Origin of the sequence: Pedobacter sp. KBW06, assembly GCF_003852525.1 — a bacterium.
Classification (GTDB): Bacteria; Bacteroidota; Bacteroidia; order Sphingobacteriales; family Sphingobacteriaceae; genus Pedobacter.
Window position 1 is genome coordinate 252,970 of record NZ_QAJL01000002.1, and the last position, 57,671, is coordinate 310,640.

The following is a 57,671-nucleotide window of genomic DNA, read 5'->3' on the forward strand; positions in this document are numbered from 1 at the left end:
TTGCGACAACAGAGTTACAGTCTGTCCCATTTGGCCACTCTGGTATCCCCCCGCTTTTATCTTGCCAATACTTTACAGTACCGAAGTTAAAAGAGCCTCCTATCGGGATCGAACCAATGACCTACTGATTACAAGTCAGTTGCTCTACCAGCTGAGCTAAGGAGGCTTATATCATTCATTGCTGATGGTTGAGCAATGATTTTTATTATGTTTAATCTTTCACAGAACTTTCCGAATCTTTTAAGAGAAACGCCCTCTCTGATTGGGATTGCAAATGTACACGAATTTTAATACGATCCAAAATTATTTTCAAAAAAAATTGGCGGGTTTTAGTCCCGCCAACCTTTTTATTAAAAACGCTTAAAATATCCTCCTAATAATCAGATACTTCGTCTGCATTTAAAATTGCTTTATGTTCACTTAATTTTTCTCTCGTCTTGTCTTTATGTTTGGTAATTTGTTTTCTCAGGGACTCAATTGCCAAATCCGTCGCCTCTTCAAAAGTTTTACATTGCTCCTTTGCGAACATCGTAACACCCGGAACGATCAGTTTGATCTCACTTATTTTATTTGCCTCATCATCTACATTCTCTAATTTCAAATAGACCTCTCCACTAATAATCTGGTCAAAGAACTGATCTAACTTATCAACTTTCTTCTGAATAAACTCTAACAACTTCTGGTCTGCATTGAAATGGATCGATTGAACTGTAATTTTCATTGTTTCCTCCTTTTTTATGCCTTTGGATGGGCTTGTTTATATATTGATTTTAATCTTTCTACGGAGTTATGGGTATATACCTGGGTTGCCGCCAGGCTGGCATGCCCCAATAACTCTTTTATTGCATTTAAATCTGCACCCCTGTTCAACAGGCTTGTTGCGTATGAATGACGCAATACATGCGGACTCTTTTTATCCTGTGTGGATACATTTGTCAAATAACTCGTCACTATTCTATAGATGAGCTTGGTATAAGCAGGAGCTCCTTTATCTGTAACGATCAAGACCCCCGTTTTGTTATTAAAATTCTGTAACGTTTTCAAGTCAATATAAGCTTTCATCTGATCTCCAAGGACTTTGCCTATCGGAATAATCCGTTCTTTATTCCTTTTTCCCAAAACCCGGACCGTAGCCCCGTAAAAATCAATATCCGATTCTTTCAGCGACAACAGTTCGGCCAAACGCATACCGGTCCCAAATAAGGTTTCGATCACCACCTTATCACGTACAGAAGGGAAAGTATCATCAAAAAATGCCCCGGAGTCCAGCAGGACATCCAGCTTCTGGTCGTCCACAAATACAGGAAGTCGTTTGGGTACTTTAGGCGCCTTTACAAGCGTCATCGGGTTTGAAGCGATCAAACCTTCACGGGAAAGGTATTTATAGAAACTGCGAAGCGTAGAGAGCTTCCTTCCTACAGAATTCTCAGAAACATGATCCTCCAGAAGGGCCACCATGAAATTTCTTACATGAACATGCCCTGCTTCATTAAGGGGCAATTCAAATGTTTGCAGCAGGTATTCACTAAACTGCAACAAGTCTGTTTTGTAAGACTGAATGGTATGTGGAGAATAACGCTTCTCGTGCTGGAGATATGTCAGGAATTGAGCAACAATCATAAAAACTATTTGTATGACACGATTAAGTGAATATACAAAACATAGCTCAGCTAATTGTTTTTATTTTAACATAAAAAATAAAAAAGCGCTATCGGGTTTACCGACAGCGCTTTAATATCATTTAAACTTTTCAGAAACTATACAGTTCCTTCAAGTTGCATGTTTTGCTTGTAAATTGCATGTTTAACTAGTGTACGACGAGCTACAGATTTTTTCTCATAAGCTTGGCGGCTACGTAATTCTCTTAACACACCTGTTTTTTCGAATTTCTTCTTGAAACGTTTTAAGGCTTTATCCAGTGATTCGCCGTCTTTAATATTAATGATAATCATAACGTAATATACCCCCTTTCGTTGTTTTTAGGACCGCAAAGATAGGGCTTTGTTTTGAGAATCAAAACAATAAGTGTAAATTTATTAAAAACAAACCTCCTATATATAATGTATATGTTTAGGACTTATCTAATTACCTATGAAATCAAAGAAAACGCTTTTTATCATCCTTGGCGTACTCATCCTTATTCTTGCAGGATTCTTTTACTTCCGTTACAACTTTGTCCTGGGAGAAGGCGTTAAGGCCGGAGAGCTCAATTATGTAGTAAAGAAAGGATATCTCTTTAAAACCTATGAAGGAAAGCTCATCCAGGCCGGGATCCGTTCCAAACAAACCGGCAATATTCAATCTAATGAATTCGAGTTCTCAGTAGAGGACAAAGCCATCGCAGAAAAAATGATGCTGAACAGCGGTAAAGTTTTTGAACTGCGCTATAAAGAATATATCGGCGCTTTGCCATGGAGAGGATATAGCCCGTTTGTGGTCTATGAGATCATTTCCATTAAATAATCCATAAAAAATCCGGTGACCATCTCTGGTCACCGGATTCCGTTTTTGGTTATATTTGGTTAGAATATGCGGTTTAGAACAGGAAGGTACGAATTAATCTTTTAAAACTTCCCTTGCTATTACAATTTTTTGTATTTCTGACGTTCCTTCTCCAATAGTACACAATTTACTGTCCCTGTAATACTTCTCTACCGGGAAATCTTTAGTGTATCCGTAACCACCGAAGATCTGTACTGCCTCTGTGGCACACCTTACAGAAACTTCTGAGGCGAAATATTTAGCCATCGCTGATTCCTTGGTCATCGGTAATCCGCGGTTCTTTAAATCTGCAGCCTGACGGATCAGCAAATCTGCGGCTTCGATCTCTGTCGCCATATCTGCCAGTTTAAAACTGATTCCCTGAAAGTTCGCAATCGGCTGTCCAAACTGATGACGTTCTTTTGCGTATTGAAGTGCGGCTTCATAAGCACCTTTAGCAATTCCTAAAGATAAAGCTGCAATAGAGATTCTTCCTCCATCCAATACTTTCATGGCCTGTTTAAATCCTTCGCCAACATTTCCAAGCAGGTTTTCTTTAGGCACCCTGCAATTGTCGAAAATCATTTCTGTAGTCTCCGAAGCACGCATGCCCAGTTTATTCTCTTTTTTACCGGCAGAAAAACCAGGAGTACCGCGTTCTACTACGATCGCAGAAATTCCTTTTGAGCTGCCTTTCTCTCCGGTACGAACCATCACAACAGCAATATCACCTGATTTACCATGGGTAATCCAGTTTTTTGCACCATTGATCACATATTCATCTCCATCAAGTGTAGCGGTTGTCATCATGCGCAAAGCATCAGAACCGGTATTCGCTTCTGTCAGCCCCCATGCACCAATCCATTCCGCAGTAGCCAGTTTAGGCAACCATCTATGTTTTTGTTCTTCATTCGCAAAAGCTAAAATATGACCTGTACATAAGGAATTGTGTGCTGCCAGAGATAAACCGATAGAACCACAAACCTTAGCTACTTCTACAATCACATCTACATACTCCTGGTATCCAAAACCAGAACCACCGTAAATTTCAGGGACCAATACGCCCATCAATCCCAGCTCACCTAATTTCTTAAAAACCTCAACCGGAAAATGTTGAGCTTCATCCCATTCCATTACATTGGCACGAATATTCTTTTCAGCAAAATCTTTTACCATCTTCCTGATCATCTCCTGATTTTCTGAGATACTGAAGTTGTATCCTACAGAACTATCCATCATTTCTAACATATCTTATTGTTTGAATTTGGGCAATTATAATGATTTAAAACCAGAGCAACAGCAGTTGAAAATTCGCCTGATGATAGAACGAAACGGTATTTAGTTCATTAACCGTATCGCTTCATTTTTAAGGAAAACAAATGAGCGGAGAAAGTTTTTTTATTTTTTTTATTTTAGTTTTGAAAAATATCTGAAAAGAAGCGTAATCATGAGATTTATTACCAGAAAAGATGTCCTTTTACAAATAAAAAGAGACCTTATTGGAAAAGATGCTTACCGTGGGGTAACGTTAACCTATTCCTGGATGGCCAATCAGTTCGGACATTTTTCCCTCGGGTTTATCCCCACCTTTATCCTATATAAGATTTTAACGTCAAAAACAGAAATGACACAAGTAGAGATCTGGTCTCCGCTGATCATCTGGGGATGCTGGATCTTGTTTGAACTGTATAATTTTCTTGGACCGCTCCTGCTCAACGTCCCCGTAAAAAAAACGACTTCCGGAAAAAAGACCTACATCTTTAACCCGGAGTGGGCGAATGTCACTTTCGATACCCTTACCGACCTTTGTTTCTTTGGAATTGGTGCCCTGGCCTGCAGCCTGATCTGTCTCTATTCCCTGCCCATCATGATCGGATTTATCATTTTATGCCTGCTTTCCCTTTACCCTTCCTATTACTGGTACTCGACAAAGATGCACCTGCAAAATGCGGGATACCCTTTCCAGCTTAGGCTCAGCCAATGGAATTTCAATATGCAGGACGAGCATAAAAAGATGATCAGTGATTTTTTAAATTGCGAAGAAAAAGGAAAACACCTATTGCTGTTCGGCTCTAAAGGCAGCGGAAAGACCTCTCTTTCCGTAGGAATTGCTACAGAAATGTCCATTAGAAACAACCGTTGCAGTTACGTAACTGCTACCAAGCTATTGTCTATGTTTTTTGAGCAAAGTGACCGTAGCAGCCTCTCTCCCGGCTCATGGACATGGCATGATTCTTCCCTCCTTGTCATTGACGACATCAATCCCGGCGGGCTCATCAAGAAGGATATTTTAAGGGCAACCTTATTCTATGAATTGCTCAATAATCCTCAATACGGTCCTTTTAACATCCAGCATATTAAAGCGATGAACATCATCTGGGTGATGGGAAATGAGGAACCTTCAGAAAAGGTGGAAGATACCTGGGAATATCTGCTCGGACTGATAGGCGTACCCGAGTCAGACATCATTACTGTAAATCTGGGAAGTGCTTAGTTAAGGTAAAATATAATTGTCGTAGGCAAAGCTCACCAGGTGGGTCAGACTTTTCACATTGAACCGTTTATATAATGGAATGATCCTTTTCTCTATTGCAGAATGCGAAACTTTAAGCGCATGGGCGATTTCTTTAAAAGAATAGCCTTTCGCTACCAGTTCCAATGCTTCCTTTTCTTTGTTCGAGATCGCGAGGTAGCTAAAGAGGATTTTGTTCAGCTCTTCTTCAAACTTTTCTTTTTCCGGTCCATAAGCGGCATAACGCATCACCTTTCCAAAAATCAGACTTCTGTTCACCTGAAAACGGCCAATGATCGATTCGATCTTTCCATTTTCAGAACTGAAAACCCCTACCCTTGCAGAAATAGGAACCTGTGTCCCGTTTTTATGGATCTTTTTCAGCTCAATGGTAAAGCTATACTTTTCAAGATCCTTTGATTTATGATGAATAAATTTTAAGGCTTTATCGTTTAGCTCATGAGAAAAATGGGCAAATTCCGGCGCAGACATGTTGACAATAGCCAACATATTGATTTCATCATCTTTATATCCTAAAACATCTTCCCAACCACTGGCATAAATCATCCGGTTTTGCTTAAAGGAATAGATATACACCGCTTCATCCGCAAACTTCGGAATGCGCTCATCAAAAAATAGCGCTTCCTCACTTTTCAGATCCGCAGGAACAGCGGTAATAAAAGTCTTGGAATAATCACCAAAATTCTCTCTCTCTTGCATTTTCATTAGCGTATATTGTTTTTCAATGGTAATGAAGCGATCAGCGCCAGACATTTCGTTATGCGATCTGTAAGATCCTGATGGTTTCATTGGAACATGTTATTTTTTACGGTTATGAAGCGATCGTAAGCATGTCCATTATTTTTTTTAAACGGATGCTGATGACGGTTTCATTCGGTCTTTGACAAATTAAATAATCAAAACTGCGTGTTTTCGCAGTTGATACTCCCCATGTAGTCCTGTAATTTTACGGCAAAATAGAAAAGTAACATAGCTTATCCAAAGTATTATTGGGGAAATAAAATTATTCATTCTAAATATAATCACAATGTATCTCAAAAACGTTAACAAATCGTATGTGACTCGGTATTCGATTCTCATACTAAAGGTCATTGCAGTAGCACTTTTTATATTTTGCTTCTACCAGGCTGCAAAAATTAGCTCTTAATATATCTCCCCCCCTATATTTATGAACATGCAATCCTAACCAGTTTAGGGTTGCATTCATACAAATCTCTAAAAAAGATTAATAGGAAGCTAACGAGCAAACCTTAACTGCGTAAGGACTTAATCGCGTTCTCCCATTTAAAAAATCCAGACTAATGATAAACGAATATGCAGCTACCTCTGCACCTAGTTGCATCACGAGTTTGGAGGCTGCCACAACGGTCCCTCCTGTAGCCAACAGATCATCGTGGATCAGGACCCGTTGACCGGCAACCAAAGCATCCTCATGAACTTCAATCGTTGCTGTACCGTATTCCAGATCATAGCTTTGCCGTATGGTTTTATAAGGCAATTTCCCGGCTTTACGGATAGGAATAAAAGGTACATTTAAAAGCTGTGCCAGTGCAGGTCCAAATAAGAATCCCCTGCTTTCAATTCCTGCAACCACATCAATCTCTACACCTTTCAATTGTGCAGCTAAAGCCTCAGCGATTTCCAAACAGAGTTTAGGATCTTTCAGGATTGGCGTAATGTCTTTAAAAATAATTCCCGGTTTTGGGAAATCGTTCACATCGCGGACGGTCTGCTTAATTTTTTCTTCAATCATCGTTAAAAAGTAAGATAAGGGGCCAGCCTCCCTATAATTTCAGGCGTTAAAATGGCAACCTTATTTAAGTCGGCAATATTACTATAATTTCCGTGTTGTTTTCTATATTGTATCAGTGCATTTACTTGTTTATAACGGATATAGGGATTGGACTTAAAATCTGCAAGCTCTGCGGTATTGATATTGATCTTTTTCAGCTTGTCCGGATCTACACTCACCTGATTTTTAACCTCATTATATTTAAGGGAATCTATTCCAAACACCTCCATCAGCTGTTCCTTTTTATAGAACCCACCGATTCTTTCCCTATAGGCAACAATTCTTCTGGCGAAAACCTTTCCTATGCCTTTAATCTGATCCAACTCCAGGGTATCTGCTGCATTCAGCTCTATCAGTATCGGCTTCAATTCTTTAGGGCCGGAAGCCTGTGAGCCAGGCTTAACTCCAGTGTTTTGCAGTACCTGATGTGCTGTTTCTGCAATCTGCACATAAGGTTCCAGCAGGTGATACAACTCAGGACTAATGGTATACATCTTTTGCAAATCCGCTTTCTTACGAAAGACTCCTCCTTTCAACCGGTAATTTAAAATCGCCTGGGCCTGCTTTTCCGATAAACCCAGCTTTTGCCAGTCATGGATGTCAATGACATTGGGATCAAAATAAAATAATACAGATTTTCTTTTTTTGGGATAATCCCTTACGGAAAAATTTCGGGGCTCCGGTTTTTTGTCCTCTTCTGATGGATTGGCCATGGCAAATTTCAGCACAGCCAGCTGTTCTTCGGCTGTGGGAAGCTCCTGAGGCCTTAAGGCCCGATAAACCATAGGAAATACAAAAACTCCGGCCAGGAGAATCAGCAAAACCATCAGGCCATTAAATTCCTTTCTGGAAAATTCAAAGTAGTTATTTAGCCATTTTCTCATCACCTGTCTAATCTACTTACTGTTATTTAAAAATATAAATCTTATTTTTGAAATTGCTTTATTATTCACAAACAAAATTAAATGAAGATCATAACCACCAAAGAGTTTGCAAAGGCCACTAAGATAGATAAGTTAGGTGTGCCTGGCCTGGCCGCCTTACTTATGGAGATGATGAAATTGAATGATATCAACAAGGTTTTTTCCCAGAATGAACATTTTAACGGTTTAGAGTTTGTTGATAAAATCCTGGAAACTATTGGTGTAAGTATAGATTTTGATGAAGACGATCTAAAAAGTATTCCAAAGACAGGAGGATTCATCGCGATAGCCAATCACCCTTACGGTGGAATAGAAGGCCTGGCCCTGGTAAAATTGTTATGTACAGTAAGACCGGAAGCCAAGGTAATGGTGAACTTTATCCTTAAAAAGATCCCCAACCTGAGTGAATTCTTCGTTGCGGTAAACCCCTTCGAAAACGTACAACATACTTCCAGCATCAGCGGGCTCAAAGCAACTTTCGACCTTCTTCAAAGCGGTACCCCTATCGGGATATTCCCTGCAGGTGAGGTTTCGACCTTTAGCCTGGACAAACAGGAAATCACCGACAGGTTATGGCACCCGGTAGTAGGTAAACTGATTGCAAGAGCAAAACTACCCGTTGTTCCTATTTATTTCCATGGCAATAACGGTGTGCTGTTTAACATTCTTAGTTTCATCCATCCTACTTTAAGAACCGCCAAGCTTCCTTCAGAATTCCTGAATAAGCAAGGTCTTAAAATTAAGGTCAGGATAGGAAAGCCTATTCATATTGAAGACATTTCTTACAGAAACAATACCAATAAATTACTTGATTTCTTACGCGCCAGGACCTATGCTTTAGGAACAGGCCTGGATGAAGAGAAGAAATTATTCAACCCCATCAACCTCTTCAAGATCAAGAAAAAGCCGGAGCCTGTGATTGAGGAAACGGAGCGTTCACTGATCGTTTCAGAAATTGAAGACCTGGAAAGCTTCAGGGTATGGCAGGAGAAGAATTATGAGGTGTATATTACTCCGACTGCCATCATTCCAAACATCCTGAGAGAGATTGGCCGTTTACGTGAAATTACATTCAGAGAAGTTGGCGAAGGAACGAATAAGAAAATCGATCTGGACAACTACGACATCTATTACCATCACTTATTCATCTGGGATAAGGACCAGCAAAACATTGTAGGTGCTTACCGGATTGGTAAAGGAGATGAAATTCTAAATACGATGGGCAGAAGAGGTTTTTACCTTTCAGAGCTCTTCAAAATTAAAGAACCTTTTTATCCTTTACTGAGAAAAGGAATAGAGCTGGGCAGGTCCTGGATTCGCAAGGAATACCAGCTGAAACCGCTTCCTTTATTTCTGCTGTGGAAAGGAATCTTAAAGTATTTACTGGACAATCCGCAATACCGTTACATGTTCGGCCCGGTAAGTATCAGTAATAACTTCTCGAAGTTCTCCAAATCACTCATTGTGGATTACATCACCAAGAACCACTTTGATTACGAACTGGCAGCTTATGTGAAGCCTAAGAACAAATTTAAAGCAGACCTGTCTGCCATAGATAAAAACCTTTTGATTGAAAGCAGCGAGTCGCTGAAAGACCTGGACAGTTTAATCTCAGATATTGAAAACTCGCATATTAAAATTCCGGTATTGTTAAGACAGTATATGAACCTGAATGCGAAGATTATTTGTTTCAATATAGATCCTAAATTCTCTGATTGCCTCGATGGATTCCTCGTGGTGGATATGCAGAATATCCCTTCAGAAATGCTGGAGAAGATTGGTAAGAATTTCTAAAAAGCAAAGAGCCACGACATCCATCGTGGCTCTTTGTTATCAACTAAACCTAAACTTATAAATACTAACCAAATATTTATGACGCAAAAGTAAGGGCATCATATTAAATCCTTGTTAAATGCGGATTATGATAAGTATTCTTAACATATCAGTTTAGTCTACCATGATATAAAACATAGAAGTAAATCCCGGATCTATTATATTCTCTGCTTTAATCCTATTTTATAAAACTAAGTTTAGTCTTCAAGCTATAGTTAATAAAAAATAAAGCTTTATAGCCTTTATTTATGGTTTCCAGTCTATTTAACAACAAATGGGCTACCTCAGTAATTTGAGATAGCCCATTTATACGATAATGTCTAAATTTTTTTTTTATAATTTTTTACTGAGCAGGGAATGCATAAAACGCGATATGTTTTTTCACTAACAAATCTGAAACTTCTCCTGTTGCAATAAATAAAAACAAATTCATTCTCTCATGACTATAGCAATACACTGGAATAGTTCCAGGAACCTGTGTGCTATACGCATAAAAAGCCACTTTTGACGGAGCCGCCTCCCAAGCACTACCGGATCCTGTTAAGGCCTCTGTAGGTTTTTGATTAGAAGTTGAATAATAAGTCAAATTGGCTGGGAGACCTGGTTCACCATCGTTATCATACGATTTACCTTTAAACTCATAAACAGGTATTGTTCCGGGAGCCTGAGTTTTATATGCATGGTAATAAATACCACGATTACTCCAACCTGCAGGTGTTGACATTGCGTCATTCAAAGATAAATAGTATTCGCCGTTATTAGTCCCGGCTACCATATATATAGGAGCTTTAGGCACGGCCTTTTCAGTGTAAATCACCTGAATACGTTCATTTGTTCTCTCTTCAGTAACCACTTTATTCTGAGCAGAATTGAAATAAGTGAACCTTATATACAACATACCATTCAGTATACCTTTCGGCAATACAGCATCCATAGGTATAATGGCAGAGCCTGTTGGTTTGCCTAATCCATCATTAAAATCTGCATTCGTAACCTTTCTCGATACAAGGTCGATAGTTGCATTATTATTGTCTTTATATACTAACACGAAGCTACATTCGCCACTGTAGTATCCTCCGGTAGAACGTGCAGGTCGACTCAGGTCTAAGTGGAATTTGAAAGGAGTACTGGCATTTTTATCAGAAACACTCAATCCTCCGCCTGGGGCTAAATTTTCCGGATAAATTTTGAATGTTTGAATCAATATATCAGCATTGTCAGCTTTGGATGCAAAGACATTAAGAAAAAAGAACAATGCTAACAGGCAAATTCCTTTATAAGACTTTAGATTTTTCATATTTAATCTCCGTATTTCATGTGGTAAATATTTGCATCCTTATAAAATGCTTCGAGAAACACCCTATCTGTTCTGTTTATTCCATACACCACGAATTCATTGGTCGCTTTATCATATGTAATATCTTCCTTCCTTACACCCTGGCTTATCGATATAAATTTTATCATGAGGGAGTCTGAAACCGTATTGACGATTTTAGAGGAGGTTTCCTTTGTTACCTCGGCTTTTATTGGTTCTTCCTTTTTACAGGAGACAACAGCTACTGCGAGTAGCAGTAAAGCAAACGATGTCTTTTTTCCAAAAAAGACAAAAAAAGTTCTACTCTTCATATTTAAATATTTCAGGAAAAATAGACAAGTAATACTAACTTAATGTTAAATAATAATAAATATATAAAACAATTAAAATATAAATATGAAATAAAAACACCTAAAAAACGCTTTCTAAACAAAAAAAGCCCTGACTCACGTCAGGGCTCCTGCATTATTAAAAATTTTATAGAAAAAAGCGTTACCGCTTTAAAAATCATTCATCATATCCCCTTAGAAACTATACCTTAAACCAAACTGCATCTGGTACCTCGAAGCAAAGAAATCCTTTGAATAAGTACTCGTATTGTTCTGATCGAAGGTGTATGTCGGATAAGTACTTGCAGAACCTCCCGCTCCTGGTTTTAAACCTACACTAGCCATAGAGTTGTAGGTATTTGGAGAAAAGTACTGTACACCCCAGTTTTTATTCAGCAAATTGGTCAGATTGACAATATCATAAGTAAAAGTCAAGGTATGTTTACGACTTCCTTGCTCTGAAACAATCAGGGCCTGAGAGAAACGAAAATCTGCCTGAACATTCCATGGTGTACGTGCTCCGTTACGCTCTGTAAAATTACCCCTTCTGGTTTTCAGGTACCGGTCTCCGTCAATAAATGCATCAAATGCTGCTGCCTGTTGCATTCCATCTGGAGTTTTCGCAAAAAACTGAGGTGTTTCTCCTGCTTTTGGAATATACACCAAACTCACATTCTGTCCGGTACCATTGATCGTTGTGTTCAGGAAACCATAAGAATAAGGCGATCCGGACTGTGCACTGAAGAACAATGAGAAATTGGCGATATACCTGTTATTCTGATCCCAGGCATGTTTAAAATTCACGGTGGACACAATCCTGTTCCGGATGTCAAAATTAGAATAAGCCAAACCAGGACTATTCGGATTTAAAGACTGGTTCAACTGCCAGTTAGATTCCATGGAATTTCGGATTCCATTGGTCAGGTCTTTAGATTGTCCGTAGGTGTAGGCTGCCATCACGTCCAGCCCAAAAGGAAATGATTTACTCACTTGTCCGGTCAAACTATAACGATATCCCTGACTGGTATTAGACAACAAATAGGCATTACTGTACTTTGGATTAATTTTATTGTTTGTATTCGGATAGATAGGCTGCTGTTTCTCGGTATCGTATACATAATAAATCGGATTATCCGTAAAATTCACCTGTTGAAATTTCAGGTCATGAATAACCTTGGTATAGATCCCTTCCACTGTAAACTTCCATTGGTCATCTGTTTTATAATCGAATGCCAGACTGGTCCTCCAGGTTTTAGGCATTTTAAAATTGTTATCGATCAGGTCGACCTGTGTAGCGCCATTGGCATCATTCACATTAACCCCTTGTTTTGAAACATAACCAGCTTCCCCGTTACCATTGAGTGCATCCCTGATGGGATCGCTGCCGGCTGCCTGTGAAACAAGTGGCGGCTTGGCCGGATCATAGTTATACTTTTTATCAAAAGCACCATAAGTAACCCCATTGTTATAATAAGCATAACCTAACCAGGCAAAAGGAACCCTTCCGGTAAACAAGCCACTTCCTCCCCTTAACACCATTGTTTGATCGCCATTGATATCATAGTTAAACCCAATCCGAGGGGATACCTGAACCTGGCCTAAGAAATTATTCTTAATGTTTTTTGGCAATGTATAGCTAAAAGTATTGCCATAATTTGGATCAACCGGTGCATTGGTCGTCTTATCACTCAAAGGCTGCTTGTTCGGCAAATCAGCAAGGTCAAAACGAACACCATAAGTTAGCTTGAACCGGTCCGTCAGCTGAAACTGATCTTCTCCGTATAAACTGTACATGTTCAGCTTAAATTCTGCAGGAGGATTATTTAAAATATTATCCCTGGTATTGTCTGCATAATTGTAATTCGTCCGGACACGGCTTGGAAGGTTATTTAAGAAGTCGCTTACACTCCCATAGGCCACACGGCCATTCCATGCGTTTACAAAACCATAAGTAATATTATAAAGCTCGTTATGTGTACCGAAGGTAAATGTATGCTTCCCTTTAGTAAAAGTAAAGTTGTCTGTAAATTCAAAAGTCTTTTGCTTCATATTAAAGATACTCGCCTCCCGGTCAGTTCCCAGGAAAATTGTTCCTCCCCGGGAACTGATTTCTATCTGTGGTAAAGCAGGATTGTTGGTCGGATCTCTAAAATCATGAATGCTGGAATAACCGACTACCAGGCTATTGGAAGCGTTATTGGAAATTCTGCTTTTCAGCTCTGCAACGGTTGAACTCTGATTATTGGTTTGCTGAAAATCAATTCCACCAAACCTAAAGTTCGCCTGATCACGCTCCAGATTTGTCGCGGTAGACCTGATCGTATTGTTACGGATGGTCAATTGGTTATGATCATCTATGTTCCAATCCAAACGGTTAAAGAACTTGTTAGATTTCGCATAAATATTATAATTTCCTGATGAGCCCGGATCAATACCATATTTATTGATCATGTTATTGGTAATTGCAGTCGCTTCATCAGCGGTGATGATCTTCATGTCTTTTGAACCTGCACCTAAAATCACAGGATCTTGCCGGCGGGTGAGTTCTTCATTTGTAAAAAAGAACAACTTGTCCTTAATGATTGGAAAGCCAAGTCTCAGCCCTGTTTGGTAATCATGAAATGAAGAGGGCTCTTTGGAATTGTCGCCGATCTTGTTCCGGCCAATCAGTGCTGCATTACGTCCGTATCCATATACCGAACCGGTGACTTCATTGGTTCCTGAACGTGTAACCGCATTGACACTTCCACCCGTGAAGTTACCAATCTTCACATCATAAGGTGCCAGCAAAACCTGCACATCCTGAATGGCATCTAAAGAAACCGGATTCGTTCTGGTACTGCTGCCAGGCATTCCTGAGCTACCACTTTGCCCGCCTAAAGAAGGGCTAAATCCAATTGCATCGTTATTGATTGCTCCGTCTATCGTCACGTTGTTATACCGGAAATTCGTTCCTACAAAGGAATTGTCTTTGCTTCCCTGTGGCGTTAAACGGGTCAGGTCGGTCAGGCTTCTGCTTACCGTAGGAAGGGTCTTAATTTGCTCCTCTCCAATCTTTGTTCCTGTTCCTGTTTTCTGTCCTCCTCTTGTACCCGAAACAATCACCTCGCTGAGCAGCTGACCTTCGTCGGCCAGCGCAAAATCCTGCCGTTGATCTACTCCAAGGTTCAGGCTGTTCTGAATTCTTTCCTGTTTACTATATCCGATATAACTTACTGTAATTTTGTACGGTCCACCTGGGTTTAAGTTATTTACCCGATAGGATCCATCGCCCCCGGTCACCACACCATATTTAGTCCCGGTGGGTTGGTGCACAATTAATACACTTGCGCCGGGAATACCATCCCCTTTGGTGTCCCTAACCTTTCCGCTAATGCTTGAGGTCGTCACCTGTGCTATGGAATTAACTCCGGTAAAAAGAAGCAATGCCATAAGCAAATACGAGAAATAATTGTTGAGTTGTTTTTTCATTTGTCCCCTATAATTTTTATTCAAAACTATAGCAGCAAAATGAAGTTAATATTAAATTAACATGAATGCGTCATAGAATTAATATGGAATTAAAACGGGATTAAAACGCAATTAAAATATGGCTTCAGGCATTCCATTTCGATTCAAAAAATAATATGAGAGCGAACAATACCGGGAAACACGGCGACTAAAAATATTAATTTAATGTTATCATTATGTTAAAACCACCCCGTAAGATACTGACAACCAAAACACTTATCGATTCATACCAAACAAAAAAAGACATGTAAGTAATACTTACGGGTCTTTTTGTGTCTAACCTTTTAGGCTACTTTATCAAAAGTCAATCTTGCCTGACCAGGAGTTGTGGAAACTGAAGATTATGGATCAAATGAGCCCAACCAGTACTCCAGTCCGATGTTTAAAAGTGCCTCTCTGTTACGATCAAAAAGATTAAAAAAAAAGGCCATTGAGAAAACTCTCAACGGCCTTTTAATAAAGAACTTATTTACTTAAAAAGTTGCGCCTGTAGCTGCTACAGAGCCCGCTTTTAATACAAAACTTGGAGCAGTTAAGCTAAATGGACTTGCAAGTAAAGCTGCCGCTGCAGTTTCATCGACAGTAGTATTATTTTTAGAAGTAAGGTATGTTTTAAGCAAATCAACGTTTGCAAAAGAAGGAACAGTACCATCAGCTACAATATCCTTACCTGCAGTATATGACTGATAGATATTGTTCTTAATAAGTGAAGTACCATCAGTTAATGCATCTCCGGTTTCTTTATCGCGGATATCGATACCGAATTTAAATCCAATAAACAAAGAGTTTCCTAAGATCATTTTTGAACCTCTTCTCCATAAATTAGCGTATTCATGTTTAGCATCAACACCTACATTTCCAGGGCCGATGATTGTCATGTTAGAAATCACAGGACGTGTTCTTGGACCTACACTGAAGTCACCGGCAGAGTTATCAGACTCGATACCGTTAGACTGACCAGCCTGATCTGCTAATTTAGGATCTCTCTGACCCACTAAGAATTGCAATTTACCAGAAAAACCGTTATCAAAATCAAACACATCATCTACGTTTGCAGTAGAAACAAGGTGCTTTGCATTTACAGTACCTCCGAACCACTCGAAAGAGTCGTCACCTGAATAAGCAACCTGTACGTAGTCTATAGTAGTACCAGATCCAACAGAACCTAATGTTAATCCATTAATCTCATTATCTTTTGCAAAAGCAATACCTGGGAATTCAATACGAACAAATTTCAGTATACCTGAATTATCTAGAGGATCTGTTCCACCATGGTTACCTTCAGGAAGTGTTAAACCACCTTCAATAAGGCCGGTTCCGTTTGGAAGATTATTAGTTGATCTACCAAGAAGAATGATACCACCCCAATCACCAGGGTTTCTCAGGCCAGGACCAAAGTTAGAAGTAAAAACAATTGGTTTATCAATAGTACCTTGCGCAATTAATTTTGCACCACGGGTAACCACCAAAGTTCCTTTAGTTGTTTTATCACCTCTGATTACCGTTCCTGCCGGAATCGTTAATGTTACACCTTCTTTAACATAAACAAAGCCTGACAACAAATAAATTTTGTTCGCATCTAAAGTAGTATTAGTAGATATGGTTCCTGTTAATACATCTGTGGTTGCTCCGTAAACAGTTGTATTAGGAGTATAGTTGGTCCAAGTTGCAGTCCAGTCAGTTGTACCAAATGCTCCTCTGTAACTAACTTTTTCAAAAAAGGCATCTGCTAATGATTCATTTGAATCGGGTGGAGTTACGGGTGGATCTACAGTATTAGAATCCTTTTTGCAACTAGAGATGGTTGCCGCACCTGCCACTAAAATAGCTAATAAGCTTAAATTAAACTTGTTTTTCATTTTTCCTTGTATTATTTGTTCAAAGATATACCGACCACATTAACCTACTATTAATTTGAAATTAAGAATGGTCAGTATATATGTTAATTAATTGTAACCTCTATTTGATTTTATAAGAGAACCCAAGAGAAATTGTTGATCCGAAGCGATCTGAGATATTCACATTATCTGTCCTTTCATTAAATGAAGCATCCGGATTGGCTGTTTTTGGCTTTTGATAATAGATGGCTTTATTATTGAAGATATCACTATAGTTCAACTTCACTTCTGCTCTCGATTTAGCGAACTTTTTAGAGAGCTGTAAGTCTAATACATTTCTTGGTCTCTCATAAACATCCGGATCGCGCACATTTCCTACCACCCATATGCGTTTTCCAATTCGGTTATACAATAGACTTACTCCAATTGAATTTTTTTCTTTTGAACTATATTGCAGGCCAGCGTTAAGTAGGTACGGAGACTGCCCCATCATTGGTCTTTTACCTTTTATGTTTACTGTTGTTGGAACCTTTACCTCAGATTTGATATAAGATGCGTTTGCACTGAAGGTAAAATTATCAAACTCCTCTCCAACAAAACTCAATGTCTTTCTGAACTCAGCTTCAACACCGTATAAGTTAGCTGATGGCGCATTAAAATAGCCAAAAGATCTTCCAGATGCTGCAGGATCTAACTGTTGCTCGATTGGAGATTCAAAATACTTATAAAAGACAGAAACGGTGATTGCCTCTCCAGATGCAGGATACAAAGCATACCCCAAATCAAAATTTGTAGTTTTAGATTGCTTTAACTTCGGCTGTCCATATACGTTTACGTTCTTATTGAAATCATAGAATGAAAACGGAGCAATTTCTCTGAACTCTGGCCTTCCCACAGTTTGAGATCCTGATAAACGAATACTTGCTTTATCCGTTAAGTTATAAATCAAGTTTGCTGATGGGAGAATATTTGTATAAGTAGTATCTATTTTTAATGCCCTTGATGAGTTATCTGTACTATTTAATTTTTGGTTGTAATTTTCTAACCTTACACCAATTCCCAATCTTAACTGCTCAGTCAGATAACCATCAAACATCACATAACCCGCATTTAATAAAGAGTTTGCGTCGTATCTATCAGAACCATTGGTAATCTCGTCAATAATAAACCCATTAGGCGCAATATTATTAGCGTTAAAAATCTGATCCTGAGGAAGCGTTAGCAATGAGGTGTTAAAACTACTCCCACTTCTAATAAAACCGATATTTCTAGCGGAGAAATCTCTCTTTCTATACTGACCAAAATATCCAATTTTAAGCTTATTAGTGTCCTTAAACCATTTAACAGGAATTGTCAAATCTGCGGATCCACCATAGGTATTCTCGTTCAGAGCTGAAGAGAAATTACCACCTAAACCCGCTGAAGCGCTACCAGGTTGAATACTTGCGCGAAGAATACCGTCTCCACCATCAGCGTATTCCATTCTCTTATATCCTGGCTCTTTCCTGTCAATATTTGCGAAATTTAAACCCCAGTCCAATTTGATCTTACTTACTGAAGATAAGATATGATTACCGGTTAGCTGACTTGACAATAAAGAACGTTGTAACAGGTAATCACCTGTCCTTAAGAACGGACTACCACTTTCATCTGTACCAATTCTTTCAATAAACTGGCTCTCTAAAACCCTGTTATATAAATTCTTTAATGCGATTTTATTGGTTCCCCACGAGTAAGCAAAGTTTGCCAGGCCACCAATGTTTGTATTGTAGTTATAAGCATTATCATGATACCTGTCTCCGGCATTTTGCCCGGTATAAGCAATCTGATCACTTTCTCTCAGACGCTCATCATATCTGTATGACAATGACAACACCGTACCAAATTTGCTATCGTCTTTAAATACTTTACTTGTTCCGTAATTTGCCTGAAATATAGGTCCTAAAGTAGCCTTAACTTTATCATATCCCCAGTTGTTGGCAAAAGTTCTGGAAAGCGCAAAACGCTCTGATTCTGTTTTAGCCAGATAATCGATTCTTGAAGGAAAACCTGAAGGGATGTCCCTGTCTTTACTATAAAACCCGAAGACTTCGTTTCCGCTCTTTTTAGGAGATAAAAAGTCCTTAAAAGTAGATTGAGTATTATAAGATGTTCCCAAAGAAAAATTCAGGAAAGGAACATCTGGAAAGTCTTTTGTTGTTACCTGTACCACACCTCCGGAAAAGTCTCCCGGAATGTCAGCAGAGGCTGTTTTATTCACAACAATTGCATCGATAAGATTCGAAGGTAAAATATCAAATGAAAATGCTTTTTTGTCCACCTCAGTATTGGGTAATACAGAATTGTTTAGCATTGCCGAATTATACCTGTCAGAAAGACCGCGGACAATGATGTATTTATTATCCTGAATACTGGTACCGCTAACCCTTTTTAATACTTCTGAAGTATTTTTATCGGGACTCTTCCTAATCAATTCAGCAGAAATTCCACTTGAAATGCTCAGGCTTGATTTTTGGTTAGCATATAAGGTGTTTACAGATTCCTTGCTTACATTAGCAGAAATCACAACCTCATTTAAATTGCTGGATGAAGCTTCGTCCAAAACAAAATCAACATTGGTTGATCCATTACCTTTAACATCAATATCGGTAATTCTTTTTGTTGAATATCCTACATAAGAAGCTTCAACTATATATTTACCAGATGTTAAACCGCTGATAACATATCTTCCTTCCACATCGGTTGATGCACCTTTTGTTGTACCTGCAATCTTCACCGTCACACCGATCAGTGTTTCACCAGTTTTCTTATCAGATACTTTACCAGAAATTTTGCCGGTTTGAGCAAATACGGTTACGCCAATAATTACGAATAAAACTGTAATTAATGCCTTCTTGAGATTTAGTTGTGATTTCAATTTTTCCCTGTTTTTTATTTCAGGCAAAGCTATTACCACAATGTTAGCCCCATGTTACTCGGGCATTACCATTCCTTTATCACAATGTTAACCCAATATTAAATGGGGTTTGGCTCAATATTTTAAGCCCACTTTTTTGCATATAAAGTGCAATAACCAAATAGGGCCGATTAACAAAAACTTAACATCTTCTAAAAATGAAGGTTTCTTTCCTTCGATTTTATGACCGATAAATTGTCCGGCCCAGGCCGCTACAAAAATCACTGCACAAACCAGCCATAATGCCGGGCCACCAGCCAGTTGCCACTTTTCAAGCTGTACAATTCCCATAGACATCACGAAGATCAGCAGTAACATCAGGTAAGACATTACCGGAGAAAGTTTATAGTAGTAATAAACGGAAAAAGCGATCAGAAACGAGGCCCAGTTCAGGTAGCCATTGTACTTGCCAAGGAAGGCAAGATGAGGAAAGGGAATGGCCCAAACCAGTCCCAGCAGGCTAAAAACAATTAATGGAACGCAGATCCAATGGATCATTTCATTGGAATGATTTTGATGGCTTTCTGCATACTTATCAAAAAGAACATCTACCGCGCTTTTCTCTACTGGTTTCATCTTCATATCGCTTTTTAATATCCCTGTTCCGGAGAGAACAGGATTTTGGTAAAAATAAAGAAAGCGACAGATAAATCCATCGCTTTCCTTTTAAATATTCGCAGGCCCGAATGATCAGGCCAGATTTTTATTTTGCAAAAGAAACAGATCTGGTTTCCCTGATTACTGTTACTTTGATCTGACCAGGATAGGTCATTTCTGTTTGGATACGGTTAGAGATGTCGGCCGCCAACAATTCTGCCTGCTGATCGGTTACCCTTTCACTCTCTACCACTACCCTTAACTCTCTACCTGCCTGAATCGCAAAGGTTTTCTCTACACCAGGATAAGAAAGCGCCAGTTCTTCCAGTTCTTTCAATCGTTTGATATAGCTTTCCACTACCTCACGACGGGCACCCGGACGCGCACCGGAGATGGCATCACAAGCCTGAACGATTGGTGAGATCATGGAAGTCATCTCGATCTCGTCATGGTGAGCTCCAATGGCATTACAGATTTCAGGATGTTCCTTATATTTCTCTGCCAGCTGCATCCCTAAGATTGCGTGAGGCAATTCCGGGTTATCATCAGGCACTTTACCGATATCGTGTAATAATCCCGCACGTTTCGCCATTTTAGCATTCAGGCCAAGCTCTGCAGCCATCGTTGCGCAGAAGTTAGCCACCTCACGTGAGTGATGTAATAAGTTCTGTCCGTAAGAAGAACGGTAACGCATACGTCCAACCATTCTGATCAACTCAGGGTGTAAACCATGAATTCCAAGGTCAATTACCGTACGTTCTCCGATCTCTACGATCTCGTCTTCGATTTGTTTTTTTGTTTTAGCTACCACCTCTTCGATACGTGCAGGGTGAATCCTGCCATCCGTTACCAAACGGTGTAATGCCAAACGGGCAATCTCTCTTCTTACCGGGTCAAAACCTGATAAGATAATGGCTTCCGGCGTATCATCCACAATGATCTCAATTCCGGTAGCGGCTTCCAAAGCACGGATGTTACGTCCTTCTCTACCAATTACACGGCCTTTTATCTCATCACTTTCGATATGGAAGATAGAAACTGTATTTTCGATCGCTGCTTCTACAGCAGTACGCTGTATCGTCTGAATCACGACCTTTTTAGCTTCTTTAGTGGCAGTCAGTTTCGCCTCGTCCACAATGTCCTTCACCTGGATCATCGCCTGAGTACGGGCTTCCTGTTTCATGTTTTCTACCAGCTGATTCTTTGCTTCTTCCGCACTTAATCCCGCGATGGTTTCCAACTGCTTCACATGTTGATTTTTCAACAGGTCTACTTCTTCCTGTTTTTTAATCGCAACATCTGTTTGTTTTTCCAGGTTCTTTTTATGATTGTCAAGCTCCTGTTCCTTACGGTTCATGTTTTCCAAACGCTGATTTACAGATTGTTCTTTCTGTTTCATCGCATTTTCACGTTGGTTGATCTGGTTGTTTTTTGTATTTACTTCCTGCTCATGCTCAGATTTCATCTGTAAAAACTTCTCTTTAGCTTCCAGCAACCTGTCTTTCTTTAAAATATCAGCTTTGCTTTCTGCATCTTTGAGCATCTTTTTTACCTTGGTCTGTGCTGCAATCTCCTGCTTTTTAAGCAAGCCTCGCAGCAGGTATCTGCCTACTAAAACGCCAACCACCAGGCCGGCAAGTACATATCCAATTATTCCTACTATTTCCATTTTTAGTTCATCTGTATTTATATATTTCCTTTGTCCCTCAGATGCAGTTTAAATGACCTCTTACATTTCCCCCTCAGGATATCTTTAAATCATGTTTATAAAAAAACCGCAACTAATCAATAAGTCTCAACTATTCAAAACCTCAACGAGTTATAATTAGAATTTAAGTCATTTTCAGGTACATAAATGTAAATGAAATACACCCTCTTAATTCTATAAATATTGAAGTGTTAAGTTTTAAAATTTGTGAAACTCAAAAATTTAGCTGCGGCTATATCATTGTGCTAATCTTAACTTATATAAAGAACGCTCCTATTTGGAGAAAAAATCATTTAATAAACTATCCAGTTCCTCTACCTTTTCGGCTACAGCAGTATCCTGATCCTGGACTTTATTTTCAACACGTAACACTGCCGTTGCATAATGCAGTACCGCCATTGAAAGCAAATCCTGTTTATCCCTGACCGCATAATTTTCCTGATAGTCCTTTATGCGCTCATTAATAATCTTTGCTGCCCGCCTCACAATTTCTTCCTCTTCTGTATTTACCTTTAAGGGATAGATACGGTCGGAAATAGTTATTTTTATCGAGATTTCTCCCATTTCTTAGCTTTGTTTCACTTTTTCTGTTTTCCTTACTTCTTCAGTAAGACCACGCACTTATCTATTTCACGCACAAAATCGTTAATTTTTTGCTTTATATCAAGTGTCTTTTCACTTGTACCTTCAATACTCTTCGCTAATTTCAACACCCTAAGCTTTTCATCCAGGTCTGCATTCTTATTTTTAGAGTGATCCAGCGCAACTTTTATAGATTGATTTTCCTGCTTCAATAAATCGTTTTCTTCCTGTAAGGCATTACAGAGCTCTATTACGCGAGCTGTTTTCTGCAATACGGAGTTTAATTGATCGGCAACCGAAGACATGTTATTAAAGTTTGTTTACTAATCTAAATATTTTTTAAACGCAATAAATTATTTTCTTATTTCCGCTTTTGCTGTTTGCGCTAAGTTAGAAATAATCTTTTGCATCACCGCATCAATTTGCTTATCGGTTAAGGTCTGCTCCTCGTCTTGCAAAGTGAAATTCAAGGCATAAGATTTCTTCCCTTCAGGCAGCTTCTCCCCTACATACACATCGAACACTTGTACGCTCTTAATCAGCTTCTTCTCTGTTTTAAAAGCAATAGTTTTCAACTGATCAAAGGTCACATCTGTATCTACCAGCATTGATAAATCCCTTCTTACCGCAGGATATTTCGACACTTCTTTATTCACAATTTTATTCTTTCTGACAATGTCGAGTAATAAAGCCCAGTCAAAATCGGCGTAAAACACCTCTTTATCCACATCCGCTTTCTTCCGGTCTGCAGTGGTAACCGCACCAAATGTAACGATCGCTTTATCCCCTCTGAAATACTTCAGCCCGTAAGCAAAATTATCGTCGCTCACATCCGCCGACTGGTAATTACTGATCCCCAAACGGCTGATGACTGCATCTACAGCAGCTTTCAAATGGTAGAAACTTACCGGAGATACTTTATGGTTCCATTGCTCCGACTGATTTGATCCGGAGATCAGGATCAGCAGGCGCGGACGCTCCACATATTTTTCATTGATCAGGTGATAAGTTTTACCGAATTCATAAAACTTAATGTCTGCTGTTTTTCTGTTCTGGTTGTAAGCAACGCTTTCCAATGCCGGCATTAACAAGCCCTGACGCATTACATTCAAATCAGAACTCAAAGGATTCAGGATCTGAACCGCTTCTTCAGGATTCTTAGAATAAGCACCTTTGGTTAGGGAGTTACACCAGATCTCCAAAAATCCGTTGGCAGTCAGCATATCCGCAATCACATGCTGTGTCTGCTCCACATCTGGTTTAGAAGTGTTAGACAGCGAAGCATTGATTTTACTTGGAATCGCAATCTTGTTATAACCATAGATCCTAAGCACTTCTTCTGTGATGTCACATTCACGCGTTACATCCACTTTATAGCTCGGCACCTTCAACGACAAACCTTCTGCGGTCTCCGCCACTACTTCAATACTTAAAGCAGTAATGATCTCCTTAATTTCTGCATGAGGGATCTCGGCACCAATCAGTTTATTGATGTTATTGTAATTTACCTCCACATCGAAAGGAGCGACCGGAGACGGATAAACATCAGAGACTACAGAAGAGATTTCTCCACCTGCAAGTTCCTGAATCAATAAGGCCGCACGTTTTAACGCAAAGATCGTCATTTCAGGATCTGTACCACGTTCATACCTGAAAGAAGCATCAGTCTTCAGGCCATGTCTTTTAGCCGTCTTACGTACTGTTTTGGCATCAAAATAAGCGCTTTCCAGGAATACCTTTGTGGTGTTTTCATTCACTCCTGAGTTCTTACCACCGAATACACCGGCAATACACATCGGCTCTTCTGCATTACAAATCATCACGTCTTCTGCAGACAGCTTGCGTTCTACCCCATCAAGTGTTACAAAAGGAGTTCCTTCTGCACATTTCTTAACGATGATTTGTCCGCCTTTAAGGCTATCCGCATCAAAAGCATGAAGCGGTTGCCCTAACTCATGCAATACGTAATTGGTAATGTCAACAATATTATTGATCGGACGAATGCCGATTACTTTTAATTTATCCTGCAACCAGTCTGGCGAAGTTTTAACCGTAATTCCAGAAATGGAAACACTGCTATATCTTGGACATGCTTCCGAATCTTCCACACTTACTGCAATGTTCAACTGCTCATTTGCAGTTTTAAAAGCAGTAACATCAGGCATCGTCAATGGCGTGCGTAAATAAGCGGCCAAATCCCTGGCCACCCCTAAATGCGAAGCTGCATCAGCCCTGTTAGGGGTCAATCCGATTTCATACAGATAATCATCTTCCAGGTTGAAATAGGATTTAGCACTTAGCCCAATCTGTGTATCTTCAGGAAGCACCAAAATACCATCATGGGAAACTCCCAATCCGATTTCATCTTCCGCACAGATCATTCCTTCAGAAACTTCACCCCTGATTTTAGACTTATTGATCTTAAATGGCTCGCCTTCATTCGGGTAAACAGTAGTACCTACGGTAGCCACTACAACCTTCTGACCAGCAGCCACATTAGGCGCACCGCAAACAATCTGGATGTTTTCCGCTCCGCCTACATTTACCGTAGTCACGCGTAAACGATCCGCATTAGGATGTTGTACACAGCTCAATACATGACCAATCACCAATCCTTCCAATCCGCCTGCAACGGCTTGTACCGTTTCCAGACTTTCTACTTCCAGGCCAATGTCGGTCAGGATAAGCGAAAGTTCTGCAGGAGTTTTATCAGTTGTCAGGAATTGTGTCAGCCACTTATATGATATCTTCATGTTGTATGTTCAGTATAAAATGCAAAGATATAAAATAATGCCGTCGGAGTAAATGTCTTAGAAAGATAAACGGGCAATAATTGGTAAGTGGTCTGAAGGATAACGTAAATCCTTGCTGTCCGACAACACCCCAAACTTTTGAACCTTAAAACCTTTGTTCACAAAGATGTAATCAATTTTATCCTTCAGGGGGCTGTCAAATTTAAAAGCGTTAAAAGTACCTACCGGACCATAAGCAGGTTCTACAGAAGCTTCTTTTGCATCAATAAGGAAAGATTTAATGGTGGCAATTGCTTCAGTTTCCGGAGTGACATTCAAGTCCCCGGTAAATACCACCGGCAGCTTTGGCGCGATCTCCTGTATTTTCCTTTTGAGGAGTTTTGCAGATTCGATTCTGGCCTGCACCCCGATATGATCATAATGGGTATTGAAGACCAAAAACTCCTTTTTATTCTTTTTATCAAAAAGTCTCACCCAGGAACAAACCCTGTTCAATGCGGCATCCCATCCTTTAGACGGCTTTTCAGGGGTTTCTGATAACCAGAAAGTGCCTCCGTCTTTTTTGGTAAACCGGGATTTATCGAAGTAGATCGCCGAAAATTCCCCTGCACGCTTTCCATCGTCACGGCCCACACCTTCCATCGCATAATTGGTATTTTCGAGTAATTCATCTACCTGCAGTGGTAAAGCTTCCTGAACACAGAGGATATCTGCATCATGAAAACGCACCAATGCCTTTACGTTATCTTTTCGTTTTGGCCAGGCATTTTCGCCATCAGAAGCTACATTTAAACGGATGTTATAGGAAATAATGTTAATTGCATTTTCCCTTTGTGCATTGGCCATTGACACCATCAACAGCAATACTAGACTTAACTGGATTACCTTTCTCATAAGAAGGGCAAATTACTGAATACAGGTTAAATTAAACCTTCATCATTGAAACTAAGATAAGAATTGTTTGTAATAATTAAGTGATCAAGCACGTTCAGATCCAGCAGTTTTCCTGCAGTGATCAGCTTTCTGGTGAGGATCAGGTCTTCCTGACTGGGCTTTAAATTTCCGGAAGGATGGTTGTGTGCTAAAATGAGGTAAGCAGCATCGTGGTCCATCGCCACCTTAAAGATCACTTTGGGATCCGCTACAGTTCCTGACAAACCGCCCTTACTGATCTGATGTTTACTGATGACATGGTTTGCACGGTTCAGCAACAATACCCAGAACTCTTCATGCGGCAAATCAGTCAGCACAGGATAAAACTGCTCATAGCTGTCTTTAGCATCTTTAATCTGAACGAATTTCAGTTCTGTAACCTCCTCTTTTCTCCTGCGCCCAAGCTCCAGGCCTGCAACGATGGCAATCGCCTTTGCTACGCCTATTCCCCGGAAATTGGAAAGCTCTTTAACCGTTGCCCTCCCCAGTTTATCCAGGTCATTTTTATAGGCCGAAAGGATCCGTTTACTCAGGTCCACAGAGGTTTCTTCCAGATTACCGGAACCGATCAATACGGCAATCAATTCTGCATCGGTCAGGTGCCTCCTTCCGTATTGCATCAATTTCTCCCGGGGCCGGTCGGCCTCAGCCCATTGCTTGATTCCTATTTTCGGTTTGTATTTAGCCATAAATAAAAAAACGGGATATGCAATTAAGCATATCCCGTCTATAATATTGTAAAGCTATATTTAATTTAAGCCATTAACAAATTTAGTTAACTTCGATTTGTTGTTAGCTGCTTTGTTCTTGTGAATAACATTTTTCTTAGCCAAACGATCTAACATAGAAATTACTTTCGGTAATAATTCTTGTCCAGTTTTCTTGTCTTCAGCAGCACGTAACCTTTTGATAAAAGTACGGGTTGTTTTAGCTTGATATCTGTTACGTAAACGTTTAGTTGCGTTTGCTCTAATTCTTTTTAATGAAGATTTATGATTTGCCATTTTTCAATATTATAATATTCCTTTTAAAGCTTTCAAGACTATTGGGTACAATCCCAACCGCTACCAGCCTTTTGTTTTCCATTTTTTTCGGACTGCAAATATAGAATTAATGTTTTTAATATGCAAAATGAAGTCGCAAATATTTTTAATAAATCTTAAATATTGATTTATAGTGTTTTAATAAATCAGGACTACTGTACTACAGCCCCTCTGCAGAACTGCCTGCTTTGCATTCACAACAAACAAAATAATTCTTTTTAACCAGGTTTCCCGGGAAGGTCATCCAGTTTCTTTTTAAGGACCTCATATTCCTTTTCGAGATGCCGGAAGGCTTTAGTGTCCATATGTGCACCTCCATCCAGATGCATTAATCTATAATAATCCGCTTCTACCCGATCAAATCGTTCCTTTACTTCCAGGTACTTCTTCTTTTTAGACTTTTCTTCGGAACTTTCCATTTCACCGTTAAGGTTGCCCACATATACGCTATCTGAAATGTGCTTACCATCGGCTGATTTAAAGCACAAATACGCTTCTATGGGTTCATCCAGCCATTCTTTATCCATTTCAATAAAACGACTTCCCTCTTCTCTTCTCGCCGCATTAAGAAAAGATTTCGCCTTTTTTCTTAGTGGGTGATACAACATAATCATCACACTGTCGTCCAGCCCGTAATTAAAATCCAAACGGCCCGGGTCCCAGCTGATCAATACACCTGTATCTGTTTTCCTTAACTGAATGTCCTTTGCTACCGGCAAATCACCCTTGCTCAGGATCACCTTGCTATAATTAACGCTGATGTTGGGGTATTCGCCCTGAAGCGCCCCTTTCTTATTATAGGAAGTGGCCAGATTAAAGGCATTTTTAACTGTACCGGCAGCCTCCAGCGCAAAACCAACATTGATAAAACCTTTCATGCACCTTAGAAGCGCCATGGTCACTGCCATCGACTGCCGATTCCCCAACTGATTTCTGCTCGGTTTACCAGGATCACCAATCGTACGGCTTACATTCTGCCCGTTTAACACATAGCAAACAATATTGCCGATTTTTCCATTAGGATGACCAAAAAGGCCGTTTTTATTAGTCGCCATAGCTAAACGTCTAAGCAAGATACTCACAATTCAAAGCTTAATACAGACACTAACATCAGCTCATTCCCTTTTTATATTTCTTAAAATACCGGGAATTCCGGTATTGATGCAATCCCGCACAATTCAAACCCCATATATCCTTACTAAATGATACAAAAAGCAATAAAAATCTTCAGATGAATGCTTAAAATGCTACTTTTGACAAAGATCACCGGCCCATAAACACCGGTGAAGCCAGCTTGAGTTCATAAATCAACCAGCACAGATGAAAAAACGTATCGCCATATTTGCTTCAGGTTCAGGCTCCAATGCCCAAAAACTGATGGAACATTTTAAACGTAGTCCTGAAGTAGAGATCGCACTGGTACTCACCAACAATCCGGATGCCTACGTCTTGCAACGTGCAGACAACTTCGAAATTCCTTCTCATATTTTCGACAGGAATGAATTTTATCATACCGATCACATCTTAGACCTGCTCAAAAATCTGGAAGTAGACCTCATTGTACTTGCAGGCTTTTTATGGCTGATCCCTAAAAAACTGATCCACGAGTACCCTGGACGCATCATCAATATCCATCCTGCGATCCTGCCCAAATTTGGAGGAAAAGGAATGTATGGAGATCATGTGCATAAAGCCGTTATGGAAGCGAAAGAAACTGAAGGCGGTATCACCATTCATTATGTGAACGAGAATTATGACGAAGGAGAGTATATTTATCAGGCAAAATACCGCATCGATAAAGAGGACAACCTGGAGTTGATTAAATTCAAAGGGCAGCAACTGGAACACCAGCACTACCCTCGTATTGTAGAAACCATTATCAAAAAGATAAAAAAATAAACTGAACTTGAAGTCGACAAAGACGACTTCAAGTCTGCATTACATTGCTATTTTGAACTCCTGCCCATCACAGGATCACTAAAGCTTTCTGCGCCAGTTTCTACTCTGCCAGCAAAACGCTGCTCAAATGCTGCATTCCCTTCAATGGTTACACTGGTATCATACCAACCATAACTTTTACCGGCAGCAACAACCCACAACAGAACTTGTCCCGGCTCAATACTTTTTTTAACTTCCCCATTACCGTAGCCATGGTCCTTAATGATTAAGGTATAGGCTTTAGATGGATCTTGATTTCTGATTTTCAGCAATACATTTCCGCTCAGCTTTACACCCAGCTTTTCATATTCCACCAGCATGCTTATTGAAGCCTCCTGAGCTGAACCTTTATATGATCTGAAAAAACCATTTGGGCCATTTACCAGAAGCTGATAGTTCGCAGCCTCAAAAGCTGTGACCGGCCATTTGTAAGTCAGCTCATCCCCCGCGATCAGTCCAAAAGACCAATTTCTGCAAACCTCAGCTCCTGATCTGGATAAAGCATCCTGAAACTTGCCCGGTGCCACAACCGTAAACGGTGCTCCTGCCGACTTCGCGCCAAAGATCGTATTGCCAGCCGCAAACCTGATTTCAAAAGATTGCCGGTCTGCACTTAGCTGACCATTGACATGCAATTCATATGGCAGTGCACATGAGGGCCGGATTCCCTTTTCCTGCTGAGGCACTACGTTCTGATTTATTGGGTCCTGAATAAACCCGGCAATATCGGCCTCCGTCAGCTTTTTGAAACCATTTGGTTCTGCTTTAAACTTTGCATTGTAAATGTCTTCCACAAAATCATTTCGCTGCAGAAAATTAATCTGATCTTTTTTAGTTCCGTTATAAGGTGCAAATACGGAGGTCAAATCTCCACATACCGCTCTTCTCCATTTGCTGATGTTTTCGATATGGAGGTTCTTGTTGAGTTTTTTATTGAAGAATGTTTCCAGAAACTGCAAGGTAGAAGTATGGTCAAAAACTTCAGAACAAACCCTTCCGCCCCTGCTCCATGGAGACGCAATGAGCATCGGCACCCTGAATCCAAGCCCTATTGGTGCTTCACGGGCAGCTTTTTCAGGAATGCCCTGTTTCAATTCATTTGCCAGCCGGACATATTCTATCTCGGTATCAATACCTTTTGAAACCAGGCCTGTTTCCGGAATTTTAGCATCGGGAATAGAGAACGGAGGAACATGGTCAAAATAACCGTCATTTTCATCGTAGGTGGTAATGAAGATGGTCTTCTTCCATACCTCCGGATTTTTGGTCAGGATATCCAAAATCTCCGAAACATACCATGCCCCGTACCAGGGTGCACTTGGGTGATCGGAAAAATTCTGTGGCCCTGCCAGCCAGGAAACTGCCGGCAATTTACCGGTATTTGCATCCGTTCTGAACTGATACAACACATCCCCTTTTGGAACAGTCAATTCCCTTTTAGTACTTCCATCGCTATAACTCAGTGTAGTAACATCACGGTAATCCGGATCGCCGGTATTGGTTACAAAAGCATTTTTAAATAAACGTTTTTGCTGATCCGATAATTTATCATATGCTTCCTGGCTCCATTTTTTCAATTCAGAAGCGGCGTTATCTAAAGCGGCCAACTTTTTCGTAAGGTCTTTCTTGATTTTTTCTGCAGCCGCATCACTGGAAGGGCTCTCCTCCTGCAGTTTGTTGATTTCACCGGGAAGCGTTTCCATCAATTTTTGCAGGTTCGCCACATAACGGGACGAAAACTTAACATTGTAAGCGGCAAAAAACTCCAATAAATTACAACCAAAATTAGCAAGCCAAGCCCTTTCCTCTCCTTTATAACCACCACCACAGCTCAGGTCATTCTGATAAAATTTCCAGCTGATGTCGTTTTCTTCCAATAATTCAGGAAAGGCCTTCCAGGGAAGTTTTCCATAACTGAAATCGTCATTTCTAATGTTTACTTTTTGCAGGCCATCCAGCTGATAAGAAACTTTACCTGTCCAGAAAAACGACCTGTTTGGGGTTGTACTGGTCATTGCCGAACAGAAGTTCTGATCACAAACCGTAAAAGCATCAGCCATTGCATAATTGAAAGGCAGATCTTCCCTGGTATAATGTCCCAGCGTTAATGGCATATCACTATATTTTTTATTACCGGATCTCTTCGCGGTTAGCCATTTGTCATACTTTCCCTGATGATAAGCATCCACTTGGCTTGCCCTTGAATGGGGCAGATCTCCCATCCAGGTCACTTTAGAATCTTTGATATTTAAACGGAATGGCGCATAGGTTTCGCCCGCTGCATTGGTTTGCATCCATACCGGCTTCTGGTCAGGAAGCCTGATGGCACGGGGATCATTGAATCCACGCACCCCCTGCAAGGTACCAAAACAGTGGTCGAAAGACCTGTTTTCCTGCATCAGGATCACAATATGCTCTGCATCAAGAAAGCTGCTTCCTAATTTTGGATCAATGGCCAGGGCCCTTTGTATTGAGGCCGGTAACATTGCCGACAGTCCCGCTGCCCCGGATAATAAAAGGGATTTTCTAATAAATTCTCTTCTTGATTCCATGAATGATGCTGATGTGATTGGTCTCTGACCGGTTTTAATAATTCGCCTAATGTCCCACTCTGAAATGACGGATCAATGTATTCCATATAAAATTAATGTTATTTTTTTATAAGCCGAAAGGAGTCAAACGGAGGCTTTCAGAATATTGCTAAATCAGTTTAAAGCCATGGTTTAACTTAATCAATGTTTAACATCCGCTTAATGATGTAGCCTTCATCTTTGCAACAAATCCAGAAAATTCGAAACGAACAAAATATGCTCTGTTGTTTGAACGCTGCGAAAGCCGCTGAAAAACAATTGGGAAAAGAATAATTATCGGCATTGCCAAGCCAAACTACGACAAACAAAAACGACCAAAACAAATCGCATTATGACTAAAAACTCTACTCATCGTGTGCCGTTTCAAAAGCCATTAAAACACCTTGCCTTCGTATTGGTGCTGGCCATAACGCAACTGCCACAAATTCTTACAGCCGCAACTCCGGCAGAAGCAGTCCCCCCATTCCTGCAGGAAACTGTCACCATAAAAGGAACGGTTAAAGATGCAGGAGACGGGCAACCTTTACCTGGCGTTACCATTTCAAATGATCAAAAGAAAGTTTTAGGAACGACCGATGGAAATGGCTTCTTTACAGTAAAAGTAATCAGGGGAACCCAAATCTCTTTTAATATGGTGGGGTATGAACCTGCCAGACGCATGATTACTGTCGCAACCAATACCATGATGGTCAATATGAACAGTTCCAGTTCTGATCTGAATGAGGTCGTGGTTACCGCCTTAGGTATCAAAAGACAAGAAAAAGCCCTGGGTTATTCGGTGACCAAGATCGATAGTAACCAGTTAACCGATGCTGTTTCCAACAACTGGACAGATGCTTTATCTGGTAAGGTTGCAGGCTTGAACCTCGTACGGTCTAATGGTGGCCCCGCGGCTTCCAATAAAATCATTTTACGTGGGGAAAATAACCTGACAGGCGACAACGAGGCCTTGATTGTACTGGATGGGGTGATCATTAACAATAGCGGTGGCCGTCGTACTGCAAATGCCTCGGATAATGTATATGGAACAGGGAGCGACAATATGCCTGCGGATTACGGCAGTAGTGTGAACGACATCAATCCCGAAGATATCGAAAGTGTAACCGTTCTGAAAGGCCCGGGAGCTGCAGCACTATATGGACAACGGGGTGCCAATGGTGCCATCATTATCACCACCAAATCCGGAAATTCAAGGAAGCATAAAATGAACATTAAATTTACCTCAAATGGCTCCCTTGAATCTGTAAACCGCTGGCCAGACATGCAGTATGAATACGGGATGGGCCTGGATGGGCAGGCAGATTACGGATATGGCTCTTCAGCCAACAATGGAACAAGTTCTGCTTATGGACCAAAGTTTAACGGACAGCTGTTCTTTCAATATGACCCGGTTACGCAGACAAGGTCAACCGTGGCCACGCCCTGGGTACCTTATAAAAACCAGATCAGAAACTTCTTTGAGGTCGGACAGAATCTAACAAACTCCTTAACTTTAGATGGGGGTTATAAGAATACTACCGCACGCTTTTCAATCACCAATCAGAACAATACATGGATTGTTCCAAACACAGGTATGGAACGCACCTCTTTATCTCTGACGCTGAATTCAAAAGTAACTTCAAAGCTTTCCTTATCAGGAAAAATAAACTATACGAACAGGTTTAGCGACAACCTTCCGGGAAATGGATATGGCAACCAATCTTTAATGTACTGGTTTATATTCTGGCAGCCAAATGCTGATATGAACTGGTTAAAGAACTACTGGGTCAACGGACAAGAAGGCCGGGCTATCAAATACCCATACAGCACATTTCCCGAAAACCCATATGCCATTGTAAATGAATTCATCAACAGAAGTGGCCGTAATGGCGCAACAGCAAATGTTCAGGCAAACTATCAGATCACTAAAGAATTAAGCCTTCAGTTATTGAGCTCCATTGATTTTGCGGCAGAAAAACGGGCTCAGGAACGTCCATGGGATGCGGGTACAAAAATGCCCCACGGTTCGTACCGCACCCAGGATATTTATTCTCAGGAAACAAACAATCAGTTTTTAATCAGGTATGACAAGAAGCTAAAGAATGACCTGAATATCACGGCAACTGTGGGCGGTAGCCAAATAAGAAACAAATACAATAAAAAAGACCTTAGGGCTGACGGACTTAAAATACCCGGTGATTATCGCTTAGATAACAATGAGTTTAAAATCATCTCTGTTCCGGATACGAGCAGATACAGGATCAACAGCTTCTTTGGATTGCTGTCTGTAGGATATAAGAACTACCTGTACTTAGACGTCACCGCCCGTCAGGACTGGAATAGTGTACTTGCCACGCCAACACGTACCGATAATGTAGGCTTTTTCTATCCTTCTGCCAGCATGAGTTTTGTGTTGTCAGACTTTTTTAAACTCCCTGCAGCATTTAGCTTTGCGAAGTTAAGGGCATCAGTTTCGCAGGTCGGCAGCGGATCAAATATTCCTTACAGAACCTCGTATACTTACAGTCTTGCGGCCAACGGGACTTATCCCGACAGCGCATTAACAAATCCGGGATTACTTCCCAATCCAAATTTAAAACCACTTAAAACGAACACCTACGAATTCGGAACAGAAGTAAGGCTTTTCAAAAACCGCTTAGGCTTCGATGTGGCCTATTATGTAGGGAATACTAAAAATCAAATCCTGACCAGGATTGTTGACCGCTCCACAGGTTATAATTCTGCAGTAATCAATGCCGGACAGGTCAATAACTCAGGACTTGAAGTAGCCATCAACGGTAAAATCCTGGAGCATAAAAAAGGGTTTAACTGGGGGGCGACTTTCACCTTCGCCACCAATAAAAACAAGATTGTTTCCTTACCGGACAGCTCCATCATTATTGGAACGGGGCCTATTGCCGGCGGACAGATTGTGGCTAAGGTTGGTGGCAGCATGGGCGACATGTATGGAAGAGGATACCAGCGCTCACCGGATGGACAAGTTATTTATGATGCGGTTACCGGCCTCGCAAAGATCACTTCCGATGTGGTGTATATTGGAAATACCATCCCTAAATACAAACTGAGTATAGGAAATAACTTCAGCTATAAACAATTCAGTTTAAATGTACTATTTGATGCCCAGTTTGGCGCCATTGGTCATTCTTTACTGAATTATAAAATGGTTGAACAGGGTAAACTGACCAGTACACTTCCAGGCAGATATGCCGGTATTATTGGTAATGGGGTGGTTAAGAATGCAGATGGCAGCTATCGTAAAAACGATGTGGTAGCTTACGATATAGATGAATATTACCGTTCCCATATGGGTTCAGAAAATGCAGAAGGAAGCACCTTTAGTACCGACTTTATTAAGTTTAGAGAAGCCAGTTTAAATTATAAGTTTAATCCTAAACGGATTCAGAATCTGGGCTTGTCTTCACTAACCGTAGGCCTATATGGACGTAACCTGTTTATCTGGTCGCCATGGCCAATGTTCGACCCCGAGTTTGGAACATTAAGCGGGTCTGATATCGTACGTGGTTTCGAAGTCGGACAATTCCCATCTACAAGAACTATCGGTTTTAATTTAGTTATAGGGATTTAATTTTATAAAGATGAAAAATATTACATATAAAGTCCTTGGCGCTTTGCTGGTGTTTGCCACTATTCTGCCTTCCTGCGACAAGGGATTTGAAGAGATTAACACAGATCCGATCAATATACTGGAAACCACTCCGGATAAGTTACTTGCGCCCGCGCTGGTAAATATCTTATCTGCAAACATGATGCGTAACCGGAATTTTAACAATGAACTGATGCAGGTTACGGTAAGTATCAGTGACGGAGACGCTACGGTATTCCGCTACGAATACCGACGTACCTTTTCCGATTATCTATGGAACGCCTGGTTTGTACAGGTCAACAATTTAAAGGACATTTATAAGCTTGCCGGGGAGCCGGAAAAGTTAAATAAATCTTACCAGGGAATTTCCCTGATTTCCCAGGCCTGGGTATTCAGTTTGCTGACCGACACTTATGGCGATGTCCCTTATTCAGAGGCAGGTCAGGGGAAAAGCGGACAGCTTCAACCTAAATTTGATGCCCAGAAAGACATCTACCTGGACTTGTTTAAGAAACTTGAAGAAGCGAATACTTTGCTGACAGCAGGTACTGCCATCACTAAAGAAAGTGATCCGGTATACAATGGCGATGTGGCCAAATGGCGCAAATTCGGAAACTCCCTGTATTTAAGGCTTTTACTTCGCATTTCCGAAAAATCAGATGTTTCGTCCTCCTGCATTGCCAAAATCAAAGAAATAGCGGAAACAAACAGCGCTTCCTATCCTACCATCAGTAATAATGCGGAATCTGCTACCATTAAATGGTCGGGAGAACCTGGAGTTGGTCCGTATGTTAACCCATATTACAATGGCGTAAGGGCCCAGGATTTCCGTGCAGCATCTATGTGTAAGTTTTTCATGGACAACCTGAGGGACTGGCAGGATCCACGCATCAACCTGACTACCTATGCCAATGGCGGTGTTTCCTCAATTGGCATCAACCCTGGCAGCTCCGGTTTCTCAGGGGTGCCAAGTGGCTATAATGTAGGAGAAAATATAACCAGGCTCTCTTATTTCTATTCTTATGAGCAGTTGATTTCAAATGTAGTGGCAGGATCGAGGTCAATGCAGCAATCGCCCCTGACAGGGATTCTCATGAATTATGCGGAACTCCAGTTTATCCTGGCAGAAGCAGCGGCGAAAGGATGGATCAGCGGAGCGGCAGAGGGTTATTACTATAAAGGTATGGCAAATTCTATCAATTACTGGTCGCCTAAATTCCCTGCTGACCCTAATAACGCTGTATTTAAAGCCTACGTTACCAATGCCGAACTGGAATGGAATGCGGGAGGATCAATGGAGGATAAAATGGAACAGATCCATCTCCAGAAATATTACGCATTGTTCATGGTCGATATGCAGCAGTGGTTTGAATATCGCCGTACCAGTCACCCCATCCTTCCCTTAGGCCCAGGGCTAAAAAATAACCGCGAAATGCCGGCAAGAATGGCCTATCCGGTTTACGTGCAATCGGCCAATCCAGGCAATTATAACCTGGCAGTTGCCAATCAGGGTGGCGATGAAATAAATACTAAAGTCTGGTGGCAGAAACGCTAATGTAACCGGCTACACCAATTAAAAAAATATGGACATGAAACAGATATTATATAACAGTCTCATTCTACTTTCCGCAGTGCTGACCTGGTCTGGATGTAAACAGGATTTAAACTACCCGGGAGGAGAAGTGTATGCTTTTTTCCCACTACTGGATCTGAGAGGTGTTTATAAAGGCACCGATCTTACCCTGAACAAACAAAATATGCTTGGTTCGACCAAAATAGAAGGTACGGTCATATCTGATCACTCAGGGAAAAATTTACCAGCAGGCCTCCTGGTGATCGAATCCAACAGGCGCATTGGTCTCATCAGAGGGATTTCCATACCTATTGGCGCCGCCGCCGTCGCTTATATGCCCGGCGATTCACTTCATATTGACGTAGAAGGAGCAGTCTTAAAGCGGGTAGACGGAATTCTTCAGATCACCGGTATTCCGGTAACGGCAATTACTAAAATCGCTTCAAATGTAAAAGTGCCTAAGAACAGGGTCGCCAGCAGCGACATCATTGCAAACCCGGACGACTATGAAAGCACACTGGTTGCAGTTGTAAAAGCAGGCTTTGTGCCCTCTGTATTGCCAACGGATGTTTACTCCGGCGATAAAATCATTAATGACGGGTTCGGCGCAATGACGTTACATACAGAAACCGGGGCCACATTTGCCGGCACAAGCGGACTTTCTTTCAATGCGGTTTATTACGGAATTCCTTTCAATAAAGAAATTGAGGGTAAACTTGTGCCACAACACCGCATACGTACCATCAATGATGTTAAAGTACTCAGCTCGGTCCCTGAAATAGCAGACATTATTATCACCGGCTTTTATCCGGACCCTATAGAAAACCCGGATACAGATCACGAGTATATGCAGTTTATGGCAACCAGGGATATTGACTTTTCAGTAAGCCCTTTCTCTGTAGTGACCACCAATAATGCAGGGGCAACAAACCCTACAGGATTTCCTACACAGGGCTGGGCAACCGGAACCCTGGCAACATCTGGAAGTTCAAGAACTTTTAAATTCAACCTGACCACAGGCAAAGTAAGTAAAGGAGAGTTCTTTTATGTGGGTGGTGCCGGTAGAAAAATAAGCGGCATTAACTCTACAGACATTTCAAGCTCCAAATGGATCCGCTTCTTTGACTATTCGAAGATCAAAGGAGATGGTTTTGGCCGCAGTACAACCAATTTATTGGCCAATAGCGGTAATTCCTCTGGCTTTGCTGTATTTAAGGGGACAACCGTAGATGTAAATACAGTGCCTGTTGATGTGATATTTGTGGATGACGGCGGCAGCATTTATAACGGTATTGCAGCGGCACCTGTTGGTTATAAAATTGCCAATACAGATTTCTACGACAAAGTGGACCTTTTATCCGACAATACACCATTGACGCCTACCCCTTACTTCCTGAGCGGCGACAATAAAAGGGCTTTAATCTACCCTCCCGGAGATGCAGGTTATTTCATTAAGCTCGGCGGCATTTACAATCCGGCTTTAGGCAAATGGATGAAAGCAAGGCGTCAGGTTGCGTTCCCATTACCTAAAAGTGCACAACTTAGCGTGATTGAGGGATTGTTTCCTGAAAAAGGATATGAAGGCTTTCCTGATGGGTATCCGGCAACACAACTGCAGTAATACCTGCTAAATAATGTGATTTGTACCTAAAGGAAGTTTTAAATCAAAGGCTTCCTTTAGGTATATCAGGATAATCCCAATGATCAGTCGTTATAACGCTGAGGTCCTTTCCTGATTGGTTGTATCTTTTCCCAGGCAGCGCCAAGCTCAAGTAATTTACACTCTTCGAATGGCCTGGCTATAAAAGTTAAAGCCATTGGCTGCCCTTCTGAGTCATATCCCATTGGCAAACACATAGCAGGGTATTTAGCTACGGCGGCTTCAAATGCATTGTAATTATTAACAGATAAAATTACATCCAGTTGATCTTTGCTGAAAACGCGATCTAAGAAACCTCTGCTTTTTGCAATTATACTCCTTCTGATTTCCTCTACTTTGATCGATAACGTAGTATCTTTCAAAGCTAGTTCCAGTTGCGCTTGTCCATAAGGAGCATTCAGGGCCATGTTCTGCTGATTGAAAGCAAGCACATCTCCTAAAGATCTGATCTTTATATTTCTCTTACCATATACTTTGAAATATTTAATCAGATCCTGTTTAAGATCATCTTTTAAAATCAGGCCGAAATCATTTCCGGATATCCCTGAGGGCTTCAAATCAATTTCCAGCATCGTAGCTCCTGCCTCCTTCAGTTTGGCTACAGCCTGAGCATACAAAGGAATGTTTAAATATTCCTTTATTACCCCAATTTTTTTGCTGGTTAATACTGCCGGACTTAAATTTTCAGGGCAAGAACCCACTTCGTTAAGTCCAACGCTCTCCGCATCATTTTTATCTTTCCCCAGCATGGCAGATAATAGAATTGCATTATCAATCACAGATTTTGTGATCGGCCCCGGAGTATCAAATGTAGAAGACAAAGGAATAATGCCACTTCTGCTTAAAAGACCCAAGGTTGGTTTTAACCCAACAACTGAATTCTGACTTGAAGGAGAAAGAATTGATCCCGCTGTTTCCGTTCCGATAGCTGCCACTGCATAATTGGCCGCAACCGCGACAGCACTCCCTGAACTCGAACCTCCCGTATCAAATGTTCCCGGACCATAGGGATTCAGGGTATGCCCTCCGACACCTGAATATCCGGAAGGACAATCCAGACAAAAAAAGTAAGCCCATTCGCTCAGGTTGACTTTCCCTAATATTAATGCCCCATGCGCTTTCAGTTGTTTTACAATAAAAGCATCGGTAGTCTGGTTTTCCGCAAGAGCCAGTGCACCTGCAGTTGTGTTCATGTTTTCCGCACCGATATTATCTTTTAATAAGACCGGCATACCGAAAATTCCATGAATATGTTTATTCCCTTTCGATTGCAAATCCCGCGCTCTCGCCTCTTTCAGCACATTAGGATTCAGATCAATTACCGCATGTAAAGAGCTACCTGCAGATGTTTCGTATTTTGAGATGCGATAAAGATAAAACAAAGTCAATTCTTCGTAAGAAAGTTTACCTTCCTGAACAGCTTTCTGTATTTCAGGTATGCTTCTGTCAAAAATAAACGGCTTCAACTGTCGATATTTCTGATCTGAAAAATTCACCAGGGCAGCCCTGAGTACCCCTTCCATCTGGGGATGCTTTAGTGTCCGGGACTGAATCTGGTCAAACCTCTTCTCCTTTTCGGCTGTCTGCGCAAACAAAGCATTAGAGAGCATAACCGCAATAATAAATGTAAATACAACTTTTGAACGATACATATAATTTTAAATTAAACACCTCTGAGACAGCAGCAAATGTAACACAAGGCGTACTATTCCACGACAGGTTTCAGCAGATTTTCAGGAAAAATATTCTACAATTAACACAAAGATGTATTTCAGTTAAAAACACCGTAAATAAGCATTTGACATTAAAAGAAAAATGGGTACTTTTGCGGCTCAAAATTTTTCTCTAATGAGTCAATCGATAAAGATCAAAAACGCTTTAATTTCAGTTTATTACAAGGATGGTTTAGAACCTTTAGTTCGCCTGTTAGCTAAACAGGGTGTCCAGTTATTTTCTACTGGTGGTACCGAACAATTTATAAAAGACCTAAACCTCCCGGTTACAGCGGTCGAAGACCTTACAGGTTATCCTTCAATTTTAGGTGGAAGGGTAAAAACATTACACCCTAAAGTTTTTGGTGGTATTTTAAACAGAAGAGGACTGGATTCAGATCAGCAACAGATCAATGAATATGAGATCCCTGAAATCGACCTGGTTATTGTCGACCTGTATCCGTTTGAAGAAACCCTGAAAGCAGGTGGCACTGAAGAAGAAATCATCGAAAAGATTGACATCGGTGGAATCTCCCTGATCAGAGCAGCTGCAAAGAACTTCAACGACGTAGTTATCCTTGCTTCAAAAGACGACTACAGCAACTTACAACAACAATTAGAAGAACAAAACGGAGAAACGACTTTAGCACAACGTAAAGCGTATGCTAAAAAAGCATTCCATACTTCTTCACACTACGATACGGCCATCTTCAACTATTTCAATACGGAAGAACCGCTTAATGTATTCAAACAGAGCTTAAACACTGCACAAACATTAAGATATGGCGAAAACCCACACCAGCAGGGTGTATTTTATGGCGATTTAAATGCCATGTTCACGAAATTGAACGGTAAAGAGCTTTCTTATAACAACCTGGTTGATGTAGATGCTGCTGTAGCTTTAATCGATGAATTCGAAGAGCCTACTTTTGCCATCTTAAAACATACCAATGCCTGTGGTGTTGCTTCCAGAACAACGATCAAAGAAGCATGGGATATCGCCCTGGCCTGTGATCCTGTTTCTGCATTCGGTGGTGTCCTGATCGCTAACCGCGAGATTGACCTGGCTACGGCTACAGAAATCAACAAACTCTTTTTCGAGGTATTGATCGCTCCTTCTTATCAGCCGGAAGCTGTTGAATTGTTCCGCGCTAAAAAGAACAGGGTCATCTTGCAGAGAAACGACGTAGAACTGAGCAAAAAACAATTCAAGACCTTATTAAATGGTGTTATCGAACAAGATAAAGACCTGATCATTGAAAACACTGACCAGATGGTGGCCGTTACGGAGAAAGCACCTACAGCAGAAGAACTGAAAGATCTTTTCTTTGCCAATAAGATCGTTAAGCATACTAAATCTAATACCATTGTATTTGTGAAGAACAACCAGTTGCTATCAAGCGGTGTGGGTCAGACGTCAAGAGTAGACGCTTTGAAACAAGCCATCGTTAAAGCAAACGCGTTCAACTTTGCACTGGAAGGTTCAGTAATGGCATCTGATGCTTTCTTCCCATTCCCTGACTGTGTAGAAATTGCTGCTGAAGCAGGTATCACTGCCGTTTTACAACCAGGTGGTTCCATTAAAGATGCAGACTCCATCAATATGGCAAATGAGAAAGGCATCGCCATGGTTACCACGGGTATTAGACATTTTAAGCACTAATTTATTTAACTGCGAATACAATAAAAAGACGTAGTTTTACATTACTATAGTATACAGAATTTTTAATACTTAAATTATCACCTATAAATGGGTTTATTTAATTGGTTTACACAAGAGGTAGCTATCGACTTAGGTACGGCTAACACTCTGATTATACATAATGACAAAGTAGTGGTAGATGAACCTTCCATCGTTGCTTTTGACAGACAAACAAACAAAATTATCGCTATTGGCCGACAAGCCATGCAAATGGAAGGTAAGACGCACGACAACATCCGGACAGTAAGGCCATTGAAAGATGGTGTAATTGCTGATTTCAACGCCGCAGAAGCGATGATCAAAGGTATGATCCGCATGCTGAACGGTGGTAAAGGATGGATGTTCCCTTCTTTGAGAATGGTCATTTGTATTCCTTCCGGAATTACTGAGGTAGAGAAACGTGCGGTAAGGGATTCAGCGGAAATCGCGGGAGCTAAAGAAGTTTACCTGATTCATGAGCCAATGGCAGCTGCTGTAGGGATCGGAATCGACGTAGAAGAACCAATGGGTAACATGATCATCGATATAGGTGGTGGTACTACTGAGATCGCTGTAATCGCTTTGTCAGGGATCGTATGTGACCAGTCTATCCGCGTTGCGGGAGATAACTTCGACTCGGACATCGTAAATTACATCCGTCGTCAGCACAACATCATGATCGGTGACCGTACTGCGGAGAAAATCAAGATCGAAGTTGGGGCAGCATTACCTGAGTTAACGGATCCACCTGCAGACTTTGCAGTTCAGGGAAGAGATCTGATGACCGGTGTTCCAAAACAAATCACCGTTTCCTATACTGAAATTGCACACTGCTTAGATAAATCCATTTCAAAAATCGAAGAAGCCATCCTGAAAGCGTTAGAGATTACGCCACCGGAACTTTCTGCGGATATTTACCAGACTGGTATCTATTTAACAGGTGGTGGTGCATTACTTCGCGGTTTGGATAAACGTGTAGCTGCAAAAACAAAACTTCCTGTACATGTTGCCGAAGATCCGCTTCGTGCAGTAGTACGTGGAACGGGAATCGCTTTAAAGAACATTGGCGGTTATAAATTCTTAATGCAATAAGCGTCCTGAGTTTGGGTTTTAAATGTTAAGTTCCGACCTTCGGCTTTAAGTAATACTTAAAATAACATTTAAAACCTAAATCAGAAAACAAATCGAAAAGTATGCGTAACCTTTGGATTTTCATAAACAGATATAACGCATTTTTCTTTTTTATCATTTTCTTTACTATCGGGCTTTATCTCACGGTAAGTAACAACTCCTACCAGCGCAGTGTAGCCGTAAATTCTACCAATGAGGTAGTTGGAAAGGCTTATACCAATCTGAATGTACTGAAGAAGTACCTGAACCTGGGTGATGTAAATGATAGTCTTGCCTCAGAAAATGCAAAGCTAAAGACAGAAGTGCTCGCCCTTAAAAAGATCGACAGCGCTAAAAATGTGGTGGTCAAAGACAGCCTCAGCCATTCACAATACACTTATCTTGCCGCCAGGGTAATCAAAAATTCCATTACCTTAAGGAACAACATCATCACCATCAACAGGGGAAAGGCCGATGGCCTTGCCAGTGGAATGGCTGTGATCTCTCCGGGAAAGGGCGTTGTGGGTTATATCCGGGATGTTTCAGACCACCTGGCCACCATCTCTTCCTTACTACATAAGGATACCAAGGTGAGTGTGACCTTAAAGAAAAACAATGCCCTTGGTACTTTGGTATGGGGAACAAAAAATTCTGATTTCAGAAAGGCTTACATCAAAGATGTGCCCAACCATTTTAAGATCGCTTTAAAAGATACCGTCGTTACTTCAGGGTTCTCCTCTTTCCCTCCGGGCATTCCGGTAGGACGGGTGAGCAATACCGGCATCGCCACAGGAGATAATTTCCTGACGATAGAAATCGAACTTTTCAATGATTTTAGTACCTTACAGTACGTGTATGTCATTAAAGACAAATTAGCAGAGGAACAAAAAAGCTTAGAATCAAAATTGCCAAATGAACAGTAAAATAATATTGGTAAACATCTTCAGATGGTTCTTACTACTTTTTATTCAGATCATACTCCTTAGAAACCTGAGCTTTTACAGCCTGGCCACTCCTTTTGTGTATGTTCTTTTCCTACTCTTACTTCCTTTTAAAATCCCGAACCTCCTGTTGTACCTGATTGCATTTGTAACGGGATTAACACTGGATGCTTTCTATGATACGATGGGTGTGCATACTGCCGCCTGCGTGACCCTGACCTTCGTCAGGATTTCATTTATTGCCGTAACGGTAAACAAAGATAATTTTGATGAACCGGAACCTACGTTGGGGAACATGGGTTTCAAATGGTTTAGCATTTATGCTGCACTTTGTATTTCTGCGCATCATCTTGTCCTTTTCTTTCTGGAGACATTCCGCTTAACGGAGTTCTCCTATACTCTAGTGAGGTGCCTTTTCAGCACTTTATTTACTTTGTTTTTAATCATCTTAATAGAATTTGTATTCTATAACAGAAAGGCACGCTAATGGACAATCTGTTTAACCGAAAATATATCATACAGGGTTTATTTATCGTGATTGCCTTAATTCTGTTGGGCACCCTGTTTTATATTCAGGTAGCGAGCGATAAATACTTCCTCTCCGCAGAGAGTAATGTGCTGCGGAAACTTTATACCTTCCCGGCCAGGGGAGTGATCCTGGACAGGAATGAAAAAGTCCTCGTTCAGAATGAACCGGTATATGACTTAATGGTCATTCCAAACCAGGTCAAAGAATTTGATACCCTTGCCCTTTGCCACATCGTTGGTATCGACATGAAACGCTTCAAGAAAAGTCTGAATAAAGCCACGGTTCAATCCAGGTATCAGCCCAATATCTTTGAGAAACAGCTTTCGATCCAGGTCTATGCGGCCCTCTCCGAACAACTCTCCCGTTTCCCGGGTTTCTTTGTACAAAGCAGAACGGTAAGGTATTATCCTGACAGTGCAGCAGGCCATTTCTTTGGCTATGTAAAAGAAGTTTCCCCGAAAGATATTGAAGAAAGCGATGGTTATTACCGTCCCGGAGATTATATCGGTAAAGCCGGCGTGGAAAAACAATATAATGATGTCCTCAGAGGAGAAAAAGGCATCATCAACATGTTGTATGATGTGCACAACGTACCGAAAGGAAGTTATGCGGAAGGTAAATTTGATACCCTTGCCAAATCGGGGGAGAAAGTCGTTTCTTCTCTGGATTTCCGGATTCAGAAACTGGGCGAAGAGCTCATGAAAAATAAGGTTGGCAGTATCGTGGCAATTGAGCCCGCTACAGGCGAGATCCTGGCCTTTGTGAGTAGTCCGGGTTACGATCCAAACCTAATGGTGGGACGGCAGCAGGGAAACAATTACATGGATCTGATCAACCAGGAGAAAAATCCGAACAGGGTGTTTACGGTACGACCAATACAAGGTTATTATTCACCAGGTTCTTCATTTAAACCTCTAGACGCCTTATTAGGTTTACAGGAAGGAGTGATCGACCCGAATACCACCTTCAACTGTCCCGGATATTATATGGCCGGAAATCATAAGGTGAGATGTGAGCATGTGGATGGAAATATTGCCTTGCGTAAAGGTCTGGCCAGATCCTGCAACACTTATGCCCTCTATGTGTTTCAAAAGCTGATGACCCAAAGAAAATTTGCCAATCAGAGAATCGCTTATGATGCATGGCAGCAAAAGGTAAAGAAATTTGGTCTTGGAGATAAGCTGGGTGTCGACCTGCCTGCGGAACGGACCGGCAGATTATACGGTTCAGATTATTACAATAAAAAATACGGAAAATCCTGGCGCTATACTACGGTGATCTCTTTGGGAATCGGACAAGGGGAGATGGATGCTACCCCGTTACAAATGGCCAACATTATGGCCATCATCGCGAATCGCGGATACTATGTCAAACCCCACCTGATCAAAGCCATTGGAGAGAACAAGGTGATCAAAAAAGAATATGCCCGTAAAAACTATGTAGATGTAGATGCCAGACATTTTGAGCCGGTAATCGACGGAATGCAGGATGCGGTAAGTGCACCATGGGGTACCGCCAGACAATCCATGATCGATAACATCGTGATGTGCGGTAAGACGGGTACGGTACAAAATCCACGTGGAAAGAACCACTCTGTATTTATCGGTTTTGCACCGAGAGACAATCCTAAAATCGCCATTGCGGTGGTGGTAGAGAATGCAGGTTATGGTAGTTCCTATGCCGCACCAATTGCGAGTTACATCACGGAAAAATATTTGAAAGACAGCATTGCCGTCAACAAAAGAGCAAGTGTGGAATGGATGAAAAAACAGGTGATTTTGCCGGTGCCTCCAAAACCTAAGGTAAAGCTGAAACCGCTGCTGACAGATTCTGCTAAAAAGGATTCAATACTAAAAAGCACACAGAAGCCTAAAACATTAGGTACGCCTACTGTTCCTGCTAAACCAATTCAAACTGTTAAACCGGTTCAAATCGCTAAACCAATTCAAACGACAAAATGAGTAATCAACAGGGAAATCGGTTTTTCTTTAATGTAGACTGGATCACAATCCTGCTGTACGTTGCTTTATGTACGATTGGTGTGGTCAATATCTATGCTTCGATCTATAACGGATCAACTGCCAGTGAATTCAATTTTTCTACCAGCTACGGCAAACAACTGATCTATGTGATTACAGGACTGATTCTTGGCTTCTCGATTCTCTTACTGGACGCAAAGTTCTTCAGCATCTTCTCTCCCATTGTCTATGGGATAACGATGTTGCTGCTGGTCCTCGTACTCGTTGTGGGAAGAAAAGTAGGCGGAAACCAGGCCTGGATTCCTCTGGGAAGCTTTAGGTTGCAGCCCTCTGAATTGGCAAAATTTGGTACCGCACTGCTGCTCGCCCGTTATATCGGTACCTTCAGTCCTAAGTTAAGAGATGTAAAGTCTATATTTTTTGCGGCTGTAATTATTATCATTCCATTGTTTCTGATCATGCTGCAACCGGATATGGGTTCGGGGCTGGTCTTTTTATCTTTCATGTTCCCTTTGTACAGAGAAGGTTTATCAGGGTATTTCCTGTTGATTTTCCTGGGAATGATTGTACTCTTCATTGCCGATTTCCTCGTGCCCATAGAAATCTTGTTGCCGATAGTCCTGGCGATAGGAGGTTTGTTTATCTACCAGAACAGGCGAAAGCAGAAGATCATGTTCTCAAGTATCATTGTGACGGTAGTGGCAGTACTTTACCTGTTTACCGTAAAGCTGGCTTATGAGAAGCTTTTAGAACCACATCAGAAGACAAGGATTGAAATCATGTTAGGTCTCAAGACAGATCCTAAAGGTGCGGGATATAACGTGATACAGTCGAAAATTGCCATTGGTTCGGGTCAGTTAACCGGACGTGGATTTTTAGAGGGCACACAAACAAAATATGGCTACGTGCCGGAGCAAAGTACCGACTTTATCTTCTCCACCATCGGAGAGGAATGGGGATTTGCAGGTTGCTTCACCGTCATCGCTTTATATATTTTTATGCTGCTCAGGGTGATCAACCTTGCGGAACGGCAGCGATCTACCTTCTCCAGGGTTTATGGGTATTGTGTGGCCAGTATTATCTTCTTCCACGTGTTCATCAACATAGGCATGACGATAGGCATTATCCCGGTTATCGGGATTCCTTTGCCTTTCATCAGCTATGGTGGATCTTCGCTCTGGAGTTTTACGGTATTGCTGTTTATCTTCCTGAAACTGGATTCGAACAGAATGGGCTTTATCTAAGCAGATTAAAGATCTAAACCTGTTTAATTATTTGCCGGAAAACGCTGGTTTAACAATTCATAGAATTTATCAACAGTTCCCTGTCTGGATGCCCAGTTGTTCTTTATGGCGTAATTGTTCTGCAAAAAAGAATCTGCGGTTTTAAAATCAGGCATCTTGTTTAAGAGGTCGATGACTTCGGCATAAGCCAGGTTGTAACCGTTAAACAGGTCTTTTATATACAGCATCTTATCATTCAGGTTGATCCCTTGTTTCAGGTCTGTGATGCTGTTTCTGCTGCTCTCGCTGTTGACGTTGCTATTTCCGTTCTGGCGGGCAAGGAGCTCGTTTAAAGTGGGTCTGGTAGTCTCTTCTGCTTTAGGAGTTTCTACTTTAGGAAGTTCAGTTTTAGGCGTATCTGCTTTAGGTGCTTCTGCAACGGGAACTTCTGCTTTTGGTGCTTCCGTATTTCGTACTTCTGACTGATCAGCAATAACAGGAGTTTCCTCAACAACCGGTTCTTCCTTAAAGGCATGAACTTCTTTTCTTTCAAAATCATCCAAAACCAATTGAGTGCTGGCCGCAGGAACGATGTCTTCTTCTTTTGCGACAAGGAAAGGCTCTGGTCCAAGCTCATCATCAGTTTCCGTTTCTATCTTTACCTGGGCTTCCTGTTCCCGGATTCTTTGCTTCTGTGCGATGACTTCCTCTTCTTCTTTACTCAAAGGGCGGTCAAAGATTTCACCTACAGATTTCTCCTCAAACTCGAACTGATCGGTAGCGCCGATATCTTTCAATATAAATTCAAATGTAGAGGGTTCCTTATCAAGTTTAAACAAATCCCGTTCTATCGGCTCCCGTTCTCTCTGTGGTTCTACAAACGCTTCTTTAACCTGGTGTTGTGCTGTTTCTTCGACAACGGCAACAGGTTCGGTTTCCTCAGCAACAATTTCGTTGCGCTGCAATTCTTCTGCAATTTCTTCCTTAATCTCTTCAGCCTGATGTGACCATTCCTGGGGCTGAACCGATAATTCTGTTACCTTTTCTTCCACAGGCTCAGGAGCTGATGAGGTATGCTCCGGGATTTCCTTAACCACCCTGGCACTGTTTAATTTTCTTACAATCTGAACATGATCTGATAAAAAGTTGGCATTCGCCATAAAGAGTTCGAGTTCTAACTCATTGAGTTGCTTTGGGTTTTGCGCCAAATACTCGTACTGATCCTGAAGTTCATCTAAGATCAGGCCTATCTTTTTAAAAATATCTTCTTGGTTCATCATAATTTAATAACGACAGAATGAATGTTTTATGTTGGTAACTTGGTACTCAAAAATACTACAAAATTTCGATATTAGTCGGCTATAAAGATCAAACCATAGATGTTATTCAGCGAACAAAATTACAGAAGAGGAGAGTTTTGCGGTAGTATAGAGGTAATTTGCGGCTCTATGTTTTCAGGTAAAACAGAAGAATTGTTACGGAGGTTAAAGCGTGCCCAAATCGCTAAACTGAATGTAGAGATCTTCAAACCTGCAACGGATACCAGATATGATCAGACCGCAATTGTATCTCATGACAGAAATTCCATCCAGTCTACTCCTGTCGAAAATTCTTCCGCTATCTTATTACTGGATACGAATGTACAGGTTGTTGGAATTGACGAAGCACAGTTTTTCGATGAGAACCTTCCTGATGTTTGCAATATGCTGGCACAAAAAGGAATTCGCGTAATTGTTGCTGGCTTAGATATGGACTTTAGTGGTAAGCCTTTTGGTCCAATGCCTGCATTGATGGCAATAGCAGAATTGGTAACTAAAGTAAATGCGGTATGTGTGCGATGCGGAAGCCCGGCTGTTTATTCTTACAGGACGGTGGCAAATGAGTCAAAGATCCTTTTAGGAGAGAAGGACAGTTATGAACCAAGGTGCAGACCTTGTTTCCATGCCCGGGATTAATATTCCAGATCAGTTATAAATACAGCCGGGAAAAGAGATGAACTTAAATACAGCGATGGTTTTAAAATGCACCGCTATATTCAAAATATGAACTATTCCTTACCTTCTTCTTCGTCTTTAGGTTCCCAAAGCTCAATAGCATTTCCTTCCGGATCCAGGATATGAACGAATTTTCCAAATTCAGAGTCCACGATCTCATCAATAATGGTCACGTTGTCCTTTTTTAGCTCTTCTACCAACGCAACGATATTATCTACGCGGTAATTGATCATAAATGGCTTATCCGAGGGGTTAAAATATTTGGTATCCTTAGGAAAGGTGCACCATGCTGTGGATCCTGTTTTCGTAGGGTCATCGGCCTGCCGCCAATCAAACGTTGTTCCCCAATCACTGGTTGCCAATCCCAGGTTTTTAGCATACCATTCGTTCATGCCTTTCGGATTGTCGCATTTAAAAAATACGCCTCCAAGGCCTGTTACTTTTTTCATATCTAAATGTGTTTTACGATTAAAAAATGGAAGAAAAAGCTGTTCATCATATTTAACGTCGGTTAAATGTCTCTTTACACACAACCTTTCAAGTAATTTCGATCTATTTTTGGACATTACCAAATCTGCTTTTCAAATCCCGGACGCATTGGGATGGAGCATCATTTAACGCGGGCATCCTCATGCTCTTTATTATTTCTGTTGTGCGACCAGATTTCCGCCCATAACCCATCCTCCCCATTCCTGTAATGTGCTGACTTAATTATTTTCAATAATAATAATATCTAATATTGATTACACACAAACACATACAAATGAAAACCTTACAATTAAAAGAAAGGCATTTTCTGATGCCTTATGCAAGAGGCATTATGGTAATGCTACTTGCAGGCTGTTTCTTATCGACTAAGGCCCAATCTCTAAACAGTCATCAGAAAATAGAATATTACAATAGTGTTTTTGCTTCAGAAAATGGAAAGATAAAATCAATTGACGGTTCCATTCCGGAAGGCCTTTTGTTTATCTTAATGAACCAGAAATAGCAAATAATTTAATCCGGTGTCAAAATTGTGATTGACTATTCAGGACAATAGTGACGGATTATAAAAATCAGCTGTATGATAAAACCGTACAGCTGATTTTAAAGGTGCTTCATGATCAGATTAAGCATAAATTAGGGCTTTGCTCATATCTTCTGCCAGCTTATGAATGGTATCCTCAATCTTCCGTGCCTGTGTTGCAGAGGGGTATTTAACCTGACTGGCATATTGGCGCATTAAACCAGCATTGATTCCTGCTCTTTGGGCAATTTTTCCAATATTCAGAAAATCAAACTCCTGAAACAAGGCATAAACATCATAGAAATATTCAAAAACTACGGTTTCAGGTTCAACATTTTCAAATTCAAACAAGAGTAGCTTTAGCTTTTCTTCAAGATCATGTACGTTATCTGCCTCATCCACAATTAAAGAATCGTTGTAGGTTATTCTACCTGCCAAATCATGTTCACCACGCTCTATGATTAAATCTAATTTTAGCCTATTCATTTTAATTTTATTAAGAGAAAGTATTAACGGTGGGCTATTTAAGCCCGGCCTGTTTTAAAATTGAATTAAGGGTACCTCTCGGTATATCCCCCCCGTACACAGGTATGGTAACTTTACCAGGCTTCGAAGGATGCATCAACTGCAGATGGTTACCTTTTTAGGATTTCTCCTCACAACCATCGTCTTTTAGCAGTTTAAGCATTTCCTTAAACTTCATTGGAAAAGGTAGCAATTTTGCTACTTCTAAGCCAACAATAAGATCATAAAAAAGTCAACAGATGATCTATCCAGCCTTAAATTGGCTTCTCAAATATAATTCCCGACCTTTGCGCCGGAAAGGAATATAATGAATATAGCTATTGATAAAAAAGACATTAAAGAAGTTTATGAGACTTCGATTATTCAGCAGACGGCATTCTGGTCGGAAGTAAAAACCCAACAAGGTCTCCAATCTAAAGCATTTGACTTCAAAGTTAAAAACGAAGACATCTACCATGATGCTTTAACAAACAAGTTTACCCAGGCCGATTTCCTGGTATTACTCCAGCCCCTGGACAGTGAATATAGCATCGCCTATGTCCCTTATGGGCCGGAAATTGAACCCAACGAAGAATATCAGGGAAAGTTCCTGGAAGAGTTATCGGAAAACCTCCGCTCCCACCTTCCTTCAAAATGTATCTTAATCAGGTATGATCTCGCCTGGGAATCCCACTGGGCAAAAGAAGAAGACAACTTTGACCCTTCCGGAAACTGGATCGGTCCGCCCGAAAAGAAATATCAGGAGTTTCGTTTTAACTTCAACACTGAAAACTGGAATCTTAAAAAGACCAATTCAGATATCCTGCCTTCAAATACGATATTTTTGGATTTACAGCAGGAAGAAGACACCTTGTTAAGTTCCATGAAGGCAAAAACACGGTACAACATTAATCTATCCTATAGAAAAGGAGTTACGGTGAATAAGGTAGGTATGGAAAACCTGCACATCTGGTATGCCTTATATCAGGAAACTGCCTTACGGAACCGCATTCACATCAACGATATAGAATATTTCAGAACAGTGCTTTCTGCCCGTGCAGAAGATACTTCCTCGCCTGCAGAAGTTGAGTTGCTGCTTGCCGAAACAGAAGGGCAACCTTTGGCTGCCATGTTCCTGGTCCTCTCAGGTCAAAGAGGAACTTATCTCTACGGTGCTTCTTCCTCCAGCAACAGAAATTATATGGCTACGTATGCCCTGCAATGGGAAGCCATGAAGATTGCAAAAACCAGGGGATGTATAGAATACGACCTGTTTGGGGTAGCACCAAATCCTGATCCCTCCCACCCGCTTCATGGACTGTATAAATTTAAAACAGGTTTTGGCGGTGAACTGTACCACAGAATGGGTTGCTGGGACTATCCGCTGGATATGGAGCAATACCACCGTTTCATTGCTACTGAGATGCAGAGTCAGGGCTATCACCTGTAGACAAATAATTCTGGAATTGATAGCTGTTTTTATTGCTGGAAAGAGTTAAAACCGAAAGCCAGCAACAGCAATTTGTATTAATTCTAAATAAGACTATATTTGCTCCATCAATTGAAAAATCTTCTGATGGGGACCCTGCATTCCAGCTTTAATCACAAAATTACTGAACAGTCATTTACCTGGCTATTCGACAATTACTGGGAAAAAATTTATGCGCTTTGTTATCAGCAGATCCGTTCTCACGAAGATGCCAGAGAACTCACGCAAAACATTTTCGAGTCCATCTGGAAACGCAGGAATGAGCTCCAAATCGACGGTAATCCGGAGCACTACCTGATGCGGTCTGCTAAACTACAAATCATCAATTTCTACAGAGACACCAAAACCCGGGAAGAACATCAGGCCAGCTTATCTTCCGCCTATCGTGATGCGGACAACAGCACAGAAAATGAGGTTCTTTTCAACCACTTAAATCAACGGGTAAGCAGTGTCATTGAAAGCCTTCCAAGCCAGTGTAAATTGGTTTATCAGCTGAGTAAAAATAAACACCTATCTAATAAAGATGTGGCCGCAACCCTCAACATCTCGATAAAAACCGTCGAATATCATCTTTCCAATGCAAACAGCCAGCTAAAAAGAAGCCTGAAAGAATTTATATAATTCTTACCAGGGTTTTACCGGGCTGATGTTACTTAATTTATAGGAGGCATGAATTAGATGCCATTCTTATAAAGATGAACCAAATCAATCCAGAGATATTAAAGCGTTATGCAAATGGCAATTGTCCCCCGAAGGAACAGCTCCTTGTGGAAGCATGGCTGAGTTCCGAAGAAAACGAATCACCCGAACAGGGTGCTTTTGCCGGAATAGATAGAGAAGGATTAAAACAAGAATTATGGGCAGATCTAAACCCCGCATTCTCCCGTTTAAAGCTAAAATATCAACTGCCCACCCTGATCTATAAAGTGGCTGCAACTTTAACCCTGATTTCCTTTGTCGCCTATTTCGGCTACAGACATACCCGTCAACAGCAAGAAAAGCAATCACTTAGTGCTGCACTGACTTATAAGGAACTGGTTGTTCCAAAAGGAAGTAAAGCAAAAATCACCTTAACCGACGGAACAGAAATCAACTTAAATGCAGACAGTCGTCTGAAATATCCTGTTGCGTTTACCGGTAATTCCAGAACCATTTACCTGAGCGGTGAAGCCCACTTTAAAGTAGTAAAAGACCCATCTAAACCTTTCGTTATCCACACCCAGAAAACCGATACACGCGTTTTAGGAACCGTATTCAACCTTAAAGCCTACCCCGGAGACCATAGCGAGCTATTGACCGTAGAAGAGGGAAAAGTACAGTTTTCGATAAAATCAAACCCCACAAAGCCGCTCATTCTTACCAGAGATCAGCAAGGCATATTAAATGCAGATGGGAAACTGGACCGGGAGCATGTTTATGCCGCAGCTTATAGTAGCTGGAAAAGTGCGAAATTGAGGTTTAACGACCTCAGTTTAGCAGAAATTTCGATCCTATTAAACAGGGAATACAATATAGAGGTAGAGACAAAGAGCAAAAGCCTGAGGAAAAAACGCTTTACAGGTACCTACCAAAATTCAGCTCTAAATTCCATTGTCCGCGATATCAGCCTGGCATTACACTGCCAATACCAATTAAACAATCGATCATTAATTTTTTATTAAACCCCCTCCAAATGTAGCCAGCCTTTATCGAATCCCGTACAAAACCTTTCTATACCGAAAGAACAAAAAACCCGGTGCTCCGTCTCGCAAACCTCACACCGGGCAATGGTTAATCAAATCAGTTTTTAAAACCAATTAATTATCACAAAACTAATGAAATCTTTTTTTACAAGATCTATATTCATTTTCATCTTAGCCCTCAGCAGTTACGGCACCAGTCGGGCCCAACAAGGCTTATTGGAGAAAAAAATAAAATTAAGCCTCAATCAGTCGACAATTCCTGATGCATTAGCTTATATCTCAGATCAGGCTGGCTGCACGTTTTCCTACAGCAGTTCTTCTTTATCCTCAGACATTCGCATCAACACACAACATCAGGAGATTAGCCTCAGCGGGGCATTAAAGGAAATCTTCGGCAACCGGCTGGAAAAGCTGCAGGTTCAGGGAAGCAGTGTACTCATTGTACTAAAAAAAGCCTCCGGATCGGTGAGCGGTTTGGTTAAAACCAGCGATGGACAGCCAGCGAAATTTGTCAGCATTAGTATCAAAGGACTTACCGGAACTACAGTAGACAAAGATGGACGCTATCTGTTAAAAAATATACCTGAAGGCAGTTACAAGATCATTGCAAGCCTGGTAGGATTGAATTCTCAAAGCAAACAGGTACAGGTTAAAGCAAACGAAACTGAAGAAATTAGTTTCACACTCACAGAAAGTGGAGAGCAATTGAGTGAAGTAATTGTCAAAGCAAATAAGCCCAATAAATTCGCCGAAAAGGAGAGTGAAAACATTGCCCGTTTGCCCATCAAAAATCTGGAAAACCCACAGGTATATCAGGTGGTAACACAGGCTATTATGAAGGAACAAATGCTCACCAGTTATGCGGAAGCTTTTCAAAACGTTGCCGGTATTTCCACCTCCAATATTTTAAACACCAGAGGAACCTCTTTTTTCCTTAGAGGTTTCGCCAGTCCGCCTTCCATGCGTAATGGAATGGCAGCCCCCGGATGGGCCGAATCTATTGAACCGGTAAACATCGAACGTGTGGAAATTTTAAAAGGCCCGTCAGCAACTTTATTTGGTAACATTCAGTCCAGCTATGGCGGCGCGGTTAACAATGTAACCAAGAAACCTTTCGCAGGTACTGCGGGAGAAGTGGGCTATTCACTGGGAAGCTGGAATTTGAGCAGACTAACTGTTGATTATAACACGCCCTTAAATAAAGATACCACACTCCTGTTCAGAATAAATGCTGCCAGACACTGGTCTGATACCTTCCAGGATTATGGTTTTCAACATAGCTATGCTGTTGCGCCTTCTTTGTTATATAAGCCAAACTCCCGCTTAACACTGGCACTGGAAGTGGAAATGAATAACTACAAGGGAACCATGTGGGCATGGACAGGATTTGGCGAGGACGTCACTATTAAAAACATTAAAGACCTGAAAACCCCCTACAACAGATCTGTAACAGGAGATCAGCTCTTACAGGAATGGATATCCAGCAGTGTATATGCAAAAGCAGATTATAAACTATCTCATCAATGGACCTCTTCTACCAATCTGATTCAGTCTATTTATCACAGGTCTGAATTCTATGGCATGAACAACAACTTATGGAAAAACGATTCTACACTTGTCCGTGAAATTTTCGGAAATAGCCCGGCAACCGTTTCGACTTATCAGATCCAACAAAACTTCAACGGAGATTTTAAACTTGGAAAAATGCGAAACCGCATGGTGTTCGGTATAGATGTTTTCATGACAAAAGACAACCGCACCTTTAAGACTGGCCCGGATCCACAACACAGCAGGTATACAGATGAAGTCATCATGAATGATCCTTCCAGTGCGGTAAATGTATCAAAAGAGAAAGTATTGGCTTTTTTTGCGCCTTACCCCATGGATAATAATGTCGCCAGATTAAATACTTACAGTATATATGCTTCTGATGTCATCAATATTACGGACAAACTATTGGCTATGCTGAGCCTGAGGGTAGATCGTTTCGACAATAAAAAGCGGGTTGTCAATGGCGTTCCTGAAGCAACAGGAGATTATAAACAAACTGCTTTGTCCCCCAAATTCGGTGTGGTTTATCAGCTGGTAAAAGACCAGGTTTCCATCTTTGGAAATTACATGAATGGCTTTACCAATAATCAACCTCAGCAAAATGCGCAGAACGAAATGGTCACTTATAAACCTTCCCAGGCCAACCAATGGGAAGGAGGCGTAAAAACAGATCTTTTCCAACATAAACTATCTCTCCATCTAAGCTACTATAACATTTCAGTTAAAGATGCCTTACGCTGGACAGTTAGTCCGCCTGCACAGGATGGTACGCAATACAGCAGGGGGTTTGAAACCGAGGTGATCGCAAATCCATTACCCGGACTAAACATCTCTGCGGGATATGGGTACAACAAATCCAAATATGTAAAAGCGGAGGAAACACTGGAGGGAAAATCTCTGGGCGCACCTAAAAATGTAGCGAATTTCTGGATCAGTTATAAGTTACCGGAAGGCAAAGCAGAGGGCCTTGGATTTGGCTTTGGAGGAAACTATGTGAGTGATGTGTTCATCATCAACCCCATTGTGATTCCTTCTTACACCCTACTGAATGCAGCAGTGTTTTACGATGTATCAAAATATAAAATAGGCCTTAAGGTAAATAACCTGACCAGTCAGAAATATTGGTCATGGGACCACGTAACCGGACAGCCTCCTAGAAATTTCGTGCTGAATCTGGCTTATAAATTCTAACAAAAAAGGGTCGGAATTATTCCGACCCTTTCTTAAACATACTTTGGTTAATAAAACCTATTGAATCACTTTACCATCTTCTCCAATTTTGATGGAAGCAGTTTCTGCTTCTTTTTTCACATCAATCTGGTAATGTTTAGTTTTGTCTGCGTTAGTTACCAGGAAAGCTGCAACCGGAGTCCATGCTTTTACTGGTTCACTTTGCAATGTTGTTTTTACTGCTTCAGGAAGATCTTTCAATTCAACCGGAGTTTTTGTAGTGCTATCTTGTTTAACGGTAATTGCTACCGGAGTTTTTACTTCACTTGCGTTTACTGCTGAGATTCCTGCGAAAGCTAAAAATGCTGCTGATAAAATGATCTTTTTCATATTCTTTGTATTTCAGTTATTATTCTTGTTAATTACGTTTAGGGTAGGTTTAATAATGATGCCACAACAACATCAGTTTGGCACTACCACTGATAAACAACACTTTACATAATTAGCGCTAAATTTAAGTGTAGGGATGCTCCACACTTTGTAGCTTAAGGAAGCAGGATAATGCAAAAGGGCTGCACCATTATCATGGTACAGCCCTATGAAAA

The 57,671-nt window shown here is 40.9% G+C and carries 48 protein-coding genes and 1 tRNA gene; 20 read left to right on the forward strand and 29 right to left on the reverse strand.

What is annotated here, in order from left to right:
* Positions 1–93: 93 nt before the first annotated feature.
* From DBR43_RS11220 to rpsU, 4 genes are all read right to left on the reverse strand, one after another.
* A tRNA-Thr gene (locus DBR43_RS11220) sits at positions 94–166 on the reverse strand.
* Positions 167–373: 207 nt separating this feature from the next.
* Positions 374–721: a ribosome hibernation-promoting factor, HPF/YfiA family gene (hpf, locus tag DBR43_RS11225; protein WP_073232493.1), complete on the reverse strand. Its 348-nt coding sequence runs from the start codon at positions 719–721 to the stop codon at positions 374–376.
* A gap of 14 nt (positions 722–735) precedes the next feature.
* Positions 736–1,620, reverse strand: coding sequence for a tyrosine-type recombinase/integrase (locus tag DBR43_RS11230; protein ID WP_124580893.1), 885 nt, complete (start codon positions 1,618–1,620; stop codon positions 736–738).
* 137 nt (positions 1,621–1,757) lie between these two features.
* Positions 1,758–1,952, reverse strand: coding sequence for a 30S ribosomal protein S21 (rpsU, locus tag DBR43_RS11235; protein ID WP_062551169.1), 195 nt, complete (start codon positions 1,950–1,952; stop codon positions 1,758–1,760).
* Between the two features lie 139 nt (positions 1,953–2,091).
* Here rpsU and DBR43_RS11240 point away from each other — a divergent pair, with 139 nt between their 5' ends.
* On the forward strand, positions 2,092–2,463 hold the full coding sequence (locus tag DBR43_RS11240) for a hypothetical protein (RefSeq protein WP_124580895.1): 372 nt from the start codon (positions 2,092–2,094) through the stop codon (positions 2,461–2,463).
* Between the two features lie 93 nt (positions 2,464–2,556).
* Here the strand turns inward: DBR43_RS11240 and DBR43_RS11245 are convergent, their stop codons facing one another.
* The gene (locus tag DBR43_RS11245; protein WP_124580897.1) at positions 2,557–3,729 is read right to left on the reverse strand and encodes an acyl-CoA dehydrogenase family protein; all 1,173 of its coding nucleotides are present in this window, start codon (positions 3,727–3,729) and stop codon (positions 2,557–2,559) included.
* Between the two features lie 199 nt (positions 3,730–3,928).
* Here DBR43_RS11245 and DBR43_RS11250 point away from each other — a divergent pair, with 199 nt between their 5' ends.
* On the forward strand, positions 3,929–4,975 hold the full coding sequence (locus DBR43_RS11250; RefSeq protein ID WP_124580898.1) for an ATP-binding protein: 1,047 nt from the start codon (positions 3,929–3,931) through the stop codon (positions 4,973–4,975).
* Here the strand turns inward: DBR43_RS11250 and DBR43_RS11255 are convergent, their stop codons facing one another.
* From DBR43_RS11255 to DBR43_RS11265, 3 genes are all read right to left on the reverse strand, one after another.
* Complete coding sequence (locus tag DBR43_RS11255) at positions 4,976–5,803, reverse strand: LuxR C-terminal-related transcriptional regulator (RefSeq protein ID WP_233602943.1); 828 nt, start codon at positions 5,801–5,803, stop codon at positions 4,976–4,978. It abuts the gene before it with no gap.
* A gap of 436 nt (positions 5,804–6,239) precedes the next feature.
* The gene (locus tag DBR43_RS11260; protein WP_124580899.1) at positions 6,240–6,767 is read right to left on the reverse strand and encodes an adenine phosphoribosyltransferase; all 528 of its coding nucleotides are present in this window, start codon (positions 6,765–6,767) and stop codon (positions 6,240–6,242) included.
* Positions 6,768–6,769: 2 nt separating this feature from the next.
* Positions 6,770–7,690 carry a ComEA family DNA-binding protein gene (locus DBR43_RS11265; protein WP_124580901.1) on the reverse strand — a complete coding sequence of 307 codons (921 nt, stop codon included), beginning with the start codon at positions 7,688–7,690 and terminating at the stop codon, positions 6,770–6,772.
* 81 nt (positions 7,691–7,771) lie between these two features.
* Here DBR43_RS11265 and DBR43_RS11270 point away from each other — a divergent pair, with 81 nt between their 5' ends.
* Positions 7,772–9,523 (forward strand): lysophospholipid acyltransferase family protein, encoded by a 1,752-nt coding sequence (locus tag DBR43_RS11270; protein ID WP_124580902.1) that lies wholly within the window; start codon positions 7,772–7,774, stop codon positions 9,521–9,523.
* A gap of 382 nt (positions 9,524–9,905) precedes the next feature.
* On the opposite strand, the gene DBR43_RS11275 is transcribed toward DBR43_RS11270, so the two are convergent.
* Entirely contained in the window at positions 9,906–10,859 is a 954-nt protein-coding gene (locus tag DBR43_RS11275; protein ID WP_124580904.1) for a hypothetical protein, read from the reverse strand.
* A gap of 2 nt (positions 10,860–10,861) precedes the next feature.
* On the reverse strand, positions 10,862–11,188 hold the full coding sequence (locus DBR43_RS11280) for a hypothetical protein (protein ID WP_124580906.1): 327 nt from the start codon (positions 11,186–11,188) through the stop codon (positions 10,862–10,864).
* A 42-nt stretch (positions 11,189–11,230) separates the two neighbouring features.
* On the opposite strand from DBR43_RS11280, the gene DBR43_RS11285 reads away from it, so the two are divergent.
* A complete protein-coding gene (locus DBR43_RS11285; protein ID WP_124580908.1) occupies positions 11,231–11,419 on the forward strand; it encodes a hypothetical protein in 189 nt (62 codons plus the stop codon).
* On the opposite strand, the gene DBR43_RS11290 is transcribed toward DBR43_RS11285, so the two are convergent.
* The 12 genes from DBR43_RS11290 to DBR43_RS11345 all read right to left on the reverse strand — a co-directional run bounded on the left by DBR43_RS11290 (position 11,402) and on the right by DBR43_RS11345 (position 28,181).
* Positions 11,402–14,677, reverse strand: coding sequence for a carboxypeptidase regulatory-like domain-containing protein (locus DBR43_RS11290; RefSeq protein WP_124580910.1), 3,276 nt, complete (start codon positions 14,675–14,677; stop codon positions 11,402–11,404). The two genes, DBR43_RS11285 and DBR43_RS11290, sit on opposite strands and share 18 nt — an antisense overlap.
* A 512-nt stretch (positions 14,678–15,189) precedes the next feature.
* Positions 15,190–16,575 carry a hypothetical protein gene (locus tag DBR43_RS11295; RefSeq protein WP_124580912.1) on the reverse strand — a complete coding sequence of 462 codons (1,386 nt, stop codon included), beginning with the start codon at positions 16,573–16,575 and terminating at the stop codon, positions 15,190–15,192.
* 100 nt (positions 16,576–16,675) lie between these two features.
* The gene (locus DBR43_RS11300; protein ID WP_124580914.1) at positions 16,676–19,471 is read right to left on the reverse strand and encodes a TonB-dependent receptor; all 2,796 of its coding nucleotides are present in this window, start codon (positions 19,469–19,471) and stop codon (positions 16,676–16,678) included.
* Between the two features lie 114 nt (positions 19,472–19,585).
* On the reverse strand, positions 19,586–20,086 hold the full coding sequence (locus DBR43_RS11305; protein WP_124582053.1) for a DUF962 domain-containing protein: 501 nt from the start codon (positions 20,084–20,086) through the stop codon (positions 19,586–19,588).
* A gap of 127 nt (positions 20,087–20,213) precedes the next feature.
* Positions 20,214–21,776 carry a ribonuclease Y gene (rny, locus tag DBR43_RS11310; protein ID WP_073232482.1) on the reverse strand — a complete coding sequence of 521 codons (1,563 nt, stop codon included), beginning with the start codon at positions 21,774–21,776 and terminating at the stop codon, positions 20,214–20,216.
* 312 nt (positions 21,777–22,088) lie between these two features.
* Positions 22,089–22,379, reverse strand: coding sequence for a cell division protein ZapA (locus DBR43_RS11315; protein WP_068891351.1), 291 nt, complete (start codon positions 22,377–22,379; stop codon positions 22,089–22,091).
* A gap of 32 nt (positions 22,380–22,411) precedes the next feature.
* On the reverse strand, positions 22,412–22,702 hold the full coding sequence (locus DBR43_RS11320) for a hypothetical protein (protein ID WP_124580916.1): 291 nt from the start codon (positions 22,700–22,702) through the stop codon (positions 22,412–22,414).
* A gap of 48 nt (positions 22,703–22,750) precedes the next feature.
* Positions 22,751–25,150 (reverse strand): phenylalanine--tRNA ligase subunit beta, encoded by a 2,400-nt coding sequence (pheT, locus tag DBR43_RS11325; RefSeq protein ID WP_124580918.1) that lies wholly within the window; start codon positions 25,148–25,150, stop codon positions 22,751–22,753.
* A 57-nt stretch (positions 25,151–25,207) separates the two neighbouring features.
* Positions 25,208–26,044, reverse strand: coding sequence for an endonuclease/exonuclease/phosphatase family protein (locus DBR43_RS11330; RefSeq protein ID WP_124580919.1), 837 nt, complete (start codon positions 26,042–26,044; stop codon positions 25,208–25,210).
* A gap of 26 nt (positions 26,045–26,070) precedes the next feature.
* Entirely contained in the window at positions 26,071–26,772 is a 702-nt protein-coding gene (gene radC, locus DBR43_RS11335) for a RadC family protein (RefSeq protein WP_124580921.1), read from the reverse strand.
* Positions 26,773–26,832: 60 nt separating this feature from the next.
* A complete protein-coding gene (gene rpsT, locus DBR43_RS11340; protein ID WP_073232477.1) occupies positions 26,833–27,087 on the reverse strand; it encodes a 30S ribosomal protein S20 in 255 nt (84 codons plus the stop codon).
* 257 nt (positions 27,088–27,344) lie between these two features.
* Positions 27,345–28,181: a DUF6266 family protein gene (locus DBR43_RS11345; protein ID WP_124580923.1), complete on the reverse strand. Its 837-nt coding sequence runs from the start codon at positions 28,179–28,181 to the stop codon at positions 27,345–27,347.
* Positions 28,182–28,446: 265 nt separating this feature from the next.
* Here DBR43_RS11345 and purN point away from each other — a divergent pair, with 265 nt between their 5' ends.
* The gene (gene purN / locus DBR43_RS11350; protein ID WP_124580925.1) at positions 28,447–29,025 is read left to right on the forward strand and encodes a phosphoribosylglycinamide formyltransferase; all 579 of its coding nucleotides are present in this window, start codon (positions 28,447–28,449) and stop codon (positions 29,023–29,025) included.
* A 47-nt stretch (positions 29,026–29,072) separates the two neighbouring features.
* Here purN and DBR43_RS11355 read toward each other — a convergent pair whose 3' ends face one another.
* A complete protein-coding gene (locus DBR43_RS11355) occupies positions 29,073–31,616 on the reverse strand; it encodes a phosphocholine-specific phospholipase C (RefSeq protein ID WP_124580927.1) in 2,544 nt (847 codons plus the stop codon).
* Positions 31,617–31,986: 370 nt separating this feature from the next.
* On the opposite strand from DBR43_RS11355, the gene DBR43_RS11360 reads away from it, so the two are divergent.
* Genes DBR43_RS11360 through DBR43_RS11370 form a run of 3 tightly spaced genes read left to right on the forward strand, consistent with a single transcriptional unit; the run spans position 31,987 to position 38,453 of the window.
* Entirely contained in the window at positions 31,987–35,241 is a 3,255-nt protein-coding gene (locus DBR43_RS11360; RefSeq protein ID WP_124580930.1) for a SusC/RagA family TonB-linked outer membrane protein, read from the forward strand.
* Positions 35,242–35,251: 10 nt separating this feature from the next.
* On the forward strand, positions 35,252–36,814 hold the full coding sequence (locus DBR43_RS11365; RefSeq protein WP_124580931.1) for a SusD/RagB family nutrient-binding outer membrane lipoprotein: 1,563 nt from the start codon (positions 35,252–35,254) through the stop codon (positions 36,812–36,814).
* A 34-nt stretch (positions 36,815–36,848) separates the two neighbouring features.
* Positions 36,849–38,453 (forward strand): DUF5689 domain-containing protein, encoded by a 1,605-nt coding sequence (locus DBR43_RS11370; protein WP_199757028.1) that lies wholly within the window; start codon positions 36,849–36,851, stop codon positions 38,451–38,453.
* 83 nt (positions 38,454–38,536) lie between these two features.
* On the opposite strand, the gene DBR43_RS11375 is transcribed toward DBR43_RS11370, so the two are convergent.
* Positions 38,537–40,144 carry an amidase family protein gene (locus DBR43_RS11375; protein WP_124580933.1) on the reverse strand — a complete coding sequence of 536 codons (1,608 nt, stop codon included), beginning with the start codon at positions 40,142–40,144 and terminating at the stop codon, positions 38,537–38,539.
* 196 nt (positions 40,145–40,340) lie between these two features.
* On the opposite strand from DBR43_RS11375, the gene purH reads away from it, so the two are divergent.
* From purH to rodA, 6 genes are all read left to right on the forward strand, one after another.
* Positions 40,341–41,867 carry a bifunctional phosphoribosylaminoimidazolecarboxamide formyltransferase/IMP cyclohydrolase gene (gene purH, locus DBR43_RS11380; protein ID WP_124580935.1) on the forward strand — a complete coding sequence of 509 codons (1,527 nt, stop codon included), beginning with the start codon at positions 40,341–40,343 and terminating at the stop codon, positions 41,865–41,867.
* Between the two features lie 87 nt (positions 41,868–41,954).
* Positions 41,955–42,977 (forward strand): rod shape-determining protein, encoded by a 1,023-nt coding sequence (locus tag DBR43_RS11385; RefSeq protein WP_008246482.1) that lies wholly within the window; start codon positions 41,955–41,957, stop codon positions 42,975–42,977.
* 101 nt (positions 42,978–43,078) lie between these two features.
* Entirely contained in the window at positions 43,079–43,918 is an 840-nt protein-coding gene (mreC, locus tag DBR43_RS11390) for a rod shape-determining protein MreC (RefSeq protein ID WP_124580937.1), read from the forward strand.
* The gene (locus DBR43_RS11395) at positions 43,908–44,423 is read left to right on the forward strand and encodes a rod shape-determining protein MreD (RefSeq protein ID WP_124580939.1); all 516 of its coding nucleotides are present in this window, start codon (positions 43,908–43,910) and stop codon (positions 44,421–44,423) included. The genes mreC and DBR43_RS11395 overlap by 11 nt, the downstream gene beginning before the upstream one ends.
* On the forward strand, positions 44,423–46,426 hold the full coding sequence (mrdA, locus tag DBR43_RS11400) for a penicillin-binding protein 2 (protein ID WP_124580941.1): 2,004 nt from the start codon (positions 44,423–44,425) through the stop codon (positions 46,424–46,426). The genes DBR43_RS11395 and mrdA overlap by 1 nt, the downstream gene beginning before the upstream one ends.
* Complete coding sequence (gene rodA, locus DBR43_RS11405) at positions 46,423–47,688, forward strand: rod shape-determining protein RodA (protein ID WP_124580942.1); 1,266 nt, start codon at positions 46,423–46,425, stop codon at positions 47,686–47,688. The genes mrdA and rodA overlap by 4 nt, the downstream gene beginning before the upstream one ends.
* A gap of 23 nt (positions 47,689–47,711) precedes the next feature.
* Here rodA and DBR43_RS11410 read toward each other — a convergent pair whose 3' ends face one another.
* Positions 47,712–48,947 (reverse strand): hypothetical protein, encoded by a 1,236-nt coding sequence (locus DBR43_RS11410; RefSeq protein ID WP_124580944.1) that lies wholly within the window; start codon positions 48,945–48,947, stop codon positions 47,712–47,714.
* Between the two features lie 99 nt (positions 48,948–49,046).
* On the opposite strand from DBR43_RS11410, the gene DBR43_RS11415 reads away from it, so the two are divergent.
* Entirely contained in the window at positions 49,047–49,622 is a 576-nt protein-coding gene (locus tag DBR43_RS11415) for a thymidine kinase (RefSeq protein ID WP_124580946.1), read from the forward strand.
* 92 nt (positions 49,623–49,714) lie between these two features.
* Here the strand turns inward: DBR43_RS11415 and DBR43_RS11420 are convergent, their stop codons facing one another.
* Positions 49,715–50,110 (reverse strand): VOC family protein, encoded by a 396-nt coding sequence (locus DBR43_RS11420; RefSeq protein WP_124580948.1) that lies wholly within the window; start codon positions 50,108–50,110, stop codon positions 49,715–49,717.
* 314 nt (positions 50,111–50,424) lie between these two features.
* On the opposite strand from DBR43_RS11420, the gene DBR43_RS11425 reads away from it, so the two are divergent.
* Positions 50,425–50,652, forward strand: a complete 228-nt coding sequence (locus DBR43_RS11425) for a hypothetical protein (protein ID WP_124580950.1) — start codon at positions 50,425–50,427, stop codon at positions 50,650–50,652.
* Between the two features lie 120 nt (positions 50,653–50,772).
* On the opposite strand, the gene DBR43_RS11430 is transcribed toward DBR43_RS11425, so the two are convergent.
* Complete coding sequence (locus DBR43_RS11430) at positions 50,773–51,156, reverse strand: hypothetical protein (protein ID WP_124580952.1); 384 nt, start codon at positions 51,154–51,156, stop codon at positions 50,773–50,775.
* Positions 51,157–51,190: 34 nt separating this feature from the next.
* Entirely contained in the window at positions 51,191–51,301 is a 111-nt protein-coding gene (locus DBR43_RS33325) for a type II toxin-antitoxin system HicA family toxin (RefSeq protein ID WP_255420967.1), read from the reverse strand.
* Between the two features lie 201 nt (positions 51,302–51,502).
* Here DBR43_RS33325 and DBR43_RS11440 point away from each other — a divergent pair, with 201 nt between their 5' ends.
* From DBR43_RS11440 to DBR43_RS11455, 4 genes are all read left to right on the forward strand, one after another.
* Entirely contained in the window at positions 51,503–52,624 is a 1,122-nt protein-coding gene (locus tag DBR43_RS11440) for a lipid II:glycine glycyltransferase FemX (RefSeq protein WP_124580954.1), read from the forward strand.
* A 126-nt stretch (positions 52,625–52,750) separates the two neighbouring features.
* Positions 52,751–53,284 (forward strand): RNA polymerase sigma-70 factor, encoded by a 534-nt coding sequence (locus DBR43_RS11445; RefSeq protein ID WP_124580956.1) that lies wholly within the window; start codon positions 52,751–52,753, stop codon positions 53,282–53,284.
* Positions 53,285–53,358: 74 nt separating this feature from the next.
* Positions 53,359–54,324 carry a FecR family protein gene (locus tag DBR43_RS11450; protein WP_124580958.1) on the forward strand — a complete coding sequence of 322 codons (966 nt, stop codon included), beginning with the start codon at positions 53,359–53,361 and terminating at the stop codon, positions 54,322–54,324.
* Between the two features lie 153 nt (positions 54,325–54,477).
* A complete protein-coding gene (locus DBR43_RS11455) occupies positions 54,478–57,087 on the forward strand; it encodes a TonB-dependent receptor (protein WP_124580960.1) in 2,610 nt (869 codons plus the stop codon).
* Between the two features lie 57 nt (positions 57,088–57,144).
* Here DBR43_RS11455 and DBR43_RS11460 read toward each other — a convergent pair whose 3' ends face one another.
* On the reverse strand, positions 57,145–57,456 hold the full coding sequence (locus tag DBR43_RS11460; RefSeq protein WP_074612871.1) for a hypothetical protein: 312 nt from the start codon (positions 57,454–57,456) through the stop codon (positions 57,145–57,147).
* Between the last annotated feature and the right edge of the window lie 215 nt (positions 57,457–57,671).

Coding starts and splice junctions, on each gene's coding strand:
- hpf (WP_073232493.1), bottom strand. CDS start 721: ATGAAAATTACAGTTCAATCGATCCATTTCAATGCAGACCAGAAGTTG.
- DBR43_RS11230 (WP_124580893.1), bottom strand. CDS start 1,620: ATGATTGTTGCTCAATTCCTGACATATCTCCAGCACGAGAAGCGTTAT.
- rpsU (WP_062551169.1), bottom strand. CDS start 1,952: ATGATTATCATTAATATTAAAGACGGCGAATCACTGGATAAAGCCTTA.
- DBR43_RS11240 (WP_124580895.1), top strand. CDS start 2,092: ATGAAATCAAAGAAAACGCTTTTTATCATCCTTGGCGTACTCATCCTT.
- DBR43_RS11245 (WP_124580897.1), bottom strand. CDS start 3,729: ATGTTAGAAATGATGGATAGTTCTGTAGGATACAACTTCAGTATCTCA.
- DBR43_RS11250 (WP_124580898.1), top strand. CDS start 3,929: ATGAGATTTATTACCAGAAAAGATGTCCTTTTACAAATAAAAAGAGAC.
- DBR43_RS11255 (WP_233602943.1), bottom strand. CDS start 5,803: ATGAAACCATCAGGATCTTACAGATCGCATAACGAAATGTCTGGCGCT.
- DBR43_RS11260 (WP_124580899.1), bottom strand. CDS start 6,767: ATGATTGAAGAAAAAATTAAGCAGACCGTCCGCGATGTGAACGATTTC.
- DBR43_RS11265 (WP_124580901.1), bottom strand. CDS start 7,690: ATGAGAAAATGGCTAAATAACTACTTTGAATTTTCCAGAAAGGAATTT.
- DBR43_RS11270 (WP_124580902.1), top strand. CDS start 7,772: ATGAAGATCATAACCACCAAAGAGTTTGCAAAGGCCACTAAGATAGAT.
- DBR43_RS11275 (WP_124580904.1), bottom strand. CDS start 10,859: ATGAAAAATCTAAAGTCTTATAAAGGAATTTGCCTGTTAGCATTGTTC.
- DBR43_RS11280 (WP_124580906.1), bottom strand. CDS start 11,188: ATGAAGAGTAGAACTTTTTTTGTCTTTTTTGGAAAAAAGACATCGTTT.
- DBR43_RS11285 (WP_124580908.1), top strand. CDS start 11,231: ATGTTAAATAATAATAAATATATAAAACAATTAAAATATAAATATGAA.
- DBR43_RS11290 (WP_124580910.1), bottom strand. CDS start 14,677: ATGAAAAAACAACTCAACAATTATTTCTCGTATTTGCTTATGGCATTG.
- DBR43_RS11295 (WP_124580912.1), bottom strand. CDS start 16,575: ATGAAAAACAAGTTTAATTTAAGCTTATTAGCTATTTTAGTGGCAGGT.
- DBR43_RS11305 (WP_124582053.1), bottom strand. CDS start 20,086: ATGAAACCAGTAGAGAAAAGCGCGGTAGATGTTCTTTTTGATAAGTAT.
- rny (WP_073232482.1), bottom strand. CDS start 21,776: ATGGAAATAGTAGGAATAATTGGATATGTACTTGCCGGCCTGGTGGTT.
- DBR43_RS11315 (WP_068891351.1), bottom strand. CDS start 22,379: ATGGGAGAAATCTCGATAAAAATAACTATTTCCGACCGTATCTATCCC.
- DBR43_RS11320 (WP_124580916.1), bottom strand. CDS start 22,702: ATGTCTTCGGTTGCCGATCAATTAAACTCCGTATTGCAGAAAACAGCT.
- pheT (WP_124580918.1), bottom strand. CDS start 25,150: ATGAAGATATCATATAAGTGGCTGACACAATTCCTGACAACTGATAAA.
- DBR43_RS11330 (WP_124580919.1), bottom strand. CDS start 26,044: ATGAGAAAGGTAATCCAGTTAAGTCTAGTATTGCTGTTGATGGTGTCA.
- radC (WP_124580921.1), bottom strand. CDS start 26,772: ATGGCTAAATACAAACCGAAAATAGGAATCAAGCAATGGGCTGAGGCC.
- rpsT (WP_073232477.1), bottom strand. CDS start 27,087: ATGGCAAATCATAAATCTTCATTAAAAAGAATTAGAGCAAACGCAACT.
- DBR43_RS11345 (WP_124580923.1), bottom strand. CDS start 28,181: ATGGCGACTAATAAAAACGGCCTTTTTGGTCATCCTAATGGAAAAATC.
- purN (WP_124580925.1), top strand. CDS start 28,447: ATGAAAAAACGTATCGCCATATTTGCTTCAGGTTCAGGCTCCAATGCC.
- DBR43_RS11355 (WP_124580927.1), bottom strand. CDS start 31,616: ATGGAATCAAGAAGAGAATTTATTAGAAAATCCCTTTTATTATCCGGG.
- DBR43_RS11360 (WP_124580930.1), top strand. CDS start 31,987: ATGACTAAAAACTCTACTCATCGTGTGCCGTTTCAAAAGCCATTAAAA.
- DBR43_RS11365 (WP_124580931.1), top strand. CDS start 35,252: ATGAAAAATATTACATATAAAGTCCTTGGCGCTTTGCTGGTGTTTGCC.
- DBR43_RS11370 (WP_199757028.1), top strand. CDS start 36,849: ATGAAACAGATATTATATAACAGTCTCATTCTACTTTCCGCAGTGCTG.
- DBR43_RS11375 (WP_124580933.1), bottom strand. CDS start 40,144: ATGTATCGTTCAAAAGTTGTATTTACATTTATTATTGCGGTTATGCTC.
- purH (WP_124580935.1), top strand. CDS start 40,341: ATGAGTCAATCGATAAAGATCAAAAACGCTTTAATTTCAGTTTATTAC.
- DBR43_RS11385 (WP_008246482.1), top strand. CDS start 41,955: ATGGGTTTATTTAATTGGTTTACACAAGAGGTAGCTATCGACTTAGGT.
- mreC (WP_124580937.1), top strand. CDS start 43,079: ATGCGTAACCTTTGGATTTTCATAAACAGATATAACGCATTTTTCTTT.
- DBR43_RS11395 (WP_124580939.1), top strand. CDS start 43,908: ATGAACAGTAAAATAATATTGGTAAACATCTTCAGATGGTTCTTACTA.
- mrdA (WP_124580941.1), top strand. CDS start 44,423: ATGGACAATCTGTTTAACCGAAAATATATCATACAGGGTTTATTTATC.
- rodA (WP_124580942.1), top strand. CDS start 46,423: ATGAGTAATCAACAGGGAAATCGGTTTTTCTTTAATGTAGACTGGATC.
- DBR43_RS11410 (WP_124580944.1), bottom strand. CDS start 48,947: ATGATGAACCAAGAAGATATTTTTAAAAAGATAGGCCTGATCTTAGAT.
- DBR43_RS11415 (WP_124580946.1), top strand. CDS start 49,047: ATGTTATTCAGCGAACAAAATTACAGAAGAGGAGAGTTTTGCGGTAGT.
- DBR43_RS11420 (WP_124580948.1), bottom strand. CDS start 50,110: ATGAAAAAAGTAACAGGCCTTGGAGGCGTATTTTTTAAATGCGACAAT.
- DBR43_RS11425 (WP_124580950.1), top strand. CDS start 50,425: ATGAAAACCTTACAATTAAAAGAAAGGCATTTTCTGATGCCTTATGCA.
- DBR43_RS11430 (WP_124580952.1), bottom strand. CDS start 51,156: ATGAATAGGCTAAAATTAGATTTAATCATAGAGCGTGGTGAACATGAT.
- DBR43_RS11440 (WP_124580954.1), top strand. CDS start 51,503: ATGAATATAGCTATTGATAAAAAAGACATTAAAGAAGTTTATGAGACT.
- DBR43_RS11445 (WP_124580956.1), top strand. CDS start 52,751: ATGGGGACCCTGCATTCCAGCTTTAATCACAAAATTACTGAACAGTCA.
- DBR43_RS11450 (WP_124580958.1), top strand. CDS start 53,359: ATGAACCAAATCAATCCAGAGATATTAAAGCGTTATGCAAATGGCAAT.
- DBR43_RS11455 (WP_124580960.1), top strand. CDS start 54,478: ATGAAATCTTTTTTTACAAGATCTATATTCATTTTCATCTTAGCCCTC.
- DBR43_RS11460 (WP_074612871.1), bottom strand. CDS start 57,456: ATGAAAAAGATCATTTTATCAGCAGCATTTTTAGCTTTCGCAGGAATC.